This window comes from Sphingomonas sp. S-NIH.Pt3_0716 (assembly GCF_003950715.1).
GTDB lineage: Bacteria > Pseudomonadota > Alphaproteobacteria > Sphingomonadales > Sphingomonadaceae > Sphingobium > Sphingobium yanoikuyae_A.
In genome coordinates, this window is record NZ_QLJK01000004.1 from 1 (window position 1) to 55883 (window position 55883).

Below are 55883 nucleotides of genomic sequence, written 5' to 3' on the forward strand. Positions count from 1 at the left end.
CCCCCTAACCCCCTCCCGCCTGCGGGAGGGGGAACATGGCCGCTCTTGGTCGCTAGCAGCCCCATCGCTTTACTACTCTCGCCCTTTCTGTTCCACATGCGTAGATGGAACGCCGCACCCTTTCCCGCCCCCACTGCCGCCGCCCACGCGACACTGTCGCGTCGCTGTCCTTTCCCTGTAGCCTCGCTGTCGCGTCGCAGGCGCGGCACCGGCGCCTGATCGTCGCGCGGCTATCCCCCCGCACCGACCGACCTGGCGCAAATCCGCCAAAAGACGCGCCACCATAGGCCGCACAACGGTGTGAACTTTCTACTGTCGCGTCGGCGCCCCGTTGCCCGACGATCTACCGCCTAGAACAGGGGCAGCAGGCGGGCCCTGCCGTCCGGCGTCAGGAAGCGCCCCTCGTCGAATGGCAGCTCGCCCCAGCGCCAGGGAGTCAGTTCCTCATAGGCGGGGTTGGAAATCGGGGCATGGCGGCGCAGGTTGAGCAGCCGCGCGCCGTCATTGCCATAGGCGGTCAGGCGCACATGCTCGCGATAGATTTCCGCCGCCCATTCATAATGGAAGGCCGCCTGCCAGCCCATGGCGCGCGCGACCTGGGTGACGATCCACCAGTCGGGCTTCGCTTCGCCGGGCAGCGGGAACAGCCGGCGCTGGCGGCTGATCAACCGGTCCGCCCCGGTCAGCGTGCCGTCCTTCTCGACCCAACTGGCCGATGGCAGCGCAATGCCGCGCCCGTCCCGTTCGGCATCGGCCCAAGGGGTGGAGCGGATCGCCAGCGGCACCGCGTCCAGCGCTGCGCGCAGCCAGGCCGGATCAATGCCGTCGCCGCTTATGCTCCACAGTGCGCGGATGCGCCCGTCCCGCACCGCGTCGGCCAGTTCCGAGCCATCCAGCCCCGGCCCGGTCGCCATCGCCTCCGCCGACCAGAAGCGGGCTATTTCGGCCATCGCCGATGCCGTGAAGCCACGATGCGCCGCGAGGCCGCTCGCATTGCAGCCGACCTCGCGCCCGCCCATACCATTGGCCGCGGTCGTCATGGCAAAGGGCGCCGCCCCCGGCCTGCCGATCCGCCCCATCGCCAGATGGAAATCGATCACTGCCCGCGCCAGCCCCTCGTCCGCGCCGCCAAACAGCGTCACGATCCGTGGCACGGCGGCGATCCGGTCATAGAGCGCGCGCAATTCCATCGGCGACAGGCCGCACCCCCGCGCCACCGACCACAGATCATGGCGGGTCCGCAGTTGTGCCCAGAAATCATCGGGCACGCTGACATTGCGCGCCAGATAGTCGGCATCGGTCGCGCCGACATCATGGCAATGGCGCAGCAGCCCGGCGATCCAGGACGCCATGCCGTCGCGCGGCACGTCGATGCGCAGATCCGCCTCGATGCTCGTCCCCTCGCCCGGCGCCGCCAGCAACAGCAGTTCGACGCCCTGTTCGATCCGCGCCGCCGCGATCCGCGCGCTCAGCACCGGATGATCCTGCGCCAGATCGGCGCCGATCATCAGGATCAGCTCGGCCCGCTCGATATCCTCATAGGCGGCGGGCATCACATCCTCGCCATAGGCCGCGCGCTGCGCCAGCGCCGCGCCGTCATTCGCCGCCCAGCCCGCATCGACATGGGCCGAACCGATGAAGCCCTTCATCAGCTTGTTGGCGACATAATAATCCTCGGTCAGCAGGCCGCCGCCGACATGCAGCGCCACGCTATCCGGGCCATGCTGGGCGATCACCGCCGACAGCCGCCGCGCGACCTGCGCAATCGCCTTCTCCCAGCGTTGCGGCCGACCGTCGATCATCGGCTGGAGCAATCGCCCTTCCAGCCCGACCTCTTCCGCGATCTCCAGCCCGCGCCCGCACAGCCGCCCGGCATTGGCCGGATGCATCCGGTCCCCCTCGACCATCAGGTCGCGGTCCTCGCCGGTGATGGCGCGCAGGCCACAGCCGACGCCGCACCGGCCGCAAAGCGTGCGTATCACTGCCATGTCAAAGGGCTGCGCGGGTCCGGCCGGAACGGACGAAGGGGGGAAGGATCGGCGTCACCAGCGCCTGCTTAGCGGATCGGGCGCGGCGACAAAAGCATGTGCCGACAATTGCATGGCCCCGGCGCCGGGCGCACAAGGCGGTCATGCGCTTCTTCTCTCCGATTCCGCTCCTGCTGCGCGCGCTCGCGCTGCTGTCGCTTTTGCTGTCGCCATCCTGGGCCGCCGCGCAGGACAGGCGCGGGCCACTGGTGCTTGCCGCCGCCAGCCTGCAGGAATCGATGAATGCCGCCGCCGACGCCTGGGCGCGGCAGGGCCATGCCCGCCCGGTCCTGTCCTTCGCCGCCTCCTCGGCGCTGGCCCGGCAGATCAAGGCCGGCGCCCCTGCCGACCTGTTCGCCTCCGCCGACGAAGATTGGATGGACGATATCCAGAAGGCCGGCTTCGTCGCGCGCGGCAGCCGCGCCGACATTGCCGGCAACCGGCTGGTGCTGATCGCCCCGGCCGGCAAGCCGGTGCGGCTGCGCATCGGCCGCAACATGCCGCTGGCCGCAGCGCTGAACGGCGGCCGCCTGGCCATGGCCGATCCCGACGCCGTGCCGGCGGGCAAATATGGCAAGGCGGCGCTCACCGCGCTCAATGTCTGGCCCTCGGTCGCGGACAAGGTCGCACGCGGCGACAGCGTGCGCGCCGCCCTCGCCCTGGTCGAACGCGGCGCCACCCCGTTCGGCATCGTCTACGCAACCGACGCCCGAGCCTCGAAATCGGTGCAGACGGTCGGGACTTTTCCCGCCAACAGCCATCCGCCGATCCGCTATCCGGTGGCACGGCTGACCGCCAGTCGCCACCGCGACGCGGAAGGCTTCCGCCGTTTCCTGCTGTCGGCGCAGGGCCGGGCGATCCTTGGCCGTTACGGCTTCAGCGCGCCCTGATCGCCGATTGTTTTTCTACGGATCGCGCACACCATCATCTCAAAGCCCCGCCCCATCTCCGGTTTCCGACGGACGGATCGAGACAAGGTCGGCTCCCAGCGCCTCCAATTCTGCGCGATCGTGACTGACATAAAGAATCGGGATCGATGTGGCCGCGTGCAACTTGCGTATAAGCTCCAGTATCTGGTCCTTCAGGCCCTGGTCCAGGCCCGTCAATGGCTCATCCATCAACAAAAAATGAGGATTGGCTAGCAAGGCACGCCCAATCGCCACGCGCTGCGCCTCCCCCCCGGAGAGAGAATGTGGCCGGCGCTCAAGCAGATCGCCGATGCCTAACATGTCGACGACAGCTGGCATATCAAGCGCGCTTCTTCCACTATGCCTTCGGCCATAAATAAGGTTCCGGCGCACGCTCATGTGCGGAAAGAGGCGCAGATCCTGAAAAATATAGCCGCAATGCCTCTGCGCGATGGGCAGGTCTACGCCGACGGCGCTGTCAAACAACGTGCCCCCGGCAATCGCGACACGACCTTCATCGGGACGTAATAGACCGGCCACCATGTTGAGCAGGCTGCTCTTACCTGCCCCAGATGGACCAAATAGGCCGACGATCGCACTGGAACTGGCAATGTCTATGGCCAGATGATTGGCTCCCAGTCGGCGACGGACATGGATGTCAAAGGACATGGTCGCCCCTGCCCATGCGTCTCGCGAGCCATTCGGATGCCATCAGCGCGCCGAGCGACAGCGCAATCGAAATCAGTGCCAGCCGCAATACCGCATTTTCGCTGTCCGGCAGTTGCAGCGCGGAATAGATGGCGATCGGCAGTGTTCGGGTCTCCCCTGGTATATCGGATACAAAGGTAATGGTGGCGCCAAATTCCCCGATCGATCGAGCAAAACCCAGGATCATGCCAGCCAATATGCCCGGAACCGCGAGTGGCAACGAGATGGTGCAGAAGACCCGGATACGGCCGGCTCCGAGCGTCTGGGCGACAGCCTCCAATCGTCGATCGATTGTCTCAATAGACAGCCGGATAGCGCGCACCATCAGCGGCATCGCCATGATTGCTGCCGCGAGCGTTGCGCCCGTCCAGCGAAACAACAGACTGATGCCAAACCAGCTTTCCAGCCAATAACCAAAGACACCCTGCCGACCAAACAGAAGCAGCAGTAGCCAGCCGGTGACCACCGGTGGCACCACCAACGGCAAATGCACCAGTGCATCAAGCATCAGTTTGCCAGGAAAACGATAGCGCGCGAGCAACCATGCCAAGGCAAAAGCTATCGGCAGCATCGCGAAGACCGCTGTCAGACTGACCCGGAGCGAAAGCCCGATGATCGCCCATTCTTCAGCACTGATCGATGACAATAGCATGTAGTCACCGATTCACTTCGGCAAGATTGCGCATTCGCCGATCAATGGCGATGGTCACCAAAATTGTCCTTTAGCGTACTCCACGTAACGCCGTGCCCTTTTGCATTGTCCATCGTGGTGCCCGGCCTCTGTCTGGCCGGATAATCTGCGCAGGCGCCCGCAACAGCCGATCAACCGCGTTGCTGACGAGCATCTGCAGCCCTTCCTCGCTCAGAAGCCCTCCGCGAATGAGGCAGCGATCGACCAGAACTCGCCGAAACGCTGAATAGAGCGTCATGTCCGGCTGGCGCGGCGCCGACCAAAAATCATCAAGGCTCGACTGATGCACCACTCCTGGCACCTTGTAGACTGCGTGCCCCAGAACCACGACAGGCTTGCCGGCATTGAGCGCCAGCGTGCCTACAGTGCTGTTCACCGTCACTACGCCCAACGACTTGCCCACCACTTCGGCAATGTCCCAATCGGCCAGATAGACGACACGGTCCTTTACGCCATAATGAGCGGCCAGCCGGCGAGTCAGTCGGTCCCAGGCGACAAGACCGGGGTCCAGCGGATGGCGTTTCACCACAAGAGAGACATGATCAGGCGCATGCTGCGCAAAGCTCTTGATAGCGAAACGCAGCGCAGCGCGCATGTTACCGAATGGCGAATGAACGCGAATCTGATAATCGGAGTTGAGTTGCAACGGGAGCGCGAAATAGGGCTTATCCTTGACCGTATCCCACGCCTTGAAAGACCGGCGCCCGTCACCGCGACGCATGACCAGCTTGCGACACCAGGCGACCGATTCCATCAGGAAACTATGCGGTCGGTGGGTTCGGTAGAATGGGAAATAGGGCCGCATGAATGCAGCGGCCAGACCATTGCGCATCGTGTTGCGCGCACGGGCATTGAAGGTCGAGGGCACGGGCGGCAGATTATCGATATAGTCCGGCAAGCCCCGGACCTGGTCTAGATACCATTGTGGGTCCAGCGGCAGAGTCGAATTGCCGTTAACGCCATCGTCCTGCAATGTCAGGAAATCGGGGCGAATATACCCTTCCTCCACGACATGAACATGCAAGTTGCGCAGCCGTGCCATGCCATGTGCCGAGGTATGGTAGGGACGGCAATCACCATAGAGAATCAGGTCCGTAACGCCATGATTGACGATAAAATCGTCAAAGAAGAGCGGCCAGTTACGAAATGTTCCACGATAATCGGTGGCATCTCCTGGCCAATCGACCTTGTCGCCACCATTGATGTTGATCCGCAGAGCGGAATGCCCGCGCTTGCGCAACGCATACGCAAGCATCGAGAAATAGGGACCATGCGGCCCCTGCAGGAACAAGAATATTTTCGACGTTGGTTCAGCCATGAAGGAACTCAGCGGACAATGTCATAAATCTTCGTAGCTTCCCCTGTAGCGCGCGCAGCCGAATGAGCCATGTCATCGGCGGCGTCGATCCACTGGCCATGCGGTCCACCATCAGTTCGGGGCCACAGGGCAAGCGCGTCACCGGATCGAGATAGCGAGGATAGAGAATGAGTGCGCCCGCGACAAGCTGATCCACATCCAGCAAACGCCCTCTTCGGGATGACGGCTTGGCCAGGTCGCGGGTCAGCCCCCAGCCGGCATAGAAGGGCATGCCATGCACCGTGACAGAGCGACCGCGCATCAGCGCCTCGAAGCCTGTCAGCGAGGAAAGCACATGGACTTCGTCTACCCGCTGCACCAGTTCCATCAATGGTGCCCCGCTGTCGATCGCGTCGGCATGTTCCAGCACGACCGCATCGCTCAGATGGCCCTTGCGATGTCCGGCCTGGACGTCGGGATGGGGGCGGTAAACGATCCAGGCGTCCGGCTCCGCCTTGCGCACGCGGGCCAGGAAATCCAGATTGCCGCCAACGCCCGCGCCGCCCAGCTGGACGGACATGTCGTCATCGACCTGTCCCACGGCCAGGACGGTCCGCCGGTCGGCCGGCAGATCGATCATCTGCCCAGCCTCCAGTCCATATTTGGTAACGCCCGCCGCGCAGACCCGATTGCGCAAGCGGCGCGCTCGGTCGACCAGGGCAGGCGTAAATATCTGGGTTGCGAGCAATGTCTCCAGATCGCTGGGCCTTCGGGCATTATAATAGATGCCGCTGCGATCAATCACCACGGACCCGGGCGGATGCAAGCCTGCCCCCAATCCGCGCGATCGCAGGAAACCATCTTCCACCCGCGCGATCGAAACGCCCTTGGCCGCTGCCTCGCTAACCGTATCGGACGGCACACGGGACGGCCAGATCGCCAGCGCCGCGCCACGCTGACGCGCCCGAGCCAAGCCTCGGGCAGCTGACAGGAAGGGCGGGCTATCAAGCCCATCCCAGAGAAAATGCCGGATCGCCTCCCGTTTCCAGAAGGCCATGCCGCTGGCAGCGGCGATACCACGATTGCCGTCGATATGGCGGCGCCAGTCGGCCAGTTGCGCAACGACATGCGCGGCATCGACCGGCGTACCGGTAAAACAATCCCGATAGATCGCCGCCGCCAGCCTGTCCCGTGCTGCCGCGCGCAATCGCTCCGGCGCAAACCGATCACCATTCGCGCCAAAGACCGCCACGCCGAGCAGGCCCCCGATGATCGCCAGATCATCGTCCGGCTGGGCATAGATGGCACGCGCCTGCGCCACCAATGTCCATGGGTCGCAACCGAACGGCAGAAAATGACCGATCTTTGCGCTGACGGCCGCACCACCCCGTCGCGCCAGCGGCAGGATGCCAATCTGTCCAGCGACCAGACCGACACAGGCCTCTGCGGGAATCGCGATCCCGGCCCGCGCCACGACCTGCACACCCCGTGGCCGATGCCCCCAGAAATCGCCCCCGACACGCGCAGCCACAATCATGTCGAACAATGTGTCGGGAATAGCCGCGACCGACGCGCCGGCTACCGGATGGCTGATCGCCGCCACATCCGGATCAATGCCCGGAAAGGGGGGAGAACGCAGGAATGGCATCATGGTCACGGAGCGTCGCGCTCCACCTGAGACATAGGTCCCATTCGCCTTTTCCACCAACCCCCGGTCACATATCCCCCTGATCCGGCACGCGGTCATCTTCTCGACCGGATCAGTCATGATCGCCGGGCGATGACAGGTCAAGGAACAGTCGCTGTCACATCTTCCAATAGCTGCGCCACTATGTCGAAATAGTCACGCCAGGTCGGCGCATGCCATCCGCCGATCCGTGCAAGTTGCGCCGCCCGCTGTGGCGAATCCGCTGCGGCATAGGCGTGGATCATCCGCATCCAGCCCATGCCATCGAGCGGATCGATATAATCGGGCGCATCCCCGCCCACCTCGCGATGGGCTGAAATGTCACTGCAGATCACCGGGACGCCAGCGCACAGCGCTTCGACCACCGGCATGCCGAACCCTTCGGCAAAGGACGGCATCAGCATCGCCCGCGCGCCCGCGACCAGATCCTGCATCTGGTTGTCGGGCAGTTCGCCCGCCTCGACCACATGGCCGCGCAGCGCCTCGCCCCGCTCCAGCATGTCGATCACATTCTCATTTTCCCAGCCGCGCCGGCCAATCAGCACCAGCATCGGCGCCGCATCGCCCAGTTCGTCCACCATCCGCCGCCAGATATTGAGCAGCAGCAGATGATTCTTCCGCGGCTCGATAGTCGACAGATAGACGAAATAGGGCCGCTCAGGGAGCGTCGTGCCGGAACCGCCAAACACATCGGGCGGATCGGCGCCGAAATGGGCGACGCATGTCTGGCGATCGGCCAGGCCGTTCGACAGATGCGGTTCCAGCGCGTCCAGCGTCGCCTGGCTGTTGCCGATAATGCCGGTTGCATAAAGGTCGATGCTGCGCAGCCGGCGACGATGCTCGTCCGCGCCCTGCGGCCGGGCGAACTCGGGATGGCTCAGCGGAATGACGTCATGCACCAGCGTGACGAACTTCGCGCCCTCCGCCCGCAAAATCGCCCCTACCTGCGCCGCATCGTCCAGATGATGGGGCGACGCCTGCAGATAGATGCGCGGCCCCTTGGCCTTGGGCACCGGGCGCGGGCGCGTCGCGAACATGTGGCGGATCACCGCCGCCCGCTCCTTGCGCTCGTCGGGCGAATCCACATTGCGCCATTTCGCCGCGGTGAAGGCCAGGAACTGGCGCACGGCAGCGTGATTCAAGCGCCCATAATAGCCGCCCGCCGGATGAACGGCGGCAAAGGCCAACCGATCGGGCATCCGCTCCAGCAATTCGCGGGCATAGACATATTCGACCCGGTCGATGCCGGTCGGCGTCGGGTGGAATGCACGCGAGAGCAGGCGCGAGATGTCGAGGATCACCTCGGCCCCGCCCCGGTCGCCGGTCAGATAGCTGTTGGCCGGCTTGGACCGCAGCGCCAGCCGCGCGCCCGGCGCCTTGAAGGGTTTGAGTGCCACGTCAGAACTGCGCGCGAATCTCTTCGGCCAGCGCCGCCAGCGCATCCTTGTCCGCCTGCGCGCCGGCGCCATGGGCGGCAAAGCCCTTGGGGTCGCCTTCCCAGCGCGGCAGGATATGGACGTGCAGGTGGAAGATCGTCTGGCCCGCCGGCGCGCCGTTATACTGGGCGATCTGGATGCCGTCGGGGTTCAGCGCCTTGCGGATGGCGGTGGCGACCTTCTTGGTGGTCGCCATCACCTCACCCAGCGCCTCATCCTCCATTTCCAGCAGGTTGCGCGCCTTGGACCATTTGGAAATGACCAGCGCATGGCCCCGCGTCTGCGGCATGATGTCGAGGAAGGCGAAGGTCTTCTCGTCCTCGTACAGCTTGGTCGACGGGATCTTGCCCTGCAGGATCAGGGCAAAGATATTGGCTTCGTCATAGGTGCCGTCGAGGCTCATGAAACGCCCTTAGCTGATATAATGGGCGGTCGTCTTAGCAGCGACTTCTTCGGCGGTCACGCCCGGCGCCAGTTCAACCAGCTTGAACGGGCTGTCATGGTCGGGACGCTGGAACACGCACAGGTCCGTGACGATCATGTCGACCACATTCTTGCCGGTCAGCGGCAGGGTGCAGGCCGGGATGAACTTGGGATCGCCATTTTTGGACGTATGCTCCATCACCACGATGATCTTCTTGACGCCCGCGACCAGGTCCATCGCGCCGCCCATGCCCTTGATCATCTTGCCGGGGATCATCCAGTTGGCGATGTCGCCATTCTCGGCCACTTCCATCGCGCCAAGGACGGTCAGGTCGATATGCCCGCCGCGGATCATCGCGAAACTGTCGGACGAACTGAAATAGGCCGATTGCGGCAGCTCGCTGATCGTCTGCTTGCCGGCATTGATCAGGTCCGCATCCTCATCCCCCTCATAGGGGAAGGGACCGATGCCCAGCATGCCATTTTCCGACTGCAGCGTCACCTCGACGCCGTCGGGAATATGGTTCGCCACCAGCGTCGGGATGCCGATGCCCAGATTCACATAGAAGCCGTCCTCCAGCTCCTTCGCCGCACGCGCGGCCATCTCGTCACGGGTCCAGGCCATCACTCACTCTCCTTCGCAGGCTCGGCGTTCAGCCTCGCGCGTTCCTCATCAAGCCCCTGCCAGATACGGCGCAAGGCCTCTTCCTCGGACATTTGCGCTGTCTGGGCGTAAGCCTTGGCAGCCGTATGCACGCTTTCCACCAACAGCGAACCCAGCAACTCCGGCCGCCACTTGTCGGGGAAGCCGATTAACACGCGCGACCGCCCCTCTTCAGGACTTATCCAAAAGCGGGCCAGTTCGAACGCGTCCTTTTCCGGCGCCAAATTACCCTTTAGCGACAGCGCGCCCGGATGCTCTGCCACCCGAAAGCCGATCATGGCTTCGAGCCTCCCGGCGCCCACCTCTTGTCGGCAGGAAAAACATCGTCGAAGCCGCCCTTGAGGCCGCTGCCATAAACGGGGTTGGGCAGGACGAACCAGCCCGCGCCCCAGAGTTTTGCGATTGCCGGGCCTTGCGTCGCGGCGCGCCGCGCCGGCACGCTCTGCCCGACATTGAACAGGTCCGTGAAATCGCCGAGCTGGTCGCCGCCCAGTGCAATCACGCAATAGCTGCGCGAAATCGTCCAGCGCCGGCCATCCTTGCGCGATCCCATGGCATCGTCGCCGGCCAGATACAGCGTCTGGCCATGCACCGCCTCGCCCAGCCCCGCCGCCTTGATCGCGCGTGCGGTCGCGTCGGCATTGGCGGCCGAGCGGTTGGTGTTGAAGATCACGGTGACACCCATCGCCCGCAGCGCGCTGAGGCCGCTGTCCGCGCCCGGCACCGGCCCGACCGCGCCTTCGCCGGTCTTTTCCCACGCATCCCAGTCGGCGGCGTCATAGCCCTTGCCGGTCTTCGCATCATGATATTCGAAGCCGGTGTTCAGCATCACCGTCTCGTCGACGTCGAACACGGCGGCGAACGGCCGGTTGCCGCACGGCACATATTTTGGCGCATCCAGGCTCGCGCCTTCGGCCAGCACGACAGAATCGGCCGGCCGTGCCTTCACGACGGCAGCGGCATGAGCGACCAAAGCGGTCCAGGCCTGGCGCGACAGCGCCGCCGCCTCGCCCGAACCATAAAGATATTGCATGCCCGCCGGCGGCACCGCCGGTCCGGTCGGCGTCACGGGCGCCGGCCCCGTCGCGCTTGTCGTCGCGGTGGTCGTCGCACAGGCCGCCAGCGGCGCCAGCAACAGCGCCGGCGCAAGCCGCATCATCGTCGCCATCAGGCCGCGTCCCTCTGGCGCACGGTGCGGAACTCGATCTTCTTGTCGTAGGGCGCGCCGACGATCATCCGCTTGACGTAGATGCCGGGCAGATGGATCGCATCGGGGTCCAGGCTGCCGACCGGCACCACTTCCTCCACCTCGGCGATGCAGATCTTCGCCGCGGTCGCCATCGGCGCGTTGAAATTGCGCGCGGTCTTGCGGAAGATCAGGTTGCCGCTCTCGTCCGCCTTCCAGCCCTTGATGATCGCGACATCGGCAAAGATGCCGCGCTCCAATATATAGTCCTGACCGTCGAAATTCTTCACTTCCTTGCCCTCGGCCACCGCCGTGCCGACGCCGGTCTTGGTGTAGAAGCCGGGAATGCACGCCCCACCCGCGCGGCAGCGCTCGGCCAGCGTCCCCTGGGGGCAGAATTCCACCTCCAGCTCGCCCGCCAGATATTGCCGCTCGAACTCCTTGTTCTCGCCGACATAGGAGGAGATCATCTTCTTGACCTGGCGCGTGCGCAGCAGCTTGCCCAGCCCCTCGCCGTCGATGCCCGCATTGTTGCTGGCGATGGTCAGGTCCTTGACCCCCGAATCGCGGATCGCGTCGATCAGCCGTTCGGGGATGCCGCACAGGCCAAAGCCGCCCGCGCACAGATGCATGCCGTCGAACAGCAGCCCCTCCAGCGCAGCGGCGGCATCGGGGTAGAGCTTCTTGGCCATCGGCATCCATCCTTTGTACGATTTCAGCGCAGACTAGGCAGGCAAACCGATCAATACCAATGATTTGTTTTTTCGGTTAAACCCAAACAATGTCTATCAATCGCATCGCCTTCTACCATCTCGAAACCCTGCTCTGGATTGCGCGGCTGGGCACATTCGCGGCGGCGGCGGCGCGCCTCAACACCACCCAGCCAGCCATTTCCGCGCGGGTGCGCGAGCTGGAAAGCCATCTGGGCACCGCGCTCTTCCGGCGCGAGGGGCGGACGATGGCCCTCACTCCGGCGGGGCGCGAACTGGTGCGGGAAAGCGAACCGCTTTGGGCCCGGTTCCAGGGTGTGCTGATGGGGTGCAGCGACATATCCGGCGCGACCGGCATCATCCGCATCGGCGCGGGCGAGATTGCGGCGGCCAGCTGCCTGCCCGGCTTCGTTGCCCAGCTTGGCCGCGACCTGCCCCATGTCAGCCTGGAGGTCGACATCGCGCTCACCGCCGACCTCATCCAGCAGCTCGCCTCGGGCCATGCCGACCTCGCCTTCGCCGCCGGCCGCATCGCCCATCCGATGCTGCGCACCGCGCCGATCGGCAGCGTCGATCTGCTCTGGCTCGCCAGCCCCGCAACCGTCGCGACGATGGCAGACGTGCGCCCGCCGATCTGGTCGCTCACCAACCTCTCGCCACTCTACCGCATCATGAAGGACGCGATTGCCGCGTCAGACCTGGCCGACTGTCCGCTCAACCTGTGCAACAATGTCCGCACCATGATCGACATCGTGCTGGAAGGCGGCGGCATCGGCATCTTCCCCCGGCCGATGGCCCGCCAGCAACTGGCCGCAGGGCGCCTGGTCCCGGTGCCCAACGCCCCGCTCATGCCCCCGGTCGACTTCCACGTCGCCGTCCGCGCCGCCGAAGCCGACCCGCTGGTGCTCACCATCTTCGACCGGGCCAGCCGGCTGGAGTTGCGGGGTGAGGAATGAAGAACGAGGGATGGGGTCGCGGTCAACCTGATCGGTCAAATAATGGGCTTCCGCCCCTCCCTCACAACGTCATGCTGAACTTGTTTCAGCATCCATCCAGCCCAATAGTCCATTGGCCTGCTGGGACAAATGGACCCTGAAACAAGTTCAGGGTGACGATGCTGTTAGCGACAGATTCCGCCCCTCAACCGCGCTGTCCTACACGCATTTCTTCTGATTTATTCTGAGAGATGGAACATCCGCCCCCAAGCAACCGGCCATGCGCCGCCCAGCCGTCGCTTCACTGTCGCCTGCGTGTCGCGTCACTGTCGCGTCGAACGCGCGCGATCGTGACCCGATTGTCGCGCGACTGTCGCTTCGCTGTCGCGTCGCGGGCGCGTTCCTGGCGCATTGGCCCGGAATCACCCCCACGACACTGTGAACTTCGACTGTCGCGTCGAATCCCGCGCCGCGACGCCCTGGAATCAGATCAGGCCGGCAAGCGGGCTCGACGGGTCGGCATACATGCGCTTGCCCATGCGGCCGGCGCGATAGGCCATGCGGCCGGCCTCGACACCCGCCTTCATCGCCGCCGCCATCAGCACCGGGTCCTTCGCCTCGGCAATGGCGGTGTTCATCAGCACGCCGGTGCAGCCCAGCTCCATCGCCTGCGCCGCTTCCGACGCGGTGCCCACGCCCGCATCGACCAGCACGGGCAGCTTGGTGCCTTCCACGATCAGGCGGATCGTCACCTTGTTCTGGATGCCCAGACCCGACCCGATCGGCGCGCCCAGCGGCATGATCGCGACCGCGCCGGCATCCTCCAGCCGCTTGGCCGCGATCGGATCATCGACGCAATAGACCATCGGCTTGAAGCCTTCCTTGGCCAGCACCTCGGTCGCGCGCAGCGTTTCGACCATGTCCGGGTAGAGCGTCCGCGCCTCGCCCAGCACTTCCAGCTTCACCAGCTCCCAGCCGCCCGCCTCGCGCGCCAGGCGCAGGGTGCGGATCGCCTCCTCGCCGGTAAAGCAGCCCGCCGTGTTGGGCAGATAGGTGACCTTCTTGGGATCGATATAGTCGGTCAGCATCGGGGCGTTGGGATCCGACACGTTGACGCGGCGCACCGCCACGGTGACGATCTCTGCGCCCGACGCGACCAACGCGGCGGCATTCTGCTCGAAATTCTTGTATTTGCCGGTGCCCACGATCAGACGCGAGCGGAAGGTCTTGCCCGCCACCGTCCAGCTATCGTCATCCACCGGGGACACATCGCCGCCACCCACAAAATGGACGATCTCCAGCTCGTCGCCGTCTTCGACCTTCACATCGGCCAGGGTCGAGCGCGGCACCACTTCCAAATTGCGCTCCACCGCCACCTTCTCCGGCGCGAAACCCAGCTCGCTCGCCAGCTCGGCCAGGGTCAGGCCGTCGCGGATGCGGCGATGCTCGCCATTGATATGGATGGAGATGGTGCCGTCGATGCTCACTACATTATCCCGTTCGTGGCTGGAAACGTGTCTCGACTTGGCGCGACACGAAGGGCTAAAGATCAGCGCGCATATAGGGGCGGCGACGCCGCGCCCGCAACAGACAAGTCTCGACCGACTGGGGGATCGCCATGGCGGACACACGCAAAATCTATGTTCTCAACGGCCCGAACCTCAACATGCTCGGCACCCGCGAACCGGAAATCTACGGTTATGACACGCTGGACGACATTGCCGAGCGGATGGAGGATGCCGCCCACCGCGCCCATGTCGAAATCGACTTCCGCCAGTCCAATCACGAAGGCCATCTGGTCGACTGGGTGCAGGAGGCGCATCGCGAGGGCGCCCATGCCATCATCATGAATCCCGGCGCCTATACCCACACATCGATCGCGCTGCATGATGCGATCAAGGGCATCACCGTGCCGGTGATCGAGATCCACCTGTCCAACCCGCACGCGCGCGAAGCCTTCCGCCACAAATCCTATGTCGGCATGGCCGCTAAGGGCACGATCGCGGGCTTTGGCGCGATGTCCTACATGCTGGCGCTCGAAGCTGCTCTGGAACTGTAGAACGCACAAAAGTTGCGCTTTGGCGCAAATGAGCATAGGCGCTGGCCGCCAGAACGCATTTTGAAAGACGACAAGGGTCAAGCATGAACGACAAGCATGACAAGGGCGCGATGCAGGTGGACGTCACCCTGGTGCGCGAACTGGCAGCTTTGCTGGACGACACCAACCTGACCGAGATCGAGGTCGAGGACGGCGATCGCAAGATTCGCGTGGCGCGCAAGATCGGTGGCGGCGCCCCCATCTTCGCAGCGCCCGCTGCCGTAGCGGCACCCGTCGCTGCCCCGGCTGCGGCACCGGCCGCTGCCCCCGCCGCGGCGGCCGAGCCTGCCCTGCCCGCCGGCAATGTGGTGAAGTCGCCGATCGTCGGCACCGCCTATCTTTCGGCCGAGCCGGGCGCCGCGCCCTTCGCGCGCGTCGGTGCGCAGGTGAAGGCCGGTGAAACCGTGCTGATTGTCGAGGCCATGAAGGTGATGAACGCGATTACCGCGCCCGTGGCCGGCACCGTCAAGGCCGTGCTGGTCGATAACGGCCAGCCGGTCGAATATGACCAGCCGCTGATCGTCATTGAATAAGGCCGCGATCCCATGGCCATCGAAAAACTGCTGATCGCCAACCGGGGCGAAATCGCGCTGCGCATCCACCGCGCCTGCCATGAAATGGGCATCAAGACGGTGGCGGTCCATTCGACCGCCGACGCCGACGCCATGCATGTGCGCCTCGCCGACGAGGCGATCTGCATCGGGCCGCCCGCCGCCAAGGACAGCTATCTCAACATCGCCGCGATCATCTCTGCGGCAGAGATCAGCGGCGCCGACGCGATCCATCCGGGCTATGGCTTCCTCAGCGAAAACGCCAAGTTCGCCGAGATCGTCGAGGCTCATGGTCTCGCCTTTGTCGGTCCCAAGCCCGAACATATCCGCACCATGGGCGACAAGATCGAGGCGAAGCGTACCGCTGGCGCGCTCGGCCTGCCGCTGGTGCCGGGTTCGGACGGCGCGGTCAGCGATGTCGAGGAAGCGCGCGCGATTGCCGATGCTGCCGGCTATCCGGTGATCATCAAGGCCGCGTCCGGCGGCGGCGGTCGCGGCATGAAGGTCTGCACCTCGCCCGACCAGCTCGAAACGCTGATGCAGCAGGCCGGGTCGGAAGCGAAGGCCGCGTTCGGCGACGCCACCGTCTATATCGAGAAATATCTCGGCAATCCGCGCCACATCGAAATCCAGGTGTTCGGCGACGGCAATGGCAATGCCATCCACCTCGGCGAACGCGACTGCTCATTGCAGCGCCGTCACCAGAAGGTGCTGGAAGAAGCCCCCTCGCCCGTCCTGAGCCAGGCCGAGCGTGAACGGATCGGCGGCATCTGTGCCAAGGCAATGGCCGATATGGGCTATCGCGGCGCGGGCACGATCGAGTTCCTGTGGGAAAATGGTGAATTCTACTTCATCGAGATGAACACTCGCCTGCAGGTGGAGCATCCGGTGACCGAGATGATCACCGGCCTCGACCTGGTGCGCGAACAGATCCGCGTTGCCGAAGGCAAGCCGCTGTCGGTGAACCAGGAAGATATCCGCTTCACCGGCCATGCGATCGAATGCCGCATCAACGCGGAAGATCCCAGGACCTTCGCGCCGTCGCCGGGCACCGTCACCAGCTATCATGTTCCGGGCGGCATGCATGTCCGCGTCGATAGCGGCCTGTATCAGGGCTATAAGGTGCCGCCTTACTACGACTCCATGATCGGCAAGCTGATCGTCTATGGTCGCACCCGCGAGGGCGCGATCATGCGTCTGCGCCGCGCGCTGGAGGAATATGTGATCGAAGGGATGAAGACCACCATCCCGCTGCATCAGGCGTTGCTGAAGGATCCCGAATTCCTCAACGGCGACTATACGATCAAGTGGCTGGAAGAATGGCTTGCCCGTGAGGATGCTCAGTGAAAGCCACCATCTGGCACAATCCCAAATGCGGCACGTCGCGCAAGACGCTGGCGATCCTTGAGGAAACGCCCGGCGTCGAGGTGGAGGTGGTCGAATATCTCAAGACCCCCTTCACCCGCGACAAGCTGGTCCAGCTGTTCGCCGACGCCGGGATGACCCCGGCCGAAGCGATCCGCAAGATGGGCACCGATGCCGAGGAACGCGGTCTGCCCGACATGACGGCGGGTGCGATCCTGGACGAGATGGCGGCCAATCCGGCCTATGTGAACCGCCCCTTCGTCGAAACCGAAAAGGGCGTGCGCTTCTGCCGCCCCCAGGACAAGGTTCTGGAAATCCTCTGAATATCAGCGGCTTGTCACGCCCATGTAACAAGCGGCTGATTTGAGCCCTTGCTTTGACGGGGGGAAGCCGTAGCTTCCTCTCCCATGGCAAAGGATCCGGCATTGGCGACCATCGCCGTCTACAGCCTCAAGGGGGGCGTTGGCAAAACCACCTTTTCGGTCAACCTCGCCTGGGCGTCGGCGAGCATATCGAAACGACGCACCCTGCTCTGGGATCTCGACCCGCAGGCGGCGTCGAGCTGGCTCCTCTCCACCGATCTTGAAAGCCGCGATGCGGCTCAGGCCATCTTCAGCAAGGATGTCGAGGTCCGCAAGCTGATCCAGCCCACCACCGTGCCGGGCCTGGACCTGATCGCCGCCGACACCTCGCTGCGCAGCCTTGACCATCTGTTCCGCGAGATGGACAAGAAGAAGCGGCTAGCCAAGCTGATCGACAGCCTGGGCAAGGATTATGACCGCATCATCCTCGATTGCCCGCCGGGCCTCACCGAAACCAGCGAGCAGGTGCTGCGCGCCGCCGACCTGATCGTCATCCCGGTCATCCCCTCGCCCCTGTCGCAGCGCGCGATGGGCGAGGTGGCGCGCTATCTGGTGCAGCGCGGCGGCAATCATGCGCCGATCCTGCCGGTCTATTCGATGGTCGACCGCCGTCGCAGCCTGCACCGCAAAGCACTGGAAGAGCAGCCCGGCTGGGGCGCGATCCCGATGGCCAGCACGATCGAGCAGATGACGGTCCGTCGCAAGCCGCTGGGCGCCTTCGCCCCTGCCTCGCCCCCGGCCCAGGCCTTCGGCGCGCTATGGACGATGGTCGAACGGCAGGTTCAGCAGGGCTGAAGCCCTGCCTCAGCCTACGGCGCAGGCCTGCGCCGGCGGATCGGGGAACAGGCGCGCCGCATCCTGCGGCAGCATCGGACGGCCATAATAATAGCCCTGCACCTTCTTGCAGCCCAGCCGGCGCACCATGTCCAGTTCGGTCGCGGTTTCCACCCCTTCCGCCGTGGTCGACATGCCCAGGCTTTCCGCCAGCGTCACCACCGCCCGGATGATCGCCAGATTCTCCGGTGTGTTATGCGCCGCGCCGACGACGAAGCTGCGGTCGATCTTGATCGTGTTGAAACGGGTGCGGCTGAGATAGCCGAGCGAGGAATAGCCGGTGCCGAAATCGTCGAGCGACAATTGTATGCCCATCGCCTGCAACTGATCCAGTACGCGCAGCGCGCCGTCATCCTCATGCATGAACACGCTTTCGGTGACCTCCAGCTCCAGCCGCCGCGCATCGAGCCCGCTCTGGGCCAGCGCATTGATCACCGCGGAGATGAAGTTGGATTGGTGCAGTTGCTCCGCCGACACGTTGACGGCAACCCTTATATGCGCGGGCCAGCGCATCGCCTCGCGGCAGGCGGTGCGCAGCACCCATTCGCCGATCGGCCCGATCAGCCGAGCCTCTTCGGCCACCGGCACGAATTTCGACGGCGGGATCGGCCCCAGTTCGGGATGGGTCCAGCGCGCCAGCGCCTCGAACCCGGTGATCACGCCGGACGTCGCATCCACCACCGGCTGATAGAGAAGATGGAGTTGATCCTTCTCCAGCGCCTCGCGCAGTGCCTGTTCCAGCCGCTGCCGTTCCTCGGCCTTGGCATGCAGTTGCGGCTCATAGGGGCAATGGACGCCGCCTCCTTCGTCCTTGGCGCGATAGAGCGCCAGATCAGCGCTGCGGATAATCGATTCGGACTGATGCCCGTCGATCGGCGAGACGGCCGAGCCGACCGACGCCCCGACATGCAGCACATGCTGATCGATCTGATAGGGGGCCGACAGCGCGTCGATGATCGCGATCGACAGGCGCGCTACCGCCCGGTCATCGTCGATCCGCGCAATCACCACGCCAAATTCGTCGCCACCGATGCGCCCGCAAAAACCGACACCGCCACAGACATGGCGCAGGCGCTGCGCCACCTGGCTGAGCAGCTGGTCGCCGACCTGATGGCCCAGGCTGTCATTGATCGCCTTGAACCGGTCGAGATCGAGCATCAGGAACGCGCAGCCGGGCCGGCGATTGCCGGTGTCGGCCATCGCCTGGTCCAGCGCATCGCGCAGATGGGCGCGGTTGGGCAGGCCGGTGAGCGTGTCGAACCGCGCCAGCTGGGCGATCTTGTCGGCCGATTCCCGCTGGACGGTGATGTCCGACCCGACACCGCGAAAGCCCTGGAAATTGCCATTGTCATCATAGCGGGGCGAGGCCGACAGTTCGAGCCAGCGCGTGCGCCCCTGCACATCGACGGGCAACGCCAGATTGCTGAAGCTCTCCCGCCGCTTGAGATGATCCGCCAGGCTATGCAGGCTGGAGGCGAAGCGGCCGCTTTCCCATCCGGCGCCAGCCAGAACCTGGACCAGCGGCGCCCCTTCCAGCGCCTGCGGCGTCATGCCGACGCTTTCGGCGAAACGCTGGGATACGCCGCTGATCCGGCGCAGCGCATCGGTCTGCCACAGCCAGTCGGACGCGCCCTGCTCATATTCGCGCAGCAACAGGCTGACGACTTCGGTCTGCTCGGCCAGTTGGACCGTGGTGCTGTGCTGGCGTGCGAAGGTGCGGGCATAGATGAGGCAGCCGACCAGCAGCGACAGTGCATAGCTGGTGGCGAGCGCCCGCAGCGGCAACAGGGTTTCGCCGTCGAACATCGCCGACAGGCCGACGATGCAGGGCACCAGGAAAGCGATCGCGGCCAGCGGCGTCGCCGCATAGCTGATCGCGCCGCACACCATGATGCAGCTGATGAGGGTCCAGAGCGCCACCAGATGCTCGGCCCCCTCTCCCCTCGAAAAAAGCGTCATGCAGGCCGCCCAGACCAGACCGTGCAGCAGACCGGTCAGGGCATGACGGCGCAGGTCGCGCGCCTGCGGCAAGCCGCCGGCGCCGATCTTCCGGCGATGGATCAACAGGGCACTGACGGCGACGGCACCGATCAGCGCGACGCTCCAGCCGATCATGACGGTCGCCGAAACATGGCTGCCGAACACGCGCCAGAGGAACAGCAGGCCGAAAACGTTCATCGCCAGACGCAGCAGCGCGACGCTGTCTGCCGACTGCAACTGGGCAGTCAGGACGCGCATATCGGCTTCATCGACGAGGCGTGCGAGCCCCATCATCGCCCTTAGCGAGCCCCGTCCCTGTCGGTCGGTTTCGGATTGCCCTTGCTCGATACCCACATGCCCGGCCTAGCAGGCAATGGTTATCAATCGGTATGCGTCGCCCGATCAGGCAGCGATATCGTAAGGACGGATCTCGCCGGTCAGATAGAGGTTGCGTGCCTTGGACCGGCTGAGCTTGCCGGAACTTGTGCGCGGCAGGGTGCGCGGCGGCACCAGTTCGACGACGCAGTTCATGCCGGTGATGGCGCGAACCCGCTCGCGAATCTGGTCGCGCAGGCGCGAACGCTCCTCATTGTCGGAGGTGCGGCAATGGACCAGCACCGCCGGCGCTTCCTCGCCGCCCGGCGTGGTGATCGCGAAGGCAGCAATGTCGCCCTGCTTGAAGCCCGGCAACTGCTCCACCGCCCATTCGATATCCTGGGGCCAGTGATTCTTGCCGTTGATGATGATCATGTCCTTGGCGCGGCCGACAATGTAGAGATAGCCATCGGACAGATAGCCCATGTCGCCCGTGTCCAGCCAGCCATCCGCCATGCAGGCCTCGGTCGCTTCGGGATCGCGGAAATAGCCGACCATCAGCGAGGGGCCGGTGGTCCAGACCTTGCCGATCTGGCGCTCGTTCATCAGGCCGCCATCCTCGTCGCGGATCTCGACGATCATGTCCTTGGCGGGCTTGCCGCAATTGACGATCGAGCGGAAACGCTGCGGACGGCCTTCCGGTGCGGCACCGCCCGACAGGTCGGTTTCCTCGACCAGTTCGACGATGATGCCTTCGCCCGGCGGCATGATGGTGACCGCCAGGGTCGCTTCGGCCAGGCCATAGCTCGGCAGGAACGCCTTGGGGCTGAAGCCGGCATCGCCAAACGCATCGACAAAGCTCTGCATCACGTCGGGGCGAATCATGTCGGCACCGTTGCCGGCCAGGCGCCAGCGCGACAGGTCGAAACGGTCGGCTGCCTTGGTCTGGCTCGACATGCGACGCGCGCAGATGTCGTAGCCGAAGGTCGGCGAATAGCTGATCGAGGTGCCTTCATTGCGGCTGATCAGGTCCAGCCAGGCCAACGGACGGCGGGCGAAATCCTCGGTCTTCATATAGTCGGTCGACACCTGATTGGCGACGACCGACAGGAAGCAGCCGACCAGGCCCATGTCATGATACCAGGGCAGCCAGCTGATGCAGCGATCGCTTTCCTGCACTTCCATGCCATGGCTATGCGCCGACAGGTTGGACAGCAGCGCATGGTGCGTCACCGCGACGCCATGGGGGAAGCGGGTCGAACCACTCGAATATTGCAGATAGGCGATTTCCTCGCCCTTGGCCTGCGGCAGGTCGCAGGGGACCGCCTCGCGGGCGATGAAATCCTCGAAGGCGATGCTCTCGACCGACTTCTGCCGACCGGATTCGCCCGCCATGTCCTCCAGTTCCTTGGGGAAGAGGAACAGCATCGGGTCACAGCTCGACAGCTGGACATTGAGCTGGTCGATATAGCTTTCCTTGCCGCCAAAGCTGGTCGGCAACGGCAGCGGCACCGGCCAGGCGCCGGCATAGACGATGCCGAAGAACAGCATGGCGAAGTCGGCGCCGGTTTCGGCGACCAGAGCGACGCGGTCTTCCGGCTTCACGCCATGAGCAATCAGGCGATGGGCACAGGCGATCGCGTCCTCGCGCAGTTCGCTGAACGGATAGGGCCGCGCCAGATTGCCGCGCGCATCATGGAAATTGAGACCGCGCTTGCCCTGCGCCGCATAATCCAACGCTTCGCCCAACGTCTCGAAATCGGAGAAGCGGCGCGGAAGAACATCGTTGGTCGGCGTAGGTGCCATCATAATCTGCGAACCCGTCATATTGGTGTCACCCAATGTCATATCTGTCATATTCCGGCGGCCGCTATCAGTTTTGACGTCGACTTGCACCGGATAGTTTCAATCCAGCCTGTGCTTCTAGACCATAAGGCGCGGTAAAATTCCGGCCCGACTGTGGCATAAAGATGGCGCTTAGCGCATGATGGCGCACAATGCACGACCGGTCATGACCAGCAAACGCCCGCCCCCCCCCCTGGACGAAGACGCCTTGCGCGAATTGGCGCTGCGCTATGTCGGCCGGTTCGCGACCAGCCGCGGCAAGCTGCTCGCCTATCTTGCGCGCAAATTGCGCGAGCGCGGATGGGGCGGGGAAGCGCCGGCCGATCCCGAAGCGCTGGTCGCCCGCTTCGCGGAACTTGGCTATGTCGACGACAGCGGCTTTGCCCTGATGAAGAGCGCGGCGCTCGGTCGGCGCGGCTACGGCGCCCGCCGCATCACCGAAACGCTGCGCGCCGCCGGCATAGAGGAGGCCGATCGTGGCGCGGCCGATGCCCAGGCACAGGCTGATCGCTGGGCGGCTGCCGACCGATTCGCCCGACGCAAGCGGATCGGCCCCTATGCAATGCAGGCGCCCGATCCCAAGGGACGGGAAAAGGCGATCGCCGCCTTCCTGCGCGCCGGCCATGATTATGCCCTGGCCCGGCGCTGGGTCGATGCAGCACCCGGCGACTTCCCCGAAGCGGAGGATTGAGGGTTAATTCTCTCCCGCACCTCCCCGAAACCCGCTAGGCAGGATCGCATGATCCTTACCCGACTGCTTTTCGCCGCCGCCCTGCCCGCGCTGCTCCTGGCCTGCTCTGCCAAGCCCGATGCCGGCGCCGACGCCGCAAATGACAGCGGCAATGTCCAGGCCGCCGCGCCGCAGGGCGCGCTGCTCCCCCTCGTCATCCACACGGCGAAGGGGGTACATCGCTTCGACGTGGAAGTCGCCCGGACCGAGGCGGAGCAGGAACAGGGGCTGATGTTCCGCAAGGCGCTGGATGCCGACAAGGGCATGCTGTTCCCGATGGAGCCGCCGCGCACCGCCAGCTTCTGGATGAAGAACACGATCATCCCGCTCGACATGCTGTTCATTCATACCGACGGCACGATCGCCTTCATCGGCGCCAATGTCGCCCCCTATTCGCGCGAGCCGGTGTCCGCCGGCGTGCCGGTGGTGGCGGTGCTGGAACTGCGCGGCGGCCGCGCCGCGGAACTGGGCATCAAGGAAGGCGACCGCCTATCCTGGGGCAAATGCGCAACAACCGACGGCAAGAGCGCGATCGACCTCAATTTCTGCCCGACAACCGCCCGTTAGGGCCATATCGTCCTTGCCCACGTCAATCCCAACGGCTAAGCGCATCGGCCATGGGTATCCTGGCAAACATCTTCACCTGGTGGAATGGCGCCACCTTCGGCACCTGGCTCTTTACGGCTCGCAAGGGCACGAAAGTGGGCGAGGACCATCAGGGCAATGTCTATTATGAAGGCGGCGTCGATCCGAACGGCCTGACGCGCCGCTGGGTGATGTATAACGGCGCCAATGATTCGAGCCGCGTGCCGGCCGAATGGCATGGCTGGCTGCACCACTCGATCGAGGGCACGCCCGAGAGCTTCCTGCCGCCGCCGCGCATCTGGGAAAAGGAATTCACCCCCAACGCGACCGGCACCGCCAACGCCTATCGTCCCTCGGGCGCGCTCGAAAAGGGCGGCCAGCGCCAGAAGGCGACCGGCGATTACGAGGCATGGAGCCCCGACGCGGCATGATTCGGCGTCCGGCGGGGGGATTCCCGCCGATCCTGCTTGGCGCGCCGCTTCTGGGGTGCGCGCTGCTGGCGGCCTGCGGTCGCAATGATGCGCCAGAAGCGAATCAGAGCGGCCCGGTGAAGATCGAGGGCCAGCCTATCCGCAACGCGGACGAGGCCAGCCTGTCCGGTACGCCGATGGCCGAGCGCACCGCCGTCATAGGCCTGCTCAACAAGCGCAACGGCCTGACCCGCGACCTGACGATGAAGCCCGGCGAGGCGCTGCGCGTCGGCGACGCCATCGTCCGCCTGCAGGCGTGCGAGACCACGGCCCCCTGGGAAAATGTGCAGGAAACCGGCGCCTTCGTGCAGTTGGACGTGCGCAGCAGTTCCGACGGCAAGTGGCGCCGCAATTTTTCCGGCTGGCTGTTCCGCGAACGGCCCGACCGCAATGTCGTCCAGCACCCGGTCTATGACGTCTGGGTCAAGAGCTGCACGATGGAATGGCCCGAAAGCGGTCCTGCCACGGTCAAGCTGGGCGACAAGGGCAAGGTGCCTGCCGCCGCATCGCCGGCCAGCGGCGCAAACGCCAGTTCGGCCGCCGCGCCCGAACCGGCCGACAGCACCGCGTCGCCCGTTCCCAGCGGCACGTCGCCGACGGCAACGCCCAACAACTGAAGATAGTCGCGCTGGCTGATTTCCTGCGCGCCCATGCTGCGCAGATGATCGGTCATGAACTGGCAGTCGAGCAGGCTGAAGCCGCCAAAGCGCATCCGCGCCACCAGCCAGGCCAGCGCCACCTTTGACGCGTCGGTGCGACGCGACACCATGGACTCGCCGAAAAAGGCACCACCCAGCGCCACGCCATAGAGGCCGCCGACCAGTTCATCCCCGTCCCAGCATTCGATCGAATGGGCAAAACCCAGTTCGTGGAGATGGCGATAGGCGCGCTCGATCGGGCCATTGATCCAGGTCGACGGACGATCGGGCGCGGCTTGCGCACATAGGGCGACGATGCCGGCAAAGGCGCGGTTGGCGGTGACGCGAAACCTGTCCTGCCGGATCGTCTTTGACAGCGAACGTGACAGGTGAAGGCCATGGAGCGGCAGGATCGCCCGCCTTTTGGGCTCGACCCAATAGACATCGTCGGCCTGCCGGTCATCGGACATCGGGAACACGCCGATGGCATAGGCCTGCAGCAGCAACAGCGGATCGATCGTCATCGATTCAAGGGTCTAACCAATGTCGTACCCGCCCGCCAGCCGCGATTGACTTGATCCGTCGCCCCCCTAGTCTCCCGCGCCATGATATCCCTCCGCCTCGCAGCCCTGCCGCTGCTCCTCGCCACCGTCGCCCTCCCCTTCGCCGCCTCGGCCGCGCCCGCATCCGATCCCTATGCCGCGCGAATCGCCAAGGTGCTGAAGGCCACCCCGCTGATCGACGGCCATAATGACTGGCCCGAAGCGATGGCCGGCAAGGCCGGGGACGCCCGCTGGACCATGCCGCTCGACCGGCTCGATCCCAGCCAATATCATACCGACATCACCCGCCTGCGTGCCGGGCAGATGGGCGGGCAATTCTGGTCCGTCTGGGTGTCGGCCGACCTGCCCGAACTGCAGCAGGTGAAGGACACGGTCGAGCAGATCGAACTGGTCCACAGCCTCGCCCGCCGCTACCCGCAGGACTTCACCCTCGCCACCACCGCTGCCGAGGTCCGTGCCGCGCACAAGGCCGGACGGATCGCGTCGATGATCGGGGTCGAAGGCGGCGGCCAGATCGACGGCAGCCTGGCCGTGCTGCGCGCCTATCATGACCTTGGCGCCGGCTATCTGACGCTGACCCACAGCCGGACCATCGCCTGGGCCGACAGCGCCACCGACAATCCGCAGCATGACGGCCTCACCCCGTTCGGCGAGGCGGTGGTGCATGAACTCAACCGCCTGGGCATGCTGGTCGACCTCGCCCATGTCAGCGAAGGCGTGATGCTGGACGCACTGAAGATCAGCAAGGCACCAGTCATCTTCTCCCATTCCAGCGCGCGGGCGCTGTGCAACACACCGCGCAACGTGTCCGACGCGATCCTGCAGCAGGTCGCGGCCAATGGCGGCGTGGTCATGGTCAATTTCGCGCCGCAATATGTGTCGGAGGCCCGCCGGGTCTGGAGCGCGGCGCGCAGCGCGGAAATGGCCCGCTATAACGCCCCGCCCTTTGGCGGCCTTTATATCGGTGATCCCGAGGGCGCGAAGAAGGCGCTGGCGGAATGGGAAAAGGCCAATCCCGAACCGGTCGTCACCCTGTCGATGGTGGCCGACCATATCGACCATATCGCCAAGGTCGCGGGCGTCGACCATGTTGGCATCGGCAGCGATTTCGACGGCGTGGGATCGCTGCCCCAAGGGCTGGGCAGCGTCGCCACCTATCCCGCGCTGCTGGCCGAACTGATGCGCCGCGGCTGGAGCGATGCCGACATCGCCAAGCTGGCCGGCGAGAATGTGCTGCGTGTCATGGCGGCGGCCGAGAAGGTTGCCGACGGGATGAAAGGCGAGCCGATCGGCAATGGCACCGTCGCCTCATTGGACGATGCCAAAGCTGCAGCAAAAGAGTAGAGCCTGATTCACGCCATCGCTGGAAGCGCGAAGCGCTTCCACCTCAAACGATCAGGCTCTAACTGACCGCCGGCTCCAGCAACCGGATCGTGCCCGCGTCCGCATCGATTTCGGCGCGGGCGCCGACCGGCAGGCTGAACTGGTTGGCGACATGGCCGAACAGCGCGCCCTGGAAAGCGGGGATGCCGAGCGGCGCCAGATGCTGCTGCAGCACTTCCGACAAAGTGAAGCCGCCATAGGACACGCCGGTGGCCGTGCAGCTGGTGCATTGGCCGAAGACGAATCCGGCAAGCTTCGGCAATATGCCCGCCAGCGACAATTGGGTCAGCATCCGGTCGATGCGATATTCCGCCTCGTTCGTTTCCTCCACGAACAGGATCGCGCCGGTGAAATCGGGCAGCCAGGGCGTGCCCATCAGCGCCGTCAGCACCGTGAGATTGCCGCCCAGCAGCCGGCCGCTCGCCTTTCCGCCACCAAAGGTGCGGATGCGGCCGCTGCGCGGCACCAGCCGATCCTCCGCCCCCACCGGATTGACATAGGTCGGCGTCGCCCCGTCGAACGCCACCGCACGGAAGCTGTCCCAGCTGAGCTTGCCCCAGCCGCTGGCGGCATTGGGGCCGTGGATGGTGGTGAAGCCGGCGCGGGCCGCAAAGGCCAGGTGCAGCGCCGTGATGTCGGAAAAGCCGGTCAACAGCTTGGGATTGGCGCGAATCGTCTTGAAGTCGAGATAGGGCAGCATGCGCGCGCAGCCCCAGCCGCCGCGCACCGCGAACACCGCCTTCACCTCCGGATCGGCATACATGGCGTTGACGTCGGCGGCGCGGTCGGCATCCTTGCCCGCCAGATAGCCATAGCGCTCGACCAGATGCGGCGCGGCCTTGGGCTTCAGCCCCATCGCCCGGATCGTATCCATGACCAGGTCCAGGTCGAAGGCGTCATCGGTGAAGCCCGCCGGCTCGACCAGGCCGACCACATCCCCTTCGCGCAAGCGCGGCGGCCGGATCAGCCCGGCGGGCGCCGCTGCCGAAACCGAGGGCACGCCCGCCGCGACCACAGCACCACTTATTCCGGCCAGCAACCCACGACGATCCATCATGCAAAAACGCTCCCATCCTTGTGGCGATAGACCCCACCGGACAGGTGCAGATCGATATCGGGATAATGGCAATCACTGACAGACGGACGGCCAAAGGCAAGGAAGACGCAGTCCTCATCGCTTTCGTTAAGCAGATGATGGCCATCCGCCACACCCTTGGGAAAGGCCGCCATGTCGCCCGGTGCCATCGGCGTACGCCCGCCCTCCTCGACCAGCACCGCCTCGCCCGACAGCATGACGACAAATTCGTCCTCGCCCTGATGCCAATGGCGTTGCGATGAGGCTGCGCCGGGTTTCAGCACGACATGGCTGACACCGAAATCGGCGAGCCCCGTCGCGATCCCGAGCCGGCGATAGTAGCGACCGGCGACCGTCAGCGCATGATCGCCCGGATAGCCGGTGGCATTGCTCTGGGGAATGGCGGCGAGATCGATCTTCGGCATGGCCCCTCTCCTCTGCGCTGGTCAAGAAAGACGGCTTTCGCTAACGCTGCCCCATGACCAAGACCAGCACCAATCACGACGCCCTGGCCCTGGCCGAGCGCCTGCTCGCCTGCCCCTCCGTCACCCCGGCCGTCGGCGATGTGTTCGCCGAGTTGGAAGCGATGCTGGTCCCGCTGGGCTTCACCGTAGACCGTTTCGTCAGCGGCGTCGCGCCCGACGGCCCGGTCGAAAATCTGCTCGCCTGGCGCACCACCGGTGCCGGACCGCATTTCGCCTTTGCCGGCCATCTCGATGTCGTCCCGCCCGGCCATGGCTGGGCCAGCGATCCCTTCACCCCGGTGGTGCGCGGCGACCTGCTCTACGGCCGCGGCGCGGTCGACATGAAGGGCGCGATCGCCGCCTTCGTCGCGGCGCTGCACGAACTGCCCGACGGCCTGCCTGGCACGATCAGCCTGATCATCACCGGCGACGAGGAAGGCCCGGCCACCTATGGCACGCTGGCGCTGATGGACCGGATGGTCGCCCATGGGCTGCACCCCGACATGTGCCTGGTCGGCGAACCCACCTCCTCGGCCCGGCTGGGCGACGTGGTGAAGATCGGCCGGCGCGGCTCGGTCAACATGTGGATCAAGATGGCGGGCACGCAGGGCCATGTCGCCTATCCGCACCTGGCCGACAATCCGATCCCGGCGCTGGTCCGCATCCTGGCCAAGATCGACGCGGAGGTGCTGGACACGGGCACCGACTGGTTCCAGCCCAGCAATATCGAGATCACCGACCTGGAAGTCGGCAACCCCGCGCATAATGTCATCCCGGCTGCGGCCACGGCGCGCATCTCGATCCGCTTCAACGACCAGCATAGCGGCGCGTCGCTGATCGAGCGGATCAGCGCGATCGCGGCGAGCGAGGGCGGCACGGTGGACGCCAAGATCAGCGGCGAGCCCTTCCTGACGCAGCCGGGCACGCTCTCCACCTTGATCAGCGATGCGATCCGCGACGTGACGGGCCTCGACACCGAATTGTCGACCACCGGCGGCACGTCGGATGCACGCTTCCTCTCGCGCCTCTGCCCGGTCGCCGAATTCGGCCTCAACAATGCGACGATGCACAAGCTGGACGAGGCCGTCGCGGTCGCCGACCTGCACGACCTGACCCGCATCTATCAGCTGATCACGGAACGGGCGCTGCGGGGCTAGATTAACCGTCTGCCTGGAAGCAATTCGTCCAGAGCGGGCGCCCAAGCCCGGCATGACCGGTGAGAATGATCACATCTTGAACAGGGAGCAGTTGCCCTCTGCTCCGCGATCATTCCTCTTCGGGATATCCGCATCCGCATTTCGCAGGCTCCCGCCAATCGGCCGTAAGTTCCTCGACCTTTGCGATCTGCGTGGAGCAGGACGGGCACCAGACCCCGAATTCATCAACATAAGACCAGCTAGTATCGGGCCAGCAGCCTTTTCTGATTCATCAAATTTCTCCGTGGCGCACCGTTTGGAGCGATCCACGAAGAGACACCAGTTAAAGAACGGTAATGCGGTTACATGACAGCCCGCCAGTTGGCCTTAGTCCATGAAAGCGGGCTTACACCTCATCGTACGCCTGCATCGCTGACGACGTGGCATCTTTGACAACAATAATATCTCACACAATAGTCATAAATAAATATACCGAATAATTGTATAAATCTTCTCAAACATTTTCCGCTATATCTCTTTCAGTCCGTATCGCGCCGGATCTATCTATGATGCGGGTTACGCCCATGTCGGCGGTGACATTGCCGACGGTGCGGAAAATGTCCGGCACGGTTTCGACAGCCAGCAGCAGCGGCAGCGCCTCGACCGGGACGCCCATGGCGAGGCAGATGGGACCGGTGGTGGTAAAAAAGGTGATCTGGCTCGGCAGGCCGACGGCCGCCAGACTGACGATCGCGGCGACCACAACGCCGAGCATGATCTGCACCGGGCCGAGCGCTACCCCGTTCATCGCCGCCACATAGAGGGCAACGCCGAGATTGGCCGGCGGGCTGGTGATACGGAACAGCGAGATGGCGAGCGGCAGGACGATCGACCGGGTGCTTTCGCGTATTTCGAGCGGCCCGTCGCTGGCCGCAATCATCGCCGGCAACGAGGCGATCGAGCTTTGCGTCGAAAAGGCGATGATCTGCGCCGGCAAGGCCGCACGGGCAAAACGACCGGGCGCGATCCGGCCCAGCAGGATCACCAACGGATAGACCAGCGCCGTCACGGCCAGGCAAATGAGGACGATGAAGGCGATATAGTGGAGCAGCGCCCCGGCGGTGGCGAGGCCTGAGCGGCTACCGGCCACCAGTGCCAGGGCGAACACCCCGATCGGGGCGAGCCACAACACCCAGCCGACGACGATCAGCAGCGTATCGACCAGCGCCGCGAGGAAGCCCGTCAGCGCGGCGCGCCGCTCCTCCGCCACGCGCGTCACGGCAAAACCGAAGACGAGGGCGAAGAGCACGACGGCGACCACCTGTCCCTCGGCCGCACTGCGGATCGGGTTGGCCGGGATGAAACCCAGCAACCATTCGGCGGACGGGCGAACGCCGGGCACCTCGCTGGCCGGCCCCGCCCCGGTGAGCGCCCCCACAGCGCCAGCCGGCACTGGCCAGAATTGCAGCAGCAACGGCCCCAGCAGTGCCGCGACAGCCGCCGAGGCCGTGAGCAGCAGCGCAAACAGGATCAGCGTTCGGGTCGCCGTGCCGCTGGTCCGCGCCGTGCTGGCCGCGGAGGCAACGCCTGTGACGAGCAGCGCAAAGATCAGCGGAATGAGCGGCATCTGGAGCCCGTTGAGCCAGGCCTTGCCGACCGGCTGGGCGATATCGACGATGCGCGCATCCAGCGCGCCGCCAAATTCCGACAGGGCAATGCCGCACGCCAGCCCTGCGACCAGCGCGATCATGATCCTGACCTTCAACGACATGTGCATTCCCCCTGACGCGTGACGGCATCGCTTCCCTGCCGATCAGCCTAAAAGCTTGCAGGCAAAAAGAAAGCCCGGCGATCGCAGGGACCGCCGGGCAATTTTGGTCTGGCTGGGAGCCGACCGTATCTTGACTGCTCAGCCCTTCTTTTCGGGCGGCAGGGTGATCTTCACATCCTCGCCATTCTGGCCGGGGAAATTGGTGAACATCGCGTCGATCAGATTGGGCACCAGATAGGTCAGCTTGTTCGACAGCGACTGGGCGCTGGCCTTGCCCTCGAACAGGCGCAGATTGTCGGCCGCACGATCGATCTTCATGCTGAGGTCGCTGGTATAGACGGTGTAGCTCGACACGTCGTTGAAGCCGGCACCGCCGAACAGCCAGGGATCATAGAAGCCATAGCCCCAGGGACGACCCCAACGGCCATAGCCCCAGCCGCCGCCGAAATAGGGGCTCGGGCCGAAACCACCGGTCGAGCGCACACGCTCGCGACCATTGTCGACATCATAGGCGACACGCACGATGAGGTCGGCCTTGGCCGGATCGCCAGCGGCGACATAGCCGGTCTGGGTCAGGCGTTGCCCGACCATCTGGGCATAATGGGAAAATTCGAGCCCACCGGCGAGCTTGGGATCGTCGGCGACGATCGTGTAGCTCTGCCCTGCGGGTGCGGGGAGCTGCTGGAAACGGGCGACGTCCGCCTTGAACGACGTGGCGCAGCCGGACAGGGCCACCAACGCCAGCGCGGGCGCTGCGAAAAGGCCGATCTTGCTGAAAGCTTTCATTTTTTCGCGTCCTGAATCAGGCGGATGCCTGTTAGTCTTCTTGCGCCCTGCTCTAGCAAAACGCAACTGAACATCGTTTGAACGCACCAACCCGTCGATTGGACGCAAGCCATGTCCGGTCAATGAAGGGACGGAGCGGCGGCGCCCATTCCGTATGCCTGCCACAGGGAACGGACTCTTTCCCCGCCCCCTGTGGCATCAGGGCATCACTCAGCGCATCAGGCCCATGGCGTCATAGGCCGCGCGCAAGGTCGGTTCGGCCGCTGCCGCCGCCTTGGCCGCGCCCTTGTCGAGGATCGCGTCGAGCGCGGCATCGTCGGTGCGCAGTTCCACGAAACGCTCGCGCATCGGCCGCAGCGTTTCAACCAGCAATTCGCCCAGCGCCGGCTTGAACGCGCCGAAGCCCTTGCCCGCGAACTGGGCACAGACCGCGTCAGGCGTGCTGTTCGACAGGGTGGCGTAGATGCCGATCAGGTTGGTCGCTTCCGGACGACCGGCCAGACCTTCCGCCGTTTCGGGCAGCGGTTCGGGATCGGTCTTGGCCTTCTTCACCTTGGTCATGATCGCATCATCCTCGTCGGTGAGGTTGATGCGGCTCAGGTCCGAAGGATCGGACTTGGACATTTTCGCCGTGCCGTCGCGCAGCGACATGATGCGCGCCGATTCCTTGGGGATGATCGGGGCGGGCAGGGTGAAGACATCGACGCCGAAATCGGTGTTGAACTTGGTGGCAATGTCGCGCGACAGTTCCAGATGCTGCTTCTGGTCCTCGCCCACGGGGACATGAGTCGCCTGATAGAGCAGGATGTCGGCCGCCTGCAGCACCGGATAGACGAACAGGCCGACCGACGCGCCCTCGCGGTCCTTGCCCGCCTTGTCCTTGAACTGGGTCATGCGGTTGAGCCAGCCAATCCGCGCGGTGCCATTCAGGAGCCAGGCGAGTTCGGCATGGGCCGGCACGCGCGCCTGGTTGAAGAGGACCGAGCGATCGGGATCGATGCCCGATGCGACCAGGGCGGCGGCCATGTCGCGTACGTTGCGGATGCGCTGCTCGCGCCCTTCATGCACGGTGATCGAGTGCATGTCGGCGAGGAAGAAGAAGCACTGGCTGCCTTCGTCCATCTCGTCCTGCATCTTCACCCAGTTGCGGATCGCGCCAAGGTAGTTGCCAAGGTGCAGATTGCCGGTGGGCTGGATGCCGGAAAGGACGCGCATTACTCTAATCCATTCTGTTGATTATGGGGTGCCTCGCCGCCGCATCAGCGCCTTGAGGTCGGATAGGCGATAGGCGCCGGTGACGAAGCATGCCAGCCCGTACAGCGCGACGCCCGCGCCGACAAGCAGGGCAAGCCCGATATAGCGGCTGACCATCGTGCCCGAGAGCATCGAATCGAGCAGATCCTCGCCCGCCCAGAGCGCCAGCCCCATCACCACGGCCGCCACGGCGAGGCGTGGAATGCGGCGGCGCAACTGCGGATCGGCGGTGAAATGGCCACGCGCGACCAGCGCGCGATAAAGCATCGCGACATTGACGGTCGAGGAGAGCGCGGTGGCGAGCGGCGGCCCGATATGACCGAGCGTCGGGATCATCGCGAGATTGCCGACGATATTGATGGCGATCGACAGCATCGCATAGCGCACCGGCGTCTTCGTATCGCCGCGCGCATAATAGCCCGGCGTCAGCACCTTCACGAGCACATAGCTGGGCAGGCCGATCGAGAAGGCGGAGAGTGCCCAGCCGCAGCGCATCGCATCCTCGGCGCTGAAGCGGCCATATTGGAAAAGGCCGCGCACGATCGGTTCGGCCACAGTGATGAAGGCGACGGTCGCCGGCAGGGTCAGGAACAGGGCGAGTTCGATGCCCCGGTTCTGCGTCTCCATCGCCGCCTGATCCTCGCCCTTCGACAGCATGCGCGAAATGGTGGGCAGGAGAATGGTGCCAAGGCCGATGCCGATCAGGCCGAGCGGCAACTGATTCAACCGGTCGGCATAATAGATATAGGTGATCGAGCCCGAGGCGAGCAGCCAGCCCGACAGCGCCGTGGAGATCAAGAGGTTGATCTGCGACGCGCCGGCGCCGGCAGCGGCCGGCACGATCAGGCGCAGCAGCTCGCGCACATCGGCGTCGAGGCGCGGACGCTTCAATTTCATCGAGACGCCGGCCCGCTTGCAGGCCCAGATCAGCCAGAGCAGTTGCAGCGCGCCGCCGACCGTGACCGACATGGCCTGCACTCGCGCGGTCTCATATTCGTCGGCGCCGTGGAAGAACCACAGGCCCGCGATCATCGCGACGTTAAGCAGGATCGGCGCGGCCGCATTGACCCAGAATTTGTCGAGCGAGTTCAAGATGCCGCCCAGCAAAGAAGCCAGACTGATCAACGCAAGATAGGGAATGGTGATGCGCGACAGAGTGACGGCGAAGGCGAACTGGTCCGGCGTCGGATTCTGGCGCGAGAAGCCGCCCGACAGCGCCCAGGTGATCGGCCAGGCGGCCGCCAGCAGGACGATCGTAAAGAGAATGAGGACCGGCAGCAGCACGGCCAGCGCCCGCTCGGCGAAATGATAGCCATCGGCCATGCCGCCCGGTCCGGCTGCCTTCTTGTTGAACAACGGGATGAAGGCGGCGGAGAAGGCGCCCTCGGCAAAGAGCGCGCGAAACATGTTGGGCAGGCGGAAGGCGACGCCGTTGAAGGCGTCCGACGCGAAGCCGGCGCCGACATAACGAGCCGCGAGCGAATCGCGCACCAGCGCCAGCACCCGGCTGGCGAGCGTCAGCCCGCCGACCGAGCCAAGGGCCTTCACCAGTTTCATGGCAAGCTCCGTTCGGGCTGAGCGAAGTCGAAGCCCTGCCCTGAGCGTAGCGAAGGGGCTTCGCTACGCTCAGCCGCGCCCTTCGACAGGCTCAGGGCGAACGGATGGGTATTCATGATGCAATCAGGCGTGGCCGGCGGGTTCGCCTGCGGTCTGCTGCATCTGTTCGGCCTGCTGCAGGTAGAGCGCACCGAAATCGATCGGATCGAGCAGTAGCGGCGGGAAGCCGCCGTCGCGGATCGCGTCGGCCAGCACGCGGCGCGCGAAGGGGAAGACGAGGCGCGGCGCTTCGGCCAGCATGAAGGGCTGGATCTGGTCCTCGGGCACGTTGCGCATGCCGAACAGCGCGGCATAGACGAGTTCGACGGCAAAGGCGGTGCCCTGCGGCGCGACGGCCTTCACTTCGATCTTCAGGGCGATTTCCAGCACTTCGTCACCGACGCGGTCGGCACCGATGTTGAACTGGACGTCGATCTGGGGCTGGTCCTGCCACTGGTAAACGGCCGGGGCGTTCGGATTTTCGAACGACAGATCCTTCACATATTGGCTGATCAGCGCAATCTGCGGCGCGGTGTCGGCGCCATTGCCGGTCACGTTGGTCTGGATGGTGTCGGCTTCGTCGGCCATTGTCCTCAAATCCTTGCTGATCGTTCGTTGCTCGAAGGGCCGGAACGGCCCGCGATATCGATCCGCGCGCTTAGCAGTGGCGAAAGATCAGGGCAATGCCGCCCGACAGGAAGCAACGTCGGCCAATTGCTGCGCATTACAGGGCAAGCCGATATTTGAAGTATCGTGCAAACATGCCTATGTTGATGGAACATCATCCCGAACAAAGGGTATTTGCCTCCGTGTACGTGATCGTCATCCTCGCCATGATTGCCGGCTTCCTGGCACTGCGGCTCTATTCCGTTCTTGGAAAGCGGACGGGCCATGAGCAGGAGCCTGCGCTGCGTCCGGCGGAGGAACGCGCCAAGGTGGGCGGATTACAGCCCCGCCCGATGCCGGAAGCGACGGGCGATTCGGTTCGTCTGGCCGAAGGCCTCATTACCCCGACTGGCGAAGCAGGCGTCCGTGCGCTGATCAGTGCCGATCGCAGCTTCGACGTGCCCCAATTCGTCGAGGGCGCCAAGAGCGCCTACAAGATGGTGCTGGAAGCCTTCTGGCGCGGTGATCGCGACGAACTGGCCTGGCTGTGCGATGCCGAAGTGCTCGGCTCCTTCGAGGAAGCGATCGCGGCGCGCGAAGCGGAGGGCCATGTGCTCGACAATCGCCTGGTGCGGATCGAGAAGGCGCAGATCGTCGATGCCAGCGTCAATGGCCGTATCGCCGAAGTCTCGCTGCGGTTCGAGGCGGACATCGCTGCCGTCACCCGCGACAAGGACGGCAATGTCATCGCCGGGTCGCTGACCGACGCGGTCGGCACCAATGATATCTGGACCTTCACCCGCGACATCCGCAGCGCGGATCCCAACTGGAAGCTCAGCGAAACCGACGAGGCGGCGTGAGCCTGCGTCATTCGGGGGGAGCGCTGCTTGCGGCGCTGATGCTGTCCGCCTGCGCGGGCGGCGTGATTCCGCCATCGGCCAGCGGCCCTGCGCCAAGCCGGCCAAGCGGTGGCGGCGAAGGTGCGACCCGGCCGGTTCCGGCCACGCCCCGCCCCACCCTGCCGCCGAAATTGCCGACCGTATCGCCAGGCGACCTGTCCACGGACCAGGCCAATGCCGCTGGTCTGGGCGTTACGCCCGGCCCCGACATTGCCAGCCTGATCCCGTCCGGTGAGCGCGCCCGCGCCGCCCTGCAGGCCTTTCGCATTTCCTGTCCGACGCTGATGAAGCGCACCGACCAGAGCGGGCTGACGCGCGGATCGGACTGGAACAGCGCCTGCAGCGCGGCGTCGAGCTGGCCCGAAGCCACCGCGGCCGAGTTTTTCTCCCGCTATTTCGAGGCGGTGCAGGTGGGCGAGGGCAAGGCCTTCGTCACCGGCTATTATGAGCCGGAAATCGCCGGATCGCGCACCCGCCAGCCCGGCTATCAGGTGCCGATCTATCGCCGCCCGGCGGAACTGATCGACGTCAACCTTGGCCTGTTCAGCGAAAGCCTGAAGGGCCGCACCATTCGCGGCAAGGTGCAGGGCAGCAATTTCGTGCCGTTCGACGAGCGATCGCAGATCGTCGACGGATCGCTCGCCGGCCGCGGGCTGGAACTGGCCTGGGCGGCGGACCCGGTCGAATTCTTCTTCCTGCAGGTCCAGGGCAGCGGCCGGCTGACCCTGCCCGACGGCGGGGTGATGCGCATCGGCTATGACGGGCAGAATGGGCGCGACTATACCGGCATCGGCAAGCTGATGAAGGATCGCGGCCTGATCCAGGCCGGGTCGATGCAGGACATCATGCAATATCTGCGCGCCCACCCCGCCGAGGGCGCGGCGATCATGAACGAGAATAAGAGCTTCGTCTTCTTCCGTGAATTGACCGGCGCAGGACCGATCGGCGCGCTGGGCGTACCGGTGACGGCCGAGGCGACGGTGGCGGCCGACCCCAAATATATTCCGCTGGGCGCCCCCGTCCTGCTGTCGCTTGATAGGGCCGAACCCAATGGCATCTGGATCGCCCAGGATACCGGCGGCGCGATCAAGGGGGCCAACCGGTTCGACAGTTTCTGGGGCGCGGGCGACCGCGCGCGCGGCATTGCCGGCGGCATGTCAGCCCGTGGCAGTGCCTTGATATTGCTGCCGATCGGGTCCGCCGCACGGCTGGCGCGCCCGTGATCGCGCGCCATGCGACGCCGGACCCTATCTTCTGAAGAGCAGGCGCTCTGGGGCGCATTGACGCGCTCGGTCCGGCCGCTGCGGCCGGGGCTGATCCGTCCGCCCCTGCCGGTTGTCGCCCCGGCGCCGATCCCGGAAAAAAGGTTAACGCCGCAGCCTGCCAAGGCGGTGCCGATCACGCCCGCCCGCACGCCGGCAGCCGTGCTCGACACTGGCTGGGAAAAACGAATCCGTAGCGGCAACATCGCCCCCGACATGTCGATCGACCTGCACGGCCATAATCTGGCCGGCGCCCATGTCAGGCTTAATCAGGCGCTTGCGGCGGCGCTGGCCCGTGATGTGCGGGTGCTGCTGGTCGTGACCGGCAAGCCGCCAAAAGCCAGCAGCCACGGGGATTCGAGCCGGCGCGGCGCGATCCGGGGCGAGATCGGTCACTGGCTGGAGACCAGCCCCTATGCCGATCGCATCGCCAGCGTGCGCATCGCCCATCCCCGCCATGGCGGCGACGGCGCCATCTACCTGATCCTGCGCCGCAAAAAATGACGCAATTTGCGCAGCCACTGACCTTTTCTTAACCACTGTCCTTCATATCCGCCTGATCCAGCAGCACCGATTATCGGGGGCTTTGAGCAGGCAGGGAGGCACATGCAGGGCGTGACAGTGAAAAGCCGCGCTGCTGCCTTTGCCTGTGCGGCCGGCGCGCTCGTCTTCATCCTGTCGCTGCTATTGGGCCATGGCGCGGCCGACGATCTGGTCGATGTCGGCCGATCCCTGATCATCGCGATCCTGTGCGGCACGATGAGTTGGGCGTCGGCCCAGCGCACCATCGCCGCTACTGCAAGCGCCATCGATACTGCGACGGAGCGGCTGCTGGCCGCTGCCCATGGCGATCTTCATTCCCATGTCCCCGCCGAGATCGGGTTGGAGTTGCCCGACCTGTCGATGGCGATGGAAAGCCTGTTCAGCCAGGTCCGCACCAATCTGGATCATGTCCAGACATTGGCGCTGTTCGACCAGGTGACCGGCCTTGCCAACCGCACCAGCTTCTGCCGGCAGGTCGAACGCCTGCTCGTCGAACGCAGCGGCATGGGACCGGCCGCCTTGTTCTTCATCGACCTGGACGGCTTCAAGGCGGTCAACGATACGCTGGGCCATGCGGCCGGCGACCAATTGCTGGCGCGGGTGGCGGGCCGCCTGCGCGAAGTGGTGATGGCGCAGGTCAGCGCGGGTCTGGGCGACGCCGTGATCGGCCGCCTGGCCGGCGACGAGTTCACCATGTTTTTCCCTACCCTGCCCAACCGCGATGCGGCTTCACGCATCGCGCGTGCCATCCAGTTCGCGCTGGGCGAACGATTCGAACTGGGCAGCCAGCATGTCGATCTGGGCGCGTCGATCGGCATCGCCTGCTACCCCGACCATGGCGACAGCCTGTCCGCGCTGCTGCGATCGGCCGACATCGCCATGTATCATGCCAAGCATGAAGGGCGGGGCCGCGCCGAGATGTTCACCGCCGAACTGGCACTGGAGGCGGCGGACCGCGCCGAACTGGAACGCGACCTGCTGCTGGGGCTGGAACGTGACGAATTTTTGCTGGAATTTCAGCCGCAGATCGAAATGAGCCATGGCGGCGTGGCGCAGGCGGTCACGGCCGAGGCGCTGGTGCGCTGGGTCCATCCCGAACGCGCGCTGATCATGCCCGGCGCGTTCGTGCCGGTTGCGGAAGAAAGCGGCATGATCGTCGCGCTGGGCGACTGGGTCATGAGCCGGGTATGCGAGACCGCTGCGCGCTGGGCGCGATCAGGCGTGCATCAGCGAATCGCGATCAATATTTCGACTCGCGAACTGGCGCAGGCCGATTTCTTCCTGCGCCTGCGCCATGCCATGGCGACGCACCAGACCCCGCCGCCCATGCTGGAGCTGGAGATCACCGAATCGCTGGCGATGGACATGGACGAACGCGTGCTGGGACAGCTCAGCGCGCTGCGACAGGATGGCGTGCGAATCGCCATCGACGATTTCGGCACCGGCTATTCCAACCTGGCCCGGCTGCGTGAATTGCCGGTCGACCGGGTGAAGATAGACCGCAGCCTGGTGCGCGACATCGCGACCTCCGCAGAGGCGCGGACGATCTGCAGCGCGGTCGTCGGCCTGATTCAGGGCCTTGGCATGGAAGTGGTGATCGAAGGGGTCGAGACGCAAGCGCAGATGGACATGCTGCGCGTTATCGGCTGCACCCTGTTCCAAGGCTATCATCTCGCCCGGCCGATGGGCGAGGCGCAATATCTAGATCGATATGCCGCCGCGCCCACCGTCGAACCGACGGAACGACGCAGCCTCTAAGCCGGACGATTCAGGGCAGGCGACGGGCCGACAGGATCTTCACCACCGGCTCCAGCATCTGCCCCTTCATCACGCCATTGCCGGCGGTGGGCGATTTCGGACCGACCTGGATGGCCTTCACGATATCCAGCCCCTCGACCACATGCGCGAAGACGGCAAAGCCCTGATTGTCGCCGGCCGATTCGGGATGCGCGTCCATCGCCGGCATCTTACCCAGCACGATGAAGAAATCCCCGGTCGCGCTGCCCGGTGCATAGCGCGCCATCGACAGCGCACCGTCATCATGGGTGAGGCCCGTCTGACTGGTCGGCTCATGCTTGATCGGCGGCAGGACGCGCTTGGGATCATTCTGTGTCCCGCCCTGGATGAAGCCATAGTCCGGGCCGCCGACGGCACGATAGAAGACGGTGCCGTCGAACCGTTTCTGATCGACATAGCGCAGGAAATTGCCGGCCGTGACCGGCGCCTTGTCGGGATGCAGCGCCACCACGATGCGCCCGGCACTCGTATCGAGCGCTACCCGCACATCGCTTGACGCGGCAGGCGGCGAAACCGGGGTTGGAGACTGGGCCAGCAGCGAGCCGGAGGCCAGCGCGGCGAGGAGGAACAGGGCCAGGGTGCGGATCATGGCATCAAGCCTAGTCCAACCACCCTGCCCTGTCAGCCCATGGAGTCAGCCATGGTTGGGGCTGCTATCAGCCTTCCAGCTGGCGCATCAGGGCGCGGACGTCGGCGTCCATGTCCGGATGGCTTTCACGCAGCTTCTCGATCGTGCGCACCGCGTGAATCACCGTGCTATGATCGCGACCGCCAAAGGTGCGGCCGATTTCCGGCAGCGAGCGCGGCGTCATCTTCTTCGAGATATACATCGCCACCTGACGCGGACGCGCAACGGCGCGCGCACGGCGCTTCGACTTCATTTCCGACAGGTCGATCTTGAAATGCGCGGCGCAGGCCTTCTGGATCTCGTCGATGGTCAGGCGACGCACATTGGCGCGCACTGCGTCGGCGAGCATGGTCTGGGCAAATTCCAGATCGATCGAGCGACCGGTCAGTTGGCCATAGGCAACCAGCTTGTTGAACGCGCCTTCCAGTTCGCGCACGTTCGAGCGGATCGAACGGGCAAGGAAGTCGATCACCGCATCGGGCACCGGCGGATCGCCGGCATGGGCGCGGCGCGCCTCCAGAATCGCCAGGCGCAGGTCGAGACCCGCCGGACGAATATCGGCCACCAGGCCGCCCGCCAGACGCGACAGGATGCGCGGATCAATGCCATCCAGCATCTGCGGCGCCCGGTCGGCGGTCACGACGATGCGGGCACCGGTATCGATCAGGTCGTTGATCGTGTGGAGGAACTCTTCCTGGGTCGAGCCCTTGCCGGCGATGAACTGGATATCGTCGATCAGCAGCAGGCGCGCGGCGCGCAGGCGGGCCTTGAAGGCCATCGTCTCGTTCGAGCGCATCGCATTGACGAACTCCACCATGAAGCGTTCGGCCGACATGTAGAGCACCGGTGCGCTCGGCGAATGGGCCGAGAAGGCCCGCGCGATCGAGTGCAGCAGGTGCGTCTTGCCCTGGCCGGTGCCGCCATGGATGAAGAGCGGCGTGAAGCGTGGCTCCGCTTCGCCCGCCATCGCCAGCGCCGCCGAATAGGCAAGCTGGTTTGTTTCACCCGGAACGAACTGGTCGAAGGCGTGGCGCGGTTGGAAGTTGCAGGCGACGGTCGGCGCAGCGGCAACGATCGCCGGCGCCGTCACGGCTGCGGCCACGTCGCGCTTCACTTCCAGCAGGCGCGGGCCCGACGAATCGGGCGCACGGCGCAGGCGCACTTCACGCACGCCAGCGCCCGAGCAGCGCCAGGCCATGCGCAGGCGATCGCCAAACTGGCCGGAAACAAAATTCGCGCTGAAATCCGACGCAAAATGGAGATCCAGCGTCTGCGAATCGGGGCAATAGTCACCCAGGCGCGCAGGCTTCAACCATTGGTCGAACATGCGCGCGCCGATGTCGCGGCGCAGACCGGTGCGGATGGTCGTCCAGGCGGATTCCAGGCGGGCCATATCTGCCGCTGCCTCTCCGTCCTGAATTCCAAGCACCGCCGCATTATCCTTCATTGAATGCTGCCCCCAAAATACCAACAAAAATGCCCCTGAGGGCACGACTATCGGACGCAACAAGATGGTTCGGAAAAGCGCCCCCGCTCTTCCGAGTCTGATACATCGACTGACATTATGACGACCGCCAGGAAGTGATTCGATCAGCGGCCGGAGGATCAAAATAGACAGGGCCGCTTCGCCGGATCAAGGGCGGGTCGCTTCAAAAAACTGAAATAAAGACGTTGACTCGGGAATCCCGCAGAAAACCGCAGATTCACAAATTATGGCTATTTTTCAGTGAATTACTTGGCGACGATTCTGGCGATCTGGCTCGAATCGTGAGAAATTCGCGGGTCAGGGAAATGACTATTCCGTGACTCCAGCAGAAAAAGCCCGCTCCGGCGATCCGGAGCGGGCTTTTCAGATAAGCGGGTAGCTTAACGTAAGGCTTAGGCGATCGCGCCGACGGCCTTGGTCAGACGACCGAACTTACGAGCGGCGGTGTTCTTGTGCAGAACGCCACGGGCAACGCCGCGGGCCAGTTCGGGCTGGACAGTCTGAAGCGCGGTCGCAGCAGCATCCTTGTCACCGGCGAGGATGGCGGCTTCCACCTTCTTCACCAGGGTGCGGATCCGGCTGATGCGGGCGCCATTGATCGCGGCGCGACGCTCATTGCGACGGATGCGCTTCTTGGCTTGCGGCGTATTGGCCATTCTATTCCTCGGTTCTCATCAAATCTCGGGAAGAGGCCCGTCGGATTCGCCAACCAGCCTCGTGAAGGTGCGCCCCTTACAGCTGTTCCGGGGTGCCGTCAACCAGCGAGCCCCCCGCTATTTCTGGCATTTGGGGCAATGGAAGGTCGATCGCCCCCCATCGACTCGGCGTTGCACGGTGCCGCCACAGGGACAAATCTGTCCTTCGCGCCCATAGACTCGCCATTGGTTGGAGAAATAGCCCAATTCGCCATCCGGCCGCGCATAATCGCGCAGGGTGGAACCGCCGGCGACGATGGCGGCGGACAGAACCGTGCGAATCGCCTCCACCAGCGAGCCGAGCCGGGGCTTCGATATGCGGCCCGCCGCTCGAGTCGGGGCGATGCCCGCCATGTTCAGCGCTTCGCATACATAGATATTGCCCAGGCCCGCGACGATGCGCTGGTCGAGCAGCGCCGCCTTGATCGATGTTGCCTTGCCATCCAGCGCCTGCGCCAGATAGGCCACGTCGAAATCCGGCCCCAATGGTTCCGGCCCCATGCGGGTGAAGGGGGCATAGCCCTGCCAGACATCACTGCGCACCAGATCCAGCGAACCGAAACGGCGCGGGTCGTTGAGCGAGAGAAGATGCCCGCTGCCCGTCTCCAGCAACAGATGGTCATGCGCCCCGATTTCCGCCGGATCGATTCGCCAACGCCCCGACATGCCGAGATGGAAGATCATCATGTCGCCGCGATCGGTTCCGATGAGGCCATATTTGGCCCGGCGCGACAGTCCCGTGACGGTGGCGCCGGTCATACGCTGACGCAGGTCCACCGGAATCGGGAAGCGCAGATCGGCGCGGCGTGGCTCGACCCGTGTGAGGGTCGCGCCCTGCAAGACGGATCGCAGGCCGGAAACGGTGGTTTCGACTTCGGGAAGCTCTGGCATGGCCCCTATGTAGGATGCCGGATAGCGGAACGACAGGGGCGTTTACACCCAGCGCCCAACCCATGCCTTCGCGCCGGACTGACGCTGAAACTGCGTAATCACACAAGAGCGGGATTCGCCGCATCGCGTGAGCGCGCATAGCGCTTCCATCTGGCACGATCACGCTCTAGAGCGAACCGCATGAGCGAAACAGCATCTTTCGGCTATCGCGACGTCGATGCCGCCGAGAAGGCCGGCATGGTCCGCGCCGTATTCTCCAATGTCGCCGCCAAATATGACCTGATGAACGACGCCATGTCGGGCGGCGCCCATCGGCTGTGGAAGGACCAGTTCGTCAAGCGAGTGAAGCCGCAGCCGGGCGAACAGATATTGGACATGGCCGGCGGCACCGGCGACATCGCCTTTCGCATGCACAAGCTGGGCGCGCACATCACCGTGTCCGACATCAATCCCGAGATGCTGGCCGTTGGCGTCGAGCGGGCGCAGAAGAAGGGCTATGAGGGCCTCATCTGGTCGGAACAAAATGCCGAGACGCTGACCTTTGGCGACCGGGAGTTCGACGCCTATACGATCGCCTTCGGCATCCGCAACGTCACCCATATCGACATGGCGCTGCGCGAGGCGCACCGCGTTCTGAAGTTCGGCGGGCGCTTCTTCTGCCTGGAATTTTCGACCACCACCTGGCCGGGCTTTTCCGACGTCTATGACAGCTATTCGCACAAGCTGGTGCCACAGCTGGGCAAGCTGTTCGCCAATGACGCCGACAGCTATCGCTATCTGATCGAATCGATCCGCCGCTTCCCGCCCATGCCCAAGTTCGAGGGCATGATCCGCGACGCCGGTTTCGTGAATACCAAGGTCGAGCCGATCCTGGGCGGACTGGTGGCGATCCATTCGGGCTGGAAGATCTGACGCCCGCATGACCACCCACGCGACTCATATCTGGCGGCTCCTGAAATGGGGCCGGACACTCGCACGCCATGGCGCCCTCACTGGCATTGAACGCGATCCGCTGACGCCGACGCCGGTACGCCGGCTGGTGCGTCTCGCTCGCTTCGGCGCGCGCGTTCCCAAGCAGCCGCGCTATGCCGACGCGTTCCAGTCGATCGGCCCGGCCGCGATCAAGCTGGGCCAGACGCTGGCGACCCGCCCCGATCTGGTCGGTGAGGAGGCGGCGAACGACCTGCTACGGCTGCAGGACGCCCTGCCCCCGGTTCCGTTCGACACGATCCGCGCGCAGGTCGAGCAGAGTTTCGGCCGGCCGCTGGAGCAGGTCTATGCCCGCTTCGACGAGCAGCCCGTCGGAGCCGCGTCAATCGCGCAGGTGCATCGCGCCGTTACCAGCGACGGCCGCGAGGTCGCGGTCAAGGTGATCCGGCCCGGCGTGATCGACCAGTTCAACCGCGACATCCAGACCTATGAATGGGCCGCCGCTCATGTCGAGATGCTGGGTGGCGAAGTCGCCCGCCTGCGCCCGCGTCTGGTCATCGCCAATATGAAGCGCTGGACCGCGCGCGAGCTGGACCTGCGGCGCGAAGCGGCATCGGCATCGGAACTGGCCGAAGCGATGGAAGCGATGCCCGGCTATCGCATTCCCGCCATCGACTGGGATCGCACGACCGGCAAGGTCATGACGATGGAATGGATCGACGGCATCAAGATCTCCGATCGCGATGCGCTGATCGCCGCCGGCCATGACCTCAAAGACATCGCCGCGCGGCTGGTCAACGCCTTCCTGCGCCAGGCGATCGCCGAGGGATTCTTCCACGCGGACATGCATCAGGGCAATTTGTTCGTGAAGGGCAATGGCGACATCGTCGCGATCGATTTCGGCATCATGGGGCGGATCGATCGGCGCGCGCGCATGTGGCTGGCCGAGATTCTCTATGGCCTGATCACCGGCAACTACAAGCGCGTCGCCGAAATCCATTTCGAGGCGCAATATGTGCCCGGCCATCATAATGTCGACGAATTCGCCACCGCACTGCGCGCCGTAGGCGAACCGATGCGCGGCAAGCCGGCGAGCGAATTGTCGGTCGGCGGTATGCTGGACGGACTGTTCGCCATCACCCGCGATTTCGACATGCAGACCCAGCCGCATCTGCTGCTGCTGCAGAAGACGATGGTGATGGTCGAGGGCGTCGCCCATCAGCTCGATCCCGAAATCAACATGTGGGAGACGAGCGGCCCCTATGTGAAGGAATGGCTGCGCACCGAATTGGGGCCGGAAGCCAAGGCCGCTGATGCGCTGATCGAGAATTGGCGCCTGATTCAGCGGCTGCCTGCGCTGGTCCGCCGCATCGAAGACGCCTTCCCCGAAAAGGGCGGTGCCCCGCCGCCGCTGCCGCTGGGCGACGTGAAGCTGATCCAGGTGGGCGGCGGCTGGCGCTATGGGCTGGTTGCGCTGCTGGCGGCGGCGATCGGCGCCGGGGCGATGGCCGCCGCCACGACCTTCTTCTAAGTCGGCGACCGGGCTGGACAAGTCCCGGTCGCACGACCAAATGTTGGCCATGACCCAGCGTGTCCTTCTCATCGTCTCCGGCGGCATTGCGGCCTATAAGTCGCTGGAACTGGTGCGCCAGTTGCGCAAGCGCGGCATTGCCGTGCGGGCGGTGCTGACCGAAAGCGCGCAGCAGTTCGTCACACCGCTGAGCCTGGGCGTGCTGACCGAGGATCATGTCTATGGCGACATGTTCGACCTCAAGGAAGAACGCGAGATCGGCCATATCCAGCTGTCGCGGCAGGCGGACCTGATCGTCGTAGCGCCGGCCACCGCCAATATCCTGGCCAAGATGGCGGCGGGCATTGCCGATGATCTTGCCACCACCATCCTGCTCGCGACCGACAAGCCGGTGCTGGCGGTGCCGGCGATGAACGTGCGCATGTGGCACCACAAAGCGACGCAACGGAACCTGGCGCAGCTTCATACCGACGGCATTCACATCATGACGCCCGACGATGGCGAGATGGCCTGCGGCGAATATGGCAAGGGCCGCCTGCCCGAGCCGGAAGCGATCGCGACCGAGATCGGGCGCCTGCTGGCCGCCCCGCCCCTGCCCGATCCGCTGGCGGGTCAGCCGGATTTCGCCGGCGCGGATGAACCGCTGACCGGACGGCATATATTGGTGACGGCCGGGCCGACGCATGAGCCTATCGATCCGGTGCGCTACATCGCCAATCGCTCTTCGGGCAAACAGGGTTTTGCTATCGCCGCCGCCGCTGCGCGTGCCGGGGCGAAGGTGACTTTAGTGGCGGGCCCCGTGCATCTGCCCACGCCCGCCGGTGTCACCCGCATCGATGTCGAGACCGCGCGCGAGATGCTGGCGGCGGTCGAAGACGCGCTGCCCGCCGACGCAGCGATCATGGTCGCGGCCGTTGCCGACTGGCGCACCGCCGACGCGGCCGAGCAGAAGCTGAAGAAGGACGGATCGGGCGCGCCCGCGCCGCTTAGCCTGGTCGAGAATCCCGACATATTGGCGACGCTGGGCCATCATGTCCGCCGACCCCGCCTGCTGATCGGCTTTGCCGCCGAAACCCAGAAGATCGCCGAACATGCGCAGGCCAAGCTGACCCGCAAGGGCGCCGACTGGATCGTCGCCAATGACGTGTCCGGCGACGTCATGGGCGGCGACAGCAACAGCGTCCAGATCGTCACATCCACCGGCATCGAAAGCTGGGCCGCCATGGCCAAGAGCGATGTCGCCACCAAACTCATCGAAAAGGTTGCCAATGCCCTCTCCCCTGCCGCCGATTGATATCCAGCTCATGCGCCTGTCCAATGGCGAAGGGCTCCCCGTCCCCGCCTATGCCACCGCGCACGCCGCCGGCATGGACGTGGTATCGGCCGAGGAGATCACCCTCAATCCCGGCGATCGCCATCCGGTCGCGACCGGTTTCGCGCTGGCGATCCCCGAAGGCTATGAGATTCAGGTGCGGCCCCGGTCCGGCCTGGCGCTGAAACATGGCATCACCCTGCCCAACGCCCCCGGCACGATCGATGCCGATTATCGCGGCGAACTCAAGGTGTTGCTGATCAACCATGGCGCCGATCCCTTCCCGATCAAGCGGGGCGATCGCATCGCGCAACTGGTGGTCGCGCCGGTTCAGCTTGCGAGCTTCGTCGAGGTCGATATGCTCGACGATACCGTCCGGGGACAGGGCGGCTTCGGTTCTACGGGAGTGTGACCATCATGATGACGCCGCTGCTTTCGCTGATGCTTGCCGCTGCCACGCCGCAGGCTGCGCAGCCCATGCCGCAGGATCTGAGCGAAGTACCGGAGATTCCCGACTGGCTGGGACGCAAGAATTCGCCGCAATGGTCGGAAGAGGTCGCCAAGCTCTATCGGCGTGGCGCGTGCAGCGGTGCGGTCAATCGCCAGGGATCGCAATATCTGGAAATGGACATGCTGTTCCTGCTGAGCGGGGACGGCAAGCTGATGAAGATCGCCCCGGTCAATGCCAGTTGCCCGGGCGTGGAAAAATTCGTCAGCAACCGCATTCTGAGTTCGCTCAGCCGCAGCTTCCCCAAGACCGGCTCGGCCGAACCGGTATGGATGCGCTCGCAGGTGCGGTTCCTCTGGTCGGATGCGCCGTGACGCTGACCGACGATCAACTGGAGCGCTATGCCCGGCATATCGTGCTGAAGGAAATTGGCGGCGCCGGCCAGGCCCGGCTGCTGTCGGCCGATGTCGCGGTAATCGGCGCGGGCGGCATCGGCAGCCCAGCCATCCTCTATCTGGCGGCCGCCGGCGTCGGCACGATCCGGGTGATCGACGATGACGCCGTCGCCCTGTCCAACCTGCAGCGTCAGGTGCTGTTCGGCACCGATGATATCGATGCGCCCAAGGCGGAAGCGGCAATGGCGGCCGTTGCACGCCTCAATCCCGACATCAAGCTGATCCCGATCAACGCGCGGATCGATGCGGACAATGCCGCGATGCTGCTGCGCGAGGCCGATGTCGTGCTGGACGGGTGCGACAGTTTCGCGACCCGGCTGGTGGTGGCCGACGCAGCGCAGGCGCTGCGCATGCCGCTGGTCTCGGCGGCAGTCGGCCCGTTCGAGGGGCAGCTCGCCACCTATCGCGGCTGGGAGACGGACAAGCCCTGCTATCGCTGCCTGGTGGGCAGCCCGGTTGACGCGCCCGAACGCAATTGTTCGGAAACCGGTGTGATCGGCGCGCTGACCGGAGTGATGGGCAGCCTGGCGGCGCTGGAGGTGATCCGGGCGCTGGTCCCGTTCGGCACCGACATGGCGGGACAGTTGCTGATCGCGGACCTGCTGGCGATGCGGTTCCGCACGCTGGGCGTCCCCAAGGACCCGGCCTGTCCGGGCTGCGCGGCGGAACTGTGCGCGCACTGAGGATCGTCGTCATCACGGCCGATGCGGAGCGGCTGCGCGGCGCATTGGTGATGGCGACGGCGCAGGCCGCGCTGGGCGGCGAAGCCAGCCTGTTCCTGCAACTGGAGGCGGTGGCGCTGCTGGCCTCACCGCTGGCCGCGCCGGAAGATGCCGCGCATCAGGCGGCGGGCCTGCCGACGCTTGCCGAACTGCTGGCCGAGGCGCTGGACATGGGGGTGGCCCTGATCGCCTGCCAGAGCGGCCTTGCCCTGTCGGGCCTGTCCGCCGACGCCCTGCCCGCCGGGGTCGAGATTGGCGGCCCGCTTTCCTTCCTGCAACAGACCGACGACGATGCCCGGCTGCTGATCCCCTGAATCAGTCGCACAGGAAGATATCCTCGATCTTCAAGCCAAACAGGTCGGCGATGCGGAAGGCGAGCGGGAGCGAGGGGTCATATTTGCCCGTCTCGATCGCGTTGACGCTCTGGCGCGAGATGCCGAGCTGGACGGCGAGATCGCTCTGGTTCCAGTCGCGCTCCGCCCGCAAGATCTTGAGCCGGTTCTTCATGCGCGGCCACCGGGCAGGATCGGCGCCAGCAGCAGGCCCAAATTCCACAGGATGAAGGCGGCATAGGCGGGCGCATGGGGGGCAAGGCCCGATCCTTCGAGCAGGCCCCAGACGGTGGTGATGACCAGCATGAAACCGGCCGCGATCAGCGCGCGCCGGGCATGGACCATGCGCAGATATTCGTCGGCCTCTTCCACCAGCAGCCGGCCCATCGCCCAGATGAAGCCGATCAGCGGCGGCGCCGGCAGCAAGGCGACGAGCACGGCCCAGATGCCCGCCGGATGCCATTCGCGCTGGATGGTGATGGCCGCGACCACGGTGACGATATTGGCGATCATCAGCGGCACGACCCGGCCGATATAGCGGGCGATCGCCGATCCCGGCACGCCGCGCGCCAACCGCATCGCTTCCCAGATCAACCAGCCCAGCGCCAGCAGGCCCGGCACCATCAGCGGCAATTTGCCGTTGCCGCTGATGGTGAAGATGTTGGCGGCGACGGCAGCGGCGACCATCAGCACCGTGAACAGCGCGGCGGCCGCGCAGATGCGCCAGGGAAAGCGGTGGATGGGTTCCGGGGCGATCATGACTCGTGCCTCCTGCTCTGAAAGGGTCAAGCGTCCTTTACAGAAATAGGAAGCAGAGAGTCAACGTAACTTTACATTTTATCGCGTATCCTTGTCAGAACTGGCCATAGCGCTCATTGCCGACAAAGCCGAGCTTGGTGACGCCGGAACGGCGGATGTCGGCCAGGGTCTGGTCGACCACCAGATAGCGGGCGGCGGCATCCGGCTGGAATTGCAGTTCCGGCTCGACCGGCAGAGCCAGCGTCTGGGCGAGATAGCGGCGCAGCGTCAGGGCATCAACCGCCATGCCGTTCCAGCGGACCACGCCCGATGCGTCGATCGTCACCTTGTTCTTGATCGGATCGGGTTGGGGCAGGCTGGTATCGACCGGCGCCTGGGGCAGGTTGATGCCCACGCTGTGGGTCTGGATCGGGATGGTGATGATGAACATGATCAGCAGCACGAGCATGACGTCGATCAGCGGCGTCGTGTTCATCTCGCCCATCGGCGCGTCATCCTGTGCGCCACGGGATTTTGCAAAGCTCAAAGCCATAAGTCCCTCCTGCACCAATAATGATATATCAGGACATAAAACATGCGCCCATGGGTGACTCTTGGCAAGAGGCCTTCTATTGACAGGGCAGACCGCCCATTTATGGGGAAGGCGCGGCTTTTTGGGCCGTGCAACCTGAACATTTCACAGAAAGACCCCCCGTGTCCGCCATGCTCAAGATCACCCTGCCCGATGGTTCCGTGCGTGAAGTCGCGCCCGGCACTACCCCGGCAGACATTGCAGCGGCGATCGGGCCGGGCCTGGCCAAGGCGGCGATCGCCGCGAAGGTCGACGGCGAGCTGCGCGACATCATGCGCCCGCTGGAACAGGATTCGCAGCTCGCGCTGGTGACGGCGAAGGACGAGGCCGACGCGCTGGAACTGGCGCGCCACGATTTCGCCCATGTGCTGGCCGAAGCGGTGCAGGCGCTGTTCCCCGGCACGCAGATCACCTTCGGCCCGGCGACCGACGATGGTTTCTATTATGATTTCGCGCCCAAGGATCGCCCTTTCACCGAGGAAGACCTGCCCGCGATCGAGGCGGAGATGCGCAAGATCATCGCCGCCAACAAGCCGCTGCGCCGCGAAGTGATCGCCCGCGACACGCTGATCGCCCAGTGGGAAGCGGCCGGCGAGACGTTCAAGGCGCAATGGGCGGCCGAACTGCCGCAGGGCGAGGAACTGACCGTCTATCATAGTGGTGACGGCTGGTACGACATGTGCCGTGGCCCGCATCTGGCCTCCACCGGCAAGCTGGACCCGGCCGCGTTCAAGCTGACCCGCGTGTCGGGCGCTTACTGGCGCGGCGACCAGAAGAATGCGATGCTGAGCCGCATCTATGGCACCGGCTGGCTCAACAAGAAGCAGCTCAATGAGCATCTGACCCGGCTGGAAGAGGCCGGCAAGCGCGACCATCGCAAGCTGGGCGCGGAGATGGACCTGTTCCACCTCCAGCAGGAAGCGCACGGGTCTGTCTTCTGGCACCCCAAGGGCTATCTGATCTGGCGCGAGCTGGAAGCCTATATGCGCCGCGCGATCGACGATGCCGGCTATCGCGAGGTGAAGACCCCGCAGGTGATGGACGCGCGCCAGTGGGAGCAGTCCGGCCATTGGGGCAAATATCGCGAGAATATGTTCGTCATCCCCGACGAAGTGCCCAACGTGGCGGACGAAGGCCCGCTGGTGTCGGACGATGTCGACTGGATGGCGCTCAAGCCGATGAACTGCCCGGCGCACATCCTGATCTTCAAACAGGGGATCAAGAGCTATCGCGACCTGCCGCTGCGCTTCTATGAAAATGGCTGCTGCCACCGCAACGAGCCGCATGGCGCGCTGCACGGCCTGATGCGGGTGCGCCAGTTCACCCAGGACGACGCCCATATCTTCTGCCGCGAGGACCAGATCGTCGAGGAAGTGCGCGCCTTCTGTGCGCTGGCCGACCGGATCTACAAGGATTTCGGCTTCACCTACTCGATCAAGCTGGCGCTCCGCCCGGAAAAGCGCTTCGGCACCGAGGAGATGTGGGACAAGGCGGAAGAGGAACTGCGCAACGCGGTTGCCGCCGCCGGCCTCAACACGCCGGAATATGGCTGGGAAGAACTGCCCGGCGAAGGCGCCTTCTATGCGCCCAAGCTGGAATGGCACCTCACTGACGCGATCGGCCGCACCTGGCAGGTCGGCACCATCCAGTCGGACCGCGTGCTGCCCGAACGGCTCGACGCCAGCTACATCGCCGAGGATGGCGAGCGCCATCGGCCGGTGATGCTGCACCGTGCGATCTTCGGCAGCTATGAGCGGTTCATCGGCATCCTGATCGAACATTATGCCGGCAAGTTCCCGCTGTGGCTGGCGCCGGTGCAGGCGGTGGTCGCGACGATCGTGTCGGATGCGGATAGTTATGCGCTGGACGTGGTCGAGAAGCTGCGCGCCGCCGGCATTCGTGCCGAGGCCGACGTGCGCAACGAGAAGATCAACTACAAGGTGCGCGAACATTCGCTGGGCAAGGTGCCCAACCTGCTGGTCGTCGGCCGGCGCGAGGCGGAAGAAGGCACGGTGGCTCTGCGCGAACTGGGCAAGGATGGCCAGACCATGCTTTCGCTGAGCGAAGTGATTGTCCGCCTTGAAAAAGAAGGTCGCGCACCCGATATGGGTTGAGGCAGCAATGCCACAGGGTGCGTGATTCCGTTACGACGGAGGCACGCACCCCTTTCGGTTTTGTAGAAAAGCCGCTAAGAGCCACTCGGTTTTAATAGACTCAGGAGAAGCTGCTATACGTCCCCCGATGATGCGCCGCCCACTGGCGCCGCCGCCGAAGTCCGGCCCCCGGTATAACGAATTCATCACCGTGCCCAAGGTGCGCGTGATCGATGACGAAGGCGAAAATCTGGGCGTGATGTTTACGCAGGAGGCGATCGAGCAGGCCGCCGACGTTGGCTTGGACCTGGTCGAAGTGTCGCCCAACGCCGATCCGCCAGTCTGCAAGTTCCTGGACATCGGCAAGTTCAAGTACGAGGCCCAGAAGAAGGCGAACATCGCCCGCAAGACCCAGAAGACGCAGGAACTCAAAGAGATCAAGATGCGTCCGAACATCGACGATCATGATTATGATACGAAGATGAAGAAGGTCCATGATTTCATCGGCGATGGCGACAAGGTGAAGATCACCCTGCGCTTCCGCGGCCGCGAACTCAGCCACCAGCAACTGGGCATGAACCTGCTGCAGCGCGTGGCGGAAAATGTCGCCGAGATCGCCAAGGTCGAAGCCTATCCGCGCATGGAAGGCCGCCAGATGCTGATGGTGCTCTCGCCGAAATAAGCGGCGCCGCGACATCGAAGAACATGCGTATCGGGCGGGGTCTGGCGACAGACTCCGCCCGATACGCATTTGAGCGCGGCTTATTCGATCAACGACGTGTCAGGCGTGGCGCGTGCATCCAGCGTCAGTTGCAGGAAGGCCAGGTCGAGCCATCGGCCGAATTTCATGCCAACCTGCGGCAACAGACCGACCTGGGTGAAGCCCAGCCGCTCGTGCAACCGGATCGACCCGATATTGCCGGCCTCGATGCCGGCGACCATGACATGCTTGCCGATTGCGCGGGCACGATCGATCAGGGCGAGCATCAGCGCCTTGCCGATTCCCGCCCCACGCTGATCGGCGCGGACATAGACCGAATGTTCGACCGTGTTGCGATAGCCATCCCAGGCGCGCCAGTCGCCAAAGGAGGCATAGCCAACCACGCCGCCCAGAGCATCGACCGCGACCAGCACCGGATAGCCCTGCCCCTGCCGCTCCGTCAGCCAGGCGCGGCGATTGGCGGCATCCACCTGATGCTCGTTCCAGATCGCCGTCGTGTTGACGACCGCGTCATTATAGATGGCCACGATGGCCGGCGCATCGGCCGGGCTGGCATCCCGAATGGTCATTGGCGCAGGTCACTCCAGGATCGGTGCATGTCAAGGATCAGGCGGCGTTCGGCACGATCAGATATTTCTCGCCGGTGCGGCGGGCATTATAGGCCAGCACCGCGTCGCGCGTCAGCGCATCCCTGAGCGACAGGCGCGCCTTGTAGTGGCTGGCGAAGAGGCCGGTGAGATTGTCGCGCACGCGGGCACGCATCCGCTCCACCGTTTCCGCCCCCGCCTGCGCCAGGAAAGGCGTCAGCAGCCAGCCACCGACCCGCCAGCTGAAGCCGAAACTACGCGTCAGCAGGGTCGGCGACAGGTCGAGCGCGCCATAGATATAGGCCTGCTTCATGGTGGCGGAGCCATAGCGGCTATAGGTGGCGCCCGCACTCGCCACCTGCTCCATCGCGCCCAAGATCCGGCTGACCAGCGATCCGCCGCCAATCGCATCGAAGGCAATGGTCGCCCCCGTTTCGGTCAGAGCGGCGACCAGCCGTTCGGCAAAATCATCGGCCGTGCTGTCGAGCACATGGCGCGCGCCCAGATCGCGCAGCAGCGCGACCTGCGCCGGGCTGCGGACGATATTGACCAGCGGGATGTCGTCCGCCTGGCAGATTTTGACGAGCATCTGGCCAAGGTTGGAGGCGGCCGCGGTATGGACCAGCGCCTTGTGCCCCTCCGCCCGCATGGTTTCGACGAAGCCGAGCGCGGTCATCGGATTGACGAAGGCCGACGCCCCCTGCTCCGCCGTGGCGCCATCCGGCAAGACCATGCAGGCGCGCGCATCGACCAGCCGATATTGGGCGTACATGCCGCCCGGCACGCAGGTGACGCGCTTGCCGAGCAGCGCCTGCGCCTCCGCCGCTTCGCCCGCTGCGATCACCGTGCCAGCCCCTTCATTGCCGACCGGCATCGCTTCACCCAGGCGCGAGGCCATGGCGCGCATCGACGCCTCGGGCATCTGCGCCACCAGATAACCATCGCCATATTCGGCATGGTCGACATCGGCCGACGCCAGCAGCAACCCGAGATCGGATGGATTGATCGGCGCCGCCTCGACCCGCAGCACGACCTGAGATCCGGTCGGCGCTGGCAGGGTCTGTTCTGCCAGCGATACGGTCAGGCGGCCATCGGGCGTGAGGGTCGAAAGAATTTGCAGACCGGTGATGTCGGACATGAGGAGGCTCCCTTGGCGGCGATGATTTGGACTTAGCCTGCCACGTCGCCATCGGCCAGCATCGGCGCGATCAGGCGGCGGGCACCGCGCGGTAGAGCGTGGGATACATGGCGCGGAACGCCTTGAGCTTGGGCATGTCCCAGCGCTGGATATAGGGATGATAGGGATAGCGGGCCATGAAGTCCTGATGATCGGCCCCGGCGTCCTGGAAGCCGGTAAAGGGCTCCACCTTGGTCACGATCGGATCGCGCCACAGCCCGGCCTTCTGCAACTGTATGAGATAGGCGCGCGCTGCCCTGTCCTGCTCTGGATTGAGCGGGAAGAGCGCGCTGCGATATTGGGTGCCGCTGTCGGGCCGCTGATAATTGAGCGTGGTGGGATCGGTGATGACCGAGAAGAAGATGCGCAGCAGCGTGCCATAGCTGACGATCTTCGGATCATAGGTGACCCGGACCGACTCGGCGAAACCGGTATCGCCGCCGCTGACCATGTCATAATCGACCTTGCGGTCGCGCGGGCCGCCGGCGAACCCCGCCACGACGAGCCTGACGCCCTTCACATGGGAAAAGACGCCCTCGACACCCCAATAGCAGCCGCCCGCGAAGATCGCGGTTTCCAGCGATCGGGTCGGCTGCGCATCCAGCGCCGGGATCGGCGTGGGGACGGCAGGTTCGGCATGCAATGGGGAAGACGCGGCGGCGAGCGCCGCAAGGGATAGGAGGAAAAGGCCCTTAGAGCGCCGCACTGCCGACAGGGGTCGCGGTCGACGCGATCGCGGTCGAGGTCAGCGCCGGCGGCTCATTATTGGGCTGAAGCGCGAACATCGCGACCGCCCCGATGGCAAAGCCACCCAGGAAGCGGAAGAACAGTTCGGATTTCAAAAACGCCAACATGGCCAAGCCTTTCTGTCGCGATATCTTCGCGATCGTCGCCCGGTAGGACATTGCGCCTTGCCCCTGTCTGAACATGATCGCGCCGGACAGCGGCTTTCGACCAAGGACGGG

Annotated in this window: 58 protein-coding genes and 1 pseudogene; 26 read left to right on the plus strand and 33 right to left on the minus strand. The window is 64.8% G+C overall.

All coding sequences use genetic code 11. From position 1 onward, the window contains the following. Positions 1-350: 350 nt before the first annotated feature. Positions 351-1988, minus strand: coding sequence for a molybdopterin oxidoreductase family protein (locus BRX37_RS03880; protein WP_125985608.1), 1638 nt, complete (start codon positions 1986-1988; stop codon positions 351-353). 143 nt (positions 1989-2131) lie between these two features. Here BRX37_RS03880 and modA point away from each other — a divergent pair, with 143 nt between their 5' ends. Beyond that, the gene (modA, locus tag BRX37_RS03885; RefSeq protein WP_125985609.1) at positions 2132-2917 is read left to right on the plus strand and encodes a molybdate ABC transporter substrate-binding protein; all 786 of its coding nucleotides are present in this window, start codon (positions 2132-2134) and stop codon (positions 2915-2917) included. A 39-nt stretch (positions 2918-2956) separates the two neighbouring features. On the opposite strand, the gene BRX37_RS03890 is transcribed toward modA, so the two are convergent. From BRX37_RS03890 to BRX37_RS03935, 10 genes are all read right to left on the minus strand, one after another. After that, positions 2957-3604 (minus strand): ATP-binding cassette domain-containing protein, encoded by a 648-nt coding sequence (locus BRX37_RS03890; RefSeq protein WP_125985610.1) that lies wholly within the window; start codon positions 3602-3604, stop codon positions 2957-2959. Continuing rightward, complete coding sequence (gene modB, locus BRX37_RS03895) at positions 3594-4295, minus strand: molybdate ABC transporter permease subunit (protein ID WP_037506164.1); 702 nt, start codon at positions 4293-4295, stop codon at positions 3594-3596. The genes BRX37_RS03890 and modB overlap by 11 nt, the downstream gene beginning before the upstream one ends. A 70-nt stretch (positions 4296-4365) precedes the next feature. Continuing rightward, the gene (locus tag BRX37_RS03900) at positions 4366-5652 is read right to left on the minus strand and encodes a capsule biosynthesis protein (protein WP_125985611.1); all 1287 of its coding nucleotides are present in this window, start codon (positions 5650-5652) and stop codon (positions 4366-4368) included. Further along, complete coding sequence (locus BRX37_RS03905) at positions 5645-7288, minus strand: capsular polysaccharide export protein, LipB/KpsS family (RefSeq protein ID WP_125985612.1); 1644 nt, start codon at positions 7286-7288, stop codon at positions 5645-5647. Before BRX37_RS03905 ends, BRX37_RS03900 begins: the two co-directional genes overlap by 8 nt. Positions 7289-7419: 131 nt before the next feature. Continuing rightward, a complete protein-coding gene (locus tag BRX37_RS03910; protein ID WP_125985613.1) occupies positions 7420-8715 on the minus strand; it encodes a glycosyltransferase family 4 protein in 1296 nt (431 codons plus the stop codon). A 1-nt stretch (position 8716) separates the two neighbouring features. Then, positions 8717-9157: an HIT family protein gene (locus BRX37_RS03915; protein ID WP_017500254.1), complete on the minus strand. Its 441-nt coding sequence runs from the start codon at positions 9155-9157 to the stop codon at positions 8717-8719. A gap of 9 nt (positions 9158-9166) precedes the next feature. Then, positions 9167-9802 (minus strand): CoA transferase subunit B, encoded by a 636-nt coding sequence (locus BRX37_RS03920; protein ID WP_004210374.1) that lies wholly within the window; start codon positions 9800-9802, stop codon positions 9167-9169. Then, positions 9802-10119 (minus strand): DUF5076 domain-containing protein, encoded by a 318-nt coding sequence (locus tag BRX37_RS03925; protein WP_125985614.1) that lies wholly within the window; start codon positions 10117-10119, stop codon positions 9802-9804. Before BRX37_RS03925 ends, BRX37_RS03920 begins: the two co-directional genes overlap by 1 nt. After that, complete coding sequence (locus tag BRX37_RS03930) at positions 10116-11009, minus strand: HAD family acid phosphatase (protein WP_125985615.1); 894 nt, start codon at positions 11007-11009, stop codon at positions 10116-10118. The genes BRX37_RS03925 and BRX37_RS03930 overlap by 4 nt, the downstream gene beginning before the upstream one ends. Then, positions 11009-11719, minus strand: coding sequence for a CoA transferase subunit A (locus BRX37_RS03935; protein ID WP_125985616.1), 711 nt, complete (start codon positions 11717-11719; stop codon positions 11009-11011). The genes BRX37_RS03930 and BRX37_RS03935 overlap by 1 nt, the downstream gene beginning before the upstream one ends. Positions 11720-11808: 89 nt before the next feature. Between BRX37_RS03935 and BRX37_RS03940 the strand changes: the two genes are divergently transcribed. Further along, positions 11809-12693 carry a LysR family transcriptional regulator gene (locus tag BRX37_RS03940; protein ID WP_125985617.1) on the plus strand — a complete coding sequence of 295 codons (885 nt, stop codon included), beginning with the start codon at positions 11809-11811 and terminating at the stop codon, positions 12691-12693. A gap of 464 nt (positions 12694-13157) precedes the next feature. On the opposite strand, the gene thiS is transcribed toward BRX37_RS03940, so the two are convergent. Continuing rightward, a complete protein-coding gene (thiS, locus tag BRX37_RS03945) occupies positions 13158-14159 on the minus strand; it encodes a sulfur carrier protein ThiS (RefSeq protein ID WP_004210358.1) in 1002 nt (333 codons plus the stop codon). A 131-nt stretch (positions 14160-14290) separates the two neighbouring features. On the opposite strand from thiS, the gene aroQ reads away from it, so the two are divergent. The 5 genes from aroQ (at position 14291) to BRX37_RS03970 (ending at position 17843) form a co-directional block, all read left to right on the plus strand. Beyond that, the gene (aroQ, locus tag BRX37_RS03950; protein WP_125985618.1) at positions 14291-14731 is read left to right on the plus strand and encodes a type II 3-dehydroquinate dehydratase; all 441 of its coding nucleotides are present in this window, start codon (positions 14291-14293) and stop codon (positions 14729-14731) included. 83 nt (positions 14732-14814) lie between these two features. After that, complete coding sequence (gene accB / locus BRX37_RS03955; protein WP_004210355.1) at positions 14815-15303, plus strand: acetyl-CoA carboxylase biotin carboxyl carrier protein; 489 nt, start codon at positions 14815-14817, stop codon at positions 15301-15303. A 12-nt stretch (positions 15304-15315) separates the two neighbouring features. Then, on the plus strand, positions 15316-16668 hold the full coding sequence (accC, locus tag BRX37_RS03960; protein ID WP_125985619.1) for an acetyl-CoA carboxylase biotin carboxylase subunit: 1353 nt from the start codon (positions 15316-15318) through the stop codon (positions 16666-16668). Then, on the plus strand, positions 16665-17009 hold the full coding sequence (locus BRX37_RS03965) for an arsenate reductase family protein (protein ID WP_125985620.1): 345 nt from the start codon (positions 16665-16667) through the stop codon (positions 17007-17009). Before accC ends, BRX37_RS03965 begins: the two co-directional genes overlap by 4 nt. An 84-nt stretch (positions 17010-17093) precedes the next feature. After that, complete coding sequence (locus BRX37_RS03970) at positions 17094-17843, plus strand: ParA family protein (RefSeq protein ID WP_125985621.1); 750 nt, start codon at positions 17094-17096, stop codon at positions 17841-17843. Between the two features lie 9 nt (positions 17844-17852). Here the strand turns inward: BRX37_RS03970 and BRX37_RS03975 are convergent, their stop codons facing one another. Together BRX37_RS03975 and BRX37_RS03980 are read right to left on the minus strand one after the other, a co-directional pair. Beyond that, positions 17853-20156: a putative bifunctional diguanylate cyclase/phosphodiesterase gene (locus BRX37_RS03975; protein WP_125985622.1), complete on the minus strand. Its 2304-nt coding sequence runs from the start codon at positions 20154-20156 to the stop codon at positions 17853-17855. 108 nt (positions 20157-20264) lie between these two features. Then, positions 20265-22025: a fatty acyl-AMP ligase gene (locus BRX37_RS03980; RefSeq protein ID WP_097382184.1), complete on the minus strand. Its 1761-nt coding sequence runs from the start codon at positions 22023-22025 to the stop codon at positions 20265-20267. Positions 22026-22188: 163 nt separating this feature from the next. Here BRX37_RS03980 and BRX37_RS03985 point away from each other — a divergent pair, with 163 nt between their 5' ends. The 4 genes and pseudogenes from BRX37_RS03985 to BRX37_RS27225 form a co-directional block, all read left to right on the plus strand. Then, positions 22189-22713 carry a regulatory protein RecX gene (locus BRX37_RS03985; RefSeq protein ID WP_125985623.1) on the plus strand — a complete coding sequence of 175 codons (525 nt, stop codon included), beginning with the start codon at positions 22189-22191 and terminating at the stop codon, positions 22711-22713. Positions 22714-22761: 48 nt separating this feature from the next. Next, entirely contained in the window at positions 22762-23319 is a 558-nt protein-coding gene (locus tag BRX37_RS03990) for a DUF192 domain-containing protein (RefSeq protein WP_125985624.1), read from the plus strand. Positions 23320-23369: 50 nt separating this feature from the next. After that, on the plus strand, positions 23370-23768 hold the full coding sequence (locus BRX37_RS03995) for an NADH:ubiquinone oxidoreductase subunit NDUFA12 (protein WP_004210347.1): 399 nt from the start codon (positions 23370-23372) through the stop codon (positions 23766-23768). Between the two features lie 242 nt (positions 23769-24010). Further along, positions 24011-24181: pseudogene (locus tag BRX37_RS27225) on the plus strand (DUF2155 domain-containing protein); the annotation flags it as partial. A gap of 35 nt (positions 24182-24216) precedes the next feature. Here BRX37_RS27225 and aat read toward each other — a convergent pair. Next, positions 24217-24969, minus strand: a complete 753-nt coding sequence (aat, locus tag BRX37_RS04005; RefSeq protein ID WP_125985625.1) for a leucyl/phenylalanyl-tRNA--protein transferase — start codon at positions 24967-24969, stop codon at positions 24217-24219. A gap of 81 nt (positions 24970-25050) precedes the next feature. Between aat and BRX37_RS04010 the strand changes: the two genes are divergently transcribed. Then, the gene (locus BRX37_RS04010) at positions 25051-26352 is read left to right on the plus strand and encodes a dipeptidase (RefSeq protein WP_125985626.1); all 1302 of its coding nucleotides are present in this window, start codon (positions 25051-25053) and stop codon (positions 26350-26352) included. Between the two features lie 58 nt (positions 26353-26410). On the opposite strand, the gene BRX37_RS04015 is transcribed toward BRX37_RS04010, so the two are convergent. Both BRX37_RS04015 and BRX37_RS04020 read right to left on the minus strand, forming a co-directional pair. Then, positions 26411-27448 carry a S66 peptidase family protein gene (locus tag BRX37_RS04015; protein ID WP_206434111.1) on the minus strand — a complete coding sequence of 346 codons (1038 nt, stop codon included), beginning with the start codon at positions 27446-27448 and terminating at the stop codon, positions 26411-26413. After that, positions 27445-27891 (minus strand): cupin domain-containing protein, encoded by a 447-nt coding sequence (locus tag BRX37_RS04020; RefSeq protein ID WP_125985627.1) that lies wholly within the window; start codon positions 27889-27891, stop codon positions 27445-27447. The genes BRX37_RS04015 and BRX37_RS04020 overlap by 4 nt, the downstream gene beginning before the upstream one ends. A gap of 53 nt (positions 27892-27944) precedes the next feature. Here BRX37_RS04020 and dapE point away from each other — a divergent pair, with 53 nt between their 5' ends. Continuing rightward, entirely contained in the window at positions 27945-29087 is a 1143-nt protein-coding gene (gene dapE / locus BRX37_RS04025; protein WP_125985628.1) for a succinyl-diaminopimelate desuccinylase, read from the plus strand. A 493-nt stretch (positions 29088-29580) separates the two neighbouring features. Here dapE and BRX37_RS04030 read toward each other — a convergent pair whose 3' ends face one another. The 5 genes from BRX37_RS04030 to secB all read right to left on the minus strand — a co-directional run bounded on the left by BRX37_RS04030 (position 29581) and on the right by secB (position 35061). Then, positions 29581-30837: a dicarboxylate/amino acid:cation symporter gene (locus BRX37_RS04030; RefSeq protein WP_125985629.1), complete on the minus strand. Its 1257-nt coding sequence runs from the start codon at positions 30835-30837 to the stop codon at positions 29581-29583. Between the two features lie 138 nt (positions 30838-30975). After that, positions 30976-31623, minus strand: a complete 648-nt coding sequence (locus BRX37_RS04035) for a DUF4136 domain-containing protein (protein WP_004210337.1) — start codon at positions 31621-31623, stop codon at positions 30976-30978. 210 nt (positions 31624-31833) lie between these two features. Further along, on the minus strand, positions 31834-32838 hold the full coding sequence (gene trpS / locus BRX37_RS04040) for a tryptophan--tRNA ligase (protein ID WP_004210335.1): 1005 nt from the start codon (positions 32836-32838) through the stop codon (positions 31834-31836). Between the two features lie 21 nt (positions 32839-32859). Next, positions 32860-34434, minus strand: coding sequence for a murein biosynthesis integral membrane protein MurJ (gene murJ, locus BRX37_RS04045; RefSeq protein WP_125985630.1), 1575 nt, complete (start codon positions 34432-34434; stop codon positions 32860-32862). Between the two features lie 123 nt (positions 34435-34557). After that, positions 34558-35061, minus strand: coding sequence for a protein-export chaperone SecB (gene secB, locus BRX37_RS04050; RefSeq protein WP_004210332.1), 504 nt, complete (start codon positions 35059-35061; stop codon positions 34558-34560). A 221-nt stretch (positions 35062-35282) separates the two neighbouring features. Between secB and BRX37_RS04055 the strand changes: the two genes are divergently transcribed. From BRX37_RS04055 to BRX37_RS04070, 4 genes are all read left to right on the plus strand, one after another. Next, complete coding sequence (locus tag BRX37_RS04055) at positions 35283-35939, plus strand: Tim44/TimA family putative adaptor protein (RefSeq protein ID WP_125985631.1); 657 nt, start codon at positions 35283-35285, stop codon at positions 35937-35939. Further along, positions 35936-37201, plus strand: coding sequence for a murein transglycosylase A (gene mltA, locus BRX37_RS04060; protein ID WP_125985632.1), 1266 nt, complete (start codon positions 35936-35938; stop codon positions 37199-37201). The genes BRX37_RS04055 and mltA overlap by 4 nt, the downstream gene beginning before the upstream one ends. A gap of 9 nt (positions 37202-37210) precedes the next feature. After that, entirely contained in the window at positions 37211-37744 is a 534-nt protein-coding gene (locus tag BRX37_RS04065; protein WP_164522406.1) for a Smr/MutS family protein, read from the plus strand. A 102-nt stretch (positions 37745-37846) separates the two neighbouring features. After that, positions 37847-39541, plus strand: coding sequence for a putative bifunctional diguanylate cyclase/phosphodiesterase (locus BRX37_RS04070; protein ID WP_125985633.1), 1695 nt, complete (start codon positions 37847-37849; stop codon positions 39539-39541). A 10-nt stretch (positions 39542-39551) separates the two neighbouring features. Here the strand turns inward: BRX37_RS04070 and BRX37_RS04075 are convergent, their stop codons facing one another. The 4 genes from BRX37_RS04075 to mutM all read right to left on the minus strand — a co-directional run bounded on the left by BRX37_RS04075 (position 39552) and on the right by mutM (position 43280). Continuing rightward, a complete protein-coding gene (locus BRX37_RS04075) occupies positions 39552-40169 on the minus strand; it encodes a peptidylprolyl isomerase (RefSeq protein ID WP_125985634.1) in 618 nt (205 codons plus the stop codon). Positions 40170-40236: 67 nt separating this feature from the next. Beyond that, positions 40237-41655 (minus strand): chromosomal replication initiator protein DnaA, encoded by a 1419-nt coding sequence (gene dnaA, locus BRX37_RS04080; protein WP_004210320.1) that lies wholly within the window; start codon positions 41653-41655, stop codon positions 40237-40239. A gap of 431 nt (positions 41656-42086) precedes the next feature. After that, positions 42087-42350 (minus strand): 30S ribosomal protein S20, encoded by a 264-nt coding sequence (gene rpsT, locus BRX37_RS04085; RefSeq protein ID WP_010335635.1) that lies wholly within the window; start codon positions 42348-42350, stop codon positions 42087-42089. Between the two features lie 117 nt (positions 42351-42467). Beyond that, a complete protein-coding gene (gene mutM / locus BRX37_RS04090) occupies positions 42468-43280 on the minus strand; it encodes a bifunctional DNA-formamidopyrimidine glycosylase/DNA-(apurinic or apyrimidinic site) lyase (RefSeq protein WP_125985635.1) in 813 nt (270 codons plus the stop codon). A gap of 180 nt (positions 43281-43460) precedes the next feature. On the opposite strand from mutM, the gene BRX37_RS04095 reads away from it, so the two are divergent. From BRX37_RS04095 to BRX37_RS04125, 7 genes are read left to right on the plus strand one after another with little or no spacing between them, the layout of a single operon-like run. Next, positions 43461-44192, plus strand: a complete 732-nt coding sequence (locus BRX37_RS04095) for a class I SAM-dependent methyltransferase (protein ID WP_010335632.1) — start codon at positions 43461-43463, stop codon at positions 44190-44192. Between the two features lie 7 nt (positions 44193-44199). Next, the gene (gene ubiB, locus BRX37_RS04100; protein WP_125985636.1) at positions 44200-45741 is read left to right on the plus strand and encodes a 2-polyprenylphenol 6-hydroxylase; all 1542 of its coding nucleotides are present in this window, start codon (positions 44200-44202) and stop codon (positions 45739-45741) included. 49 nt (positions 45742-45790) lie between these two features. Next, the gene (gene coaBC / locus BRX37_RS04105) at positions 45791-47035 is read left to right on the plus strand and encodes a bifunctional phosphopantothenoylcysteine decarboxylase/phosphopantothenate--cysteine ligase CoaBC (RefSeq protein WP_125985637.1); all 1245 of its coding nucleotides are present in this window, start codon (positions 45791-45793) and stop codon (positions 47033-47035) included. Next, positions 47010-47465, plus strand: a complete 456-nt coding sequence (gene dut, locus BRX37_RS04110; protein ID WP_125985638.1) for a dUTP diphosphatase — start codon at positions 47010-47012, stop codon at positions 47463-47465. The genes coaBC and dut overlap by 26 nt, the downstream gene beginning before the upstream one ends. 5 nt (positions 47466-47470) lie before the next feature. Further along, the gene (locus BRX37_RS04115; RefSeq protein ID WP_125985639.1) at positions 47471-47875 is read left to right on the plus strand and encodes a hypothetical protein; all 405 of its coding nucleotides are present in this window, start codon (positions 47471-47473) and stop codon (positions 47873-47875) included. Beyond that, positions 47872-48639, plus strand: coding sequence for a HesA/MoeB/ThiF family protein (locus tag BRX37_RS04120; protein ID WP_125985640.1), 768 nt, complete (start codon positions 47872-47874; stop codon positions 48637-48639). The genes BRX37_RS04115 and BRX37_RS04120 overlap by 4 nt, the downstream gene beginning before the upstream one ends. After that, a complete protein-coding gene (locus tag BRX37_RS04125; RefSeq protein ID WP_206434112.1) occupies positions 48627-48992 on the plus strand; it encodes a DsrE family protein in 366 nt (121 codons plus the stop codon). Before BRX37_RS04120 ends, BRX37_RS04125 begins: the two co-directional genes overlap by 13 nt. Position 48993: 1 nt before the next feature. Here BRX37_RS04125 and BRX37_RS04130 read toward each other — a convergent pair whose 3' ends face one another. The 3 genes from BRX37_RS04130 to BRX37_RS04140 all read right to left on the minus strand — a co-directional run bounded on the left by BRX37_RS04130 (position 48994) and on the right by BRX37_RS04140 (position 50301). Beyond that, a complete protein-coding gene (locus BRX37_RS04130; RefSeq protein WP_125985641.1) occupies positions 48994-49185 on the minus strand; it encodes a helix-turn-helix transcriptional regulator in 192 nt (63 codons plus the stop codon). After that, positions 49182-49769 carry a hypothetical protein gene (locus BRX37_RS04135; RefSeq protein ID WP_125985642.1) on the minus strand — a complete coding sequence of 196 codons (588 nt, stop codon included), beginning with the start codon at positions 49767-49769 and terminating at the stop codon, positions 49182-49184. The genes BRX37_RS04130 and BRX37_RS04135 overlap by 4 nt, the downstream gene beginning before the upstream one ends. Positions 49770-49863: 94 nt before the next feature. Beyond that, positions 49864-50301, minus strand: coding sequence for an ExbD/TolR family protein (locus BRX37_RS04140; RefSeq protein ID WP_125985643.1), 438 nt, complete (start codon positions 50299-50301; stop codon positions 49864-49866). 170 nt (positions 50302-50471) lie between these two features. On the opposite strand from BRX37_RS04140, the gene thrS reads away from it, so the two are divergent. Next, positions 50472-52454, plus strand: coding sequence for a threonine--tRNA ligase (gene thrS / locus BRX37_RS04145; RefSeq protein WP_125985750.1), 1983 nt, complete (start codon positions 50472-50474; stop codon positions 52452-52454). A gap of 127 nt (positions 52455-52581) precedes the next feature. After that, complete coding sequence (infC, locus tag BRX37_RS04150) at positions 52582-53115, plus strand: translation initiation factor IF-3 (protein ID WP_029547879.1); 534 nt, start codon at positions 52582-52584, stop codon at positions 53113-53115. Positions 53116-53195: 80 nt separating this feature from the next. On the opposite strand, the gene BRX37_RS04155 is transcribed toward infC, so the two are convergent. The 4 genes from BRX37_RS04155 to BRX37_RS04170 all read right to left on the minus strand — a co-directional run bounded on the left by BRX37_RS04155 (position 53196) and on the right by BRX37_RS04170 (position 55772). Further along, a complete protein-coding gene (locus BRX37_RS04155; protein WP_125985644.1) occupies positions 53196-53723 on the minus strand; it encodes a GNAT family N-acetyltransferase in 528 nt (175 codons plus the stop codon). A gap of 37 nt (positions 53724-53760) precedes the next feature. After that, the gene (locus tag BRX37_RS04160) at positions 53761-54879 is read right to left on the minus strand and encodes a zinc-binding dehydrogenase (protein ID WP_125985645.1); all 1119 of its coding nucleotides are present in this window, start codon (positions 54877-54879) and stop codon (positions 53761-53763) included. Positions 54880-54949: 70 nt separating this feature from the next. Beyond that, on the minus strand, positions 54950-55624 hold the full coding sequence (gene msrA, locus BRX37_RS04165) for a peptide-methionine (S)-S-oxide reductase MsrA (protein WP_164522407.1): 675 nt from the start codon (positions 55622-55624) through the stop codon (positions 54950-54952). Further along, the gene (locus BRX37_RS04170) at positions 55611-55772 is read right to left on the minus strand and encodes a hypothetical protein (protein ID WP_170319005.1); all 162 of its coding nucleotides are present in this window, start codon (positions 55770-55772) and stop codon (positions 55611-55613) included. The genes msrA and BRX37_RS04170 overlap by 14 nt, the downstream gene beginning before the upstream one ends. Positions 55773-55883 lie beyond the last annotated feature (111 nt).

Coding starts and splice junctions, on each gene's coding strand:
- BRX37_RS03880 (WP_125985608.1), bottom strand. CDS start 1,988: ATGGCAGTGATACGCACGCTTTGCGGCCGGTGCGGCGTCGGCTGTGGC.
- modA (WP_125985609.1), top strand. CDS start 2,132: ATGCGCTTCTTCTCTCCGATTCCGCTCCTGCTGCGCGCGCTCGCGCTG.
- BRX37_RS03890 (WP_125985610.1), bottom strand. CDS start 3,604: ATGTCCTTTGACATCCATGTCCGTCGCCGACTGGGAGCCAATCATCTG.
- modB (WP_037506164.1), bottom strand. CDS start 4,295: ATGCTATTGTCATCGATCAGTGCTGAAGAATGGGCGATCATCGGGCTT.
- BRX37_RS03900 (WP_125985611.1), bottom strand. CDS start 5,652: ATGGCTGAACCAACGTCGAAAATATTCTTGTTCCTGCAGGGGCCGCAT.
- BRX37_RS03915 (WP_017500254.1), bottom strand. CDS start 9,157: ATGAGCCTCGACGGCACCTATGACGAAGCCAATATCTTTGCCCTGATC.
- BRX37_RS03920 (WP_004210374.1), bottom strand. CDS start 9,802: ATGGCCTGGACCCGTGACGAGATGGCCGCGCGTGCGGCGAAGGAGCTG.
- BRX37_RS03925 (WP_125985614.1), bottom strand. CDS start 10,119: ATGATCGGCTTTCGGGTGGCAGAGCATCCGGGCGCGCTGTCGCTAAAG.
- BRX37_RS03930 (WP_125985615.1), bottom strand. CDS start 11,009: ATGGCGACGATGATGCGGCTTGCGCCGGCGCTGTTGCTGGCGCCGCTG.
- BRX37_RS03935 (WP_125985616.1), bottom strand. CDS start 11,719: ATGGCCAAGAAGCTCTACCCCGATGCCGCCGCTGCGCTGGAGGGGCTG.
- BRX37_RS03940 (WP_125985617.1), top strand. CDS start 11,809: ATGTCTATCAATCGCATCGCCTTCTACCATCTCGAAACCCTGCTCTGG.
- aroQ (WP_125985618.1), top strand. CDS start 14,291: ATGGCGGACACACGCAAAATCTATGTTCTCAACGGCCCGAACCTCAAC.
- accB (WP_004210355.1), top strand. CDS start 14,815: ATGAACGACAAGCATGACAAGGGCGCGATGCAGGTGGACGTCACCCTG.
- accC (WP_125985619.1), top strand. CDS start 15,316: ATGGCCATCGAAAAACTGCTGATCGCCAACCGGGGCGAAATCGCGCTG.
- BRX37_RS03970 (WP_125985621.1), top strand. CDS start 17,094: ATGGCAAAGGATCCGGCATTGGCGACCATCGCCGTCTACAGCCTCAAG.
- BRX37_RS03975 (WP_125985622.1), bottom strand. CDS start 20,156: ATGATGGGGCTCGCACGCCTCGTCGATGAAGCCGATATGCGCGTCCTG.
- BRX37_RS03980 (WP_097382184.1), bottom strand. CDS start 22,025: ATGACATTGGGTGACACCAATATGACGGGTTCGCAGATTATGATGGCA.
- BRX37_RS03985 (WP_125985623.1), top strand. CDS start 22,189: ATGACCAGCAAACGCCCGCCCCCCCCCCTGGACGAAGACGCCTTGCGC.
- BRX37_RS03990 (WP_125985624.1), top strand. CDS start 22,762: ATGATCCTTACCCGACTGCTTTTCGCCGCCGCCCTGCCCGCGCTGCTC.
- BRX37_RS03995 (WP_004210347.1), top strand. CDS start 23,370: ATGGGTATCCTGGCAAACATCTTCACCTGGTGGAATGGCGCCACCTTC.
- aat (WP_125985625.1), bottom strand. CDS start 24,969: ATGACGATCGATCCGCTGTTGCTGCTGCAGGCCTATGCCATCGGCGTG.
- BRX37_RS04010 (WP_125985626.1), top strand. CDS start 25,051: ATGATATCCCTCCGCCTCGCAGCCCTGCCGCTGCTCCTCGCCACCGTC.
- BRX37_RS04015 (WP_206434111.1), bottom strand. CDS start 27,448: ATGATGGATCGTCGTGGGTTGCTGGCCGGAATAAGTGGTGCTGTGGTC.
- BRX37_RS04020 (WP_125985627.1), bottom strand. CDS start 27,891: ATGCCGAAGATCGATCTCGCCGCCATTCCCCAGAGCAATGCCACCGGC.
- dapE (WP_125985628.1), top strand. CDS start 27,945: ATGACCAAGACCAGCACCAATCACGACGCCCTGGCCCTGGCCGAGCGC.
- BRX37_RS04030 (WP_125985629.1), bottom strand. CDS start 30,837: ATGTCGTTGAAGGTCAGGATCATGATCGCGCTGGTCGCAGGGCTGGCG.
- BRX37_RS04035 (WP_004210337.1), bottom strand. CDS start 31,623: ATGAAAGCTTTCAGCAAGATCGGCCTTTTCGCAGCGCCCGCGCTGGCG.
- trpS (WP_004210335.1), bottom strand. CDS start 32,838: ATGCGCGTCCTTTCCGGCATCCAGCCCACCGGCAATCTGCACCTTGGC.
- murJ (WP_125985630.1), bottom strand. CDS start 34,434: ATGAAACTGGTGAAGGCCCTTGGCTCGGTCGGCGGGCTGACGCTCGCC.
- secB (WP_004210332.1), bottom strand. CDS start 35,061: ATGGCCGACGAAGCCGACACCATCCAGACCAACGTGACCGGCAATGGC.
- BRX37_RS04065 (WP_164522406.1), top strand. CDS start 37,211: ATGCGACGCCGGACCCTATCTTCTGAAGAGCAGGCGCTCTGGGGCGCA.
- BRX37_RS04070 (WP_125985633.1), top strand. CDS start 37,847: ATGCAGGGCGTGACAGTGAAAAGCCGCGCTGCTGCCTTTGCCTGTGCG.
- BRX37_RS04075 (WP_125985634.1), bottom strand. CDS start 40,169: ATGATCCGCACCCTGGCCCTGTTCCTCCTCGCCGCGCTGGCCTCCGGC.
- dnaA (WP_004210320.1), bottom strand. CDS start 41,655: ATGAAGGATAATGCGGCGGTGCTTGGAATTCAGGACGGAGAGGCAGCG.
- rpsT (WP_010335635.1), bottom strand. CDS start 42,350: ATGGCCAATACGCCGCAAGCCAAGAAGCGCATCCGTCGCAATGAGCGT.
- mutM (WP_125985635.1), bottom strand. CDS start 43,280: ATGCCAGAGCTTCCCGAAGTCGAAACCACCGTTTCCGGCCTGCGATCC.
- BRX37_RS04095 (WP_010335632.1), top strand. CDS start 43,461: ATGAGCGAAACAGCATCTTTCGGCTATCGCGACGTCGATGCCGCCGAG.
- ubiB (WP_125985636.1), top strand. CDS start 44,200: ATGACCACCCACGCGACTCATATCTGGCGGCTCCTGAAATGGGGCCGG.
- coaBC (WP_125985637.1), top strand. CDS start 45,791: ATGACCCAGCGTGTCCTTCTCATCGTCTCCGGCGGCATTGCGGCCTAT.
- dut (WP_125985638.1), top strand. CDS start 47,010: ATGCCCTCTCCCCTGCCGCCGATTGATATCCAGCTCATGCGCCTGTCC.
- BRX37_RS04115 (WP_125985639.1), top strand. CDS start 47,471: ATGATGACGCCGCTGCTTTCGCTGATGCTTGCCGCTGCCACGCCGCAG.
- BRX37_RS04130 (WP_125985641.1), bottom strand. CDS start 49,185: ATGAAGAACCGGCTCAAGATCTTGCGGGCGGAGCGCGACTGGAACCAG.
- BRX37_RS04135 (WP_125985642.1), bottom strand. CDS start 49,769: ATGATCGCCCCGGAACCCATCCACCGCTTTCCCTGGCGCATCTGCGCG.
- BRX37_RS04140 (WP_125985643.1), bottom strand. CDS start 50,301: ATGGCTTTGAGCTTTGCAAAATCCCGTGGCGCACAGGATGACGCGCCG.
- thrS (WP_125985750.1), top strand. CDS start 50,472: ATGCTCAAGATCACCCTGCCCGATGGTTCCGTGCGTGAAGTCGCGCCC.
- infC (WP_029547879.1), top strand. CDS start 52,582: ATGATGCGCCGCCCACTGGCGCCGCCGCCGAAGTCCGGCCCCCGGTAT.
- BRX37_RS04155 (WP_125985644.1), bottom strand. CDS start 53,723: ATGACCATTCGGGATGCCAGCCCGGCCGATGCGCCGGCCATCGTGGCC.
- BRX37_RS04160 (WP_125985645.1), bottom strand. CDS start 54,879: ATGTCCGACATCACCGGTCTGCAAATTCTTTCGACCCTCACGCCCGAT.
- BRX37_RS04170 (WP_170319005.1), bottom strand. CDS start 55,772: ATGTTGGCGTTTTTGAAATCCGAACTGTTCTTCCGCTTCCTGGGTGGC.